The 55,569-nt window shown below is 73.0% G+C and carries 55 protein-coding genes and 1 pseudogene (1 of these 56 only partly in view); 33 read left to right on the top strand and 23 right to left on the bottom strand.

Going from position 1 to position 55,569, the window contains the following annotated elements:
• The 6 genes from ACIP9H_RS29240 to ACIP9H_RS29215 form a co-directional block, all read right to left on the bottom strand.
• A protein-coding gene (locus ACIP9H_RS29240; RefSeq protein WP_401595821.1) for a GDSL-type esterase/lipase family protein crosses the window boundary here: on the bottom strand, positions 1-453 show its 5' portion. Its footprint begins 729 nt before the window's first position; only the first 453 of its 1,182 coding nucleotides appear in the window; its start codon is at positions 451-453; its stop codon lies off the left edge, out of view.
• A gap of 52 nt (positions 454-505) precedes the next feature.
• Entirely contained in the window at positions 506-1,492 is a 987-nt protein-coding gene (locus tag ACIP9H_RS29235) for a zinc-binding dehydrogenase (RefSeq protein WP_401595819.1), read from the bottom strand.
• 98 nt (positions 1,493-1,590) lie between these two features.
• Positions 1,591-2,034 carry an SHOCT domain-containing protein gene (locus tag ACIP9H_RS29230; protein ID WP_401595817.1) on the bottom strand — a complete coding sequence of 148 codons (444 nt, stop codon included), beginning with the start codon at positions 2,032-2,034 and terminating at the stop codon, positions 1,591-1,593.
• Between the two features lie 70 nt (positions 2,035-2,104).
• A complete protein-coding gene (locus tag ACIP9H_RS29225) occupies positions 2,105-2,599 on the bottom strand; it encodes a hypothetical protein (protein WP_401595815.1) in 495 nt (164 codons plus the stop codon).
• Positions 2,596-3,150, bottom strand: a complete 555-nt coding sequence (locus ACIP9H_RS29220) for a GNAT family N-acetyltransferase (RefSeq protein WP_401595813.1) — start codon at positions 3,148-3,150, stop codon at positions 2,596-2,598. The genes ACIP9H_RS29225 and ACIP9H_RS29220 overlap by 4 nt, the downstream gene beginning before the upstream one ends.
• Before the next feature lie 56 nt (positions 3,151-3,206).
• Complete coding sequence (locus ACIP9H_RS29215; protein ID WP_401595810.1) at positions 3,207-3,782, bottom strand: TerD family protein; 576 nt, start codon at positions 3,780-3,782, stop codon at positions 3,207-3,209.
• Positions 3,783-3,916: 134 nt separating this feature from the next.
• On the opposite strand from ACIP9H_RS29215, the gene arfB reads away from it, so the two are divergent.
• Positions 3,917-4,360, top strand: coding sequence for an alternative ribosome rescue aminoacyl-tRNA hydrolase ArfB (arfB, locus tag ACIP9H_RS29210; RefSeq protein ID WP_401595807.1), 444 nt, complete (start codon positions 3,917-3,919; stop codon positions 4,358-4,360).
• An 18-nt stretch (positions 4,361-4,378) separates the two neighbouring features.
• On the opposite strand, the gene ACIP9H_RS29205 is transcribed toward arfB, so the two are convergent.
• Positions 4,379-4,852, bottom strand: a complete 474-nt coding sequence (locus ACIP9H_RS29205) for a flavin reductase family protein (protein WP_401595887.1) — start codon at positions 4,850-4,852, stop codon at positions 4,379-4,381.
• A 432-nt stretch (positions 4,853-5,284) separates the two neighbouring features.
• Between ACIP9H_RS29205 and cdgB the strand changes: the two genes are divergently transcribed.
• The 4 genes from cdgB (at position 5,285) to ACIP9H_RS29185 (ending at position 9,685) form a co-directional block, all read left to right on the top strand.
• Positions 5,285-6,928: a diguanylate cyclase CdgB gene (gene cdgB, locus ACIP9H_RS29200; RefSeq protein ID WP_401595805.1), complete on the top strand. Its 1,644-nt coding sequence runs from the start codon at positions 5,285-5,287 to the stop codon at positions 6,926-6,928.
• Positions 6,929-7,050: 122 nt separating this feature from the next.
• Positions 7,051-8,244 carry a sensor histidine kinase gene (locus ACIP9H_RS29195; protein ID WP_401595802.1) on the top strand — a complete coding sequence of 398 codons (1,194 nt, stop codon included), beginning with the start codon at positions 7,051-7,053 and terminating at the stop codon, positions 8,242-8,244.
• 88 nt (positions 8,245-8,332) lie between these two features.
• On the top strand, positions 8,333-9,037 hold the full coding sequence (locus tag ACIP9H_RS29190; RefSeq protein ID WP_401595799.1) for a response regulator: 705 nt from the start codon (positions 8,333-8,335) through the stop codon (positions 9,035-9,037).
• A 90-nt stretch (positions 9,038-9,127) separates the two neighbouring features.
• Positions 9,128-9,685 (top strand): HD domain-containing protein, encoded by a 558-nt coding sequence (locus tag ACIP9H_RS29185; protein WP_401595797.1) that lies wholly within the window; start codon positions 9,128-9,130, stop codon positions 9,683-9,685.
• Positions 9,686-9,984: 299 nt separating this feature from the next.
• Here the strand turns inward: ACIP9H_RS29185 and ACIP9H_RS29180 are convergent, their stop codons facing one another.
• Complete coding sequence (locus ACIP9H_RS29180) at positions 9,985-11,115, bottom strand: threonine aldolase family protein (protein ID WP_401595794.1); 1,131 nt, start codon at positions 11,113-11,115, stop codon at positions 9,985-9,987.
• A 101-nt stretch (positions 11,116-11,216) separates the two neighbouring features.
• Between ACIP9H_RS29180 and ACIP9H_RS29175 the strand changes: the two genes are divergently transcribed.
• The 10 genes from ACIP9H_RS29175 to ACIP9H_RS29130 all read left to right on the top strand — a co-directional run bounded on the left by ACIP9H_RS29175 (position 11,217) and on the right by ACIP9H_RS29130 (position 19,272).
• A complete protein-coding gene (locus tag ACIP9H_RS29175; protein WP_401595792.1) occupies positions 11,217-12,206 on the top strand; it encodes a Rossmann-like and DUF2520 domain-containing protein in 990 nt (329 codons plus the stop codon).
• Entirely contained in the window at positions 12,203-13,057 is an 855-nt protein-coding gene (gene panC / locus ACIP9H_RS29170; RefSeq protein ID WP_401595789.1) for a pantoate--beta-alanine ligase, read from the top strand. The genes ACIP9H_RS29175 and panC overlap by 4 nt, the downstream gene beginning before the upstream one ends.
• Positions 13,054-14,826 carry an L-aspartate oxidase gene (locus tag ACIP9H_RS29165; protein ID WP_401595786.1) on the top strand — a complete coding sequence of 591 codons (1,773 nt, stop codon included), beginning with the start codon at positions 13,054-13,056 and terminating at the stop codon, positions 14,824-14,826. The genes panC and ACIP9H_RS29165 overlap by 4 nt, the downstream gene beginning before the upstream one ends.
• Positions 14,823-15,848: a carboxylating nicotinate-nucleotide diphosphorylase gene (gene nadC, locus ACIP9H_RS29160; protein ID WP_401595783.1), complete on the top strand. Its 1,026-nt coding sequence runs from the start codon at positions 14,823-14,825 to the stop codon at positions 15,846-15,848. The genes ACIP9H_RS29165 and nadC overlap by 4 nt, the downstream gene beginning before the upstream one ends.
• Positions 15,848-16,645, top strand: coding sequence for a type III pantothenate kinase (locus tag ACIP9H_RS29155; protein WP_401595780.1), 798 nt, complete (start codon positions 15,848-15,850; stop codon positions 16,643-16,645). The genes nadC and ACIP9H_RS29155 overlap by 1 nt, the downstream gene beginning before the upstream one ends.
• A gap of 128 nt (positions 16,646-16,773) precedes the next feature.
• The gene (locus ACIP9H_RS29150) at positions 16,774-17,478 is read left to right on the top strand and encodes a hypothetical protein (RefSeq protein ID WP_401961612.1); all 705 of its coding nucleotides are present in this window, start codon (positions 16,774-16,776) and stop codon (positions 17,476-17,478) included.
• Between the two features lie 79 nt (positions 17,479-17,557).
• Positions 17,558-17,746 carry a hypothetical protein gene (locus ACIP9H_RS29145; protein WP_401595774.1) on the top strand — a complete coding sequence of 63 codons (189 nt, stop codon included), beginning with the start codon at positions 17,558-17,560 and terminating at the stop codon, positions 17,744-17,746.
• A 58-nt stretch (positions 17,747-17,804) separates the two neighbouring features.
• Positions 17,805-18,236, top strand: a complete 432-nt coding sequence (locus ACIP9H_RS29140; RefSeq protein WP_401595771.1) for a BlaI/MecI/CopY family transcriptional regulator — start codon at positions 17,805-17,807, stop codon at positions 18,234-18,236.
• A gap of 9 nt (positions 18,237-18,245) precedes the next feature.
• Positions 18,246-18,764, top strand: coding sequence for an amino-acid N-acetyltransferase (locus ACIP9H_RS29135; protein ID WP_401595768.1), 519 nt, complete (start codon positions 18,246-18,248; stop codon positions 18,762-18,764).
• A 166-nt stretch (positions 18,765-18,930) separates the two neighbouring features.
• Positions 18,931-19,272, top strand: a complete 342-nt coding sequence (locus ACIP9H_RS29130; protein ID WP_360910298.1) for an Lsr2 family protein — start codon at positions 18,931-18,933, stop codon at positions 19,270-19,272.
• On the opposite strand, the gene ACIP9H_RS29125 is transcribed toward ACIP9H_RS29130, so the two are convergent.
• Positions 19,203-19,769, bottom strand: a complete 567-nt coding sequence (locus ACIP9H_RS29125; protein WP_401961609.1) for an SCO3374 family protein — start codon at positions 19,767-19,769, stop codon at positions 19,203-19,205. The genes ACIP9H_RS29130 and ACIP9H_RS29125 overlap by 70 nt on opposite strands.
• Positions 19,770-20,202: 433 nt before the next feature.
• Between ACIP9H_RS29125 and ACIP9H_RS29120 the strand changes: the two genes are divergently transcribed.
• The 3 genes from ACIP9H_RS29120 to ACIP9H_RS29110 all read left to right on the top strand — a co-directional run bounded on the left by ACIP9H_RS29120 (position 20,203) and on the right by ACIP9H_RS29110 (position 25,697).
• Positions 20,203-22,731, top strand: a complete 2,529-nt coding sequence (locus tag ACIP9H_RS29120; RefSeq protein ID WP_401595762.1) for an ATP-dependent Clp protease ATP-binding subunit — start codon at positions 20,203-20,205, stop codon at positions 22,729-22,731.
• A gap of 331 nt (positions 22,732-23,062) precedes the next feature.
• On the top strand, positions 23,063-24,718 hold the full coding sequence (locus ACIP9H_RS29115; protein WP_401595759.1) for a ricin-type beta-trefoil lectin domain protein: 1,656 nt from the start codon (positions 23,063-23,065) through the stop codon (positions 24,716-24,718).
• Positions 24,719-25,022: 304 nt separating this feature from the next.
• Positions 25,023-25,697 (top strand): M23 family metallopeptidase, encoded by a 675-nt coding sequence (locus ACIP9H_RS29110; protein ID WP_401595756.1) that lies wholly within the window; start codon positions 25,023-25,025, stop codon positions 25,695-25,697.
• 62 nt (positions 25,698-25,759) lie between these two features.
• Here ACIP9H_RS29110 and ACIP9H_RS29105 read toward each other — a convergent pair.
• A pseudogene (locus ACIP9H_RS29105) lies at positions 25,760-26,332 on the bottom strand (TetR/AcrR family transcriptional regulator); the annotation flags it as partial.
• A gap of 124 nt (positions 26,333-26,456) precedes the next feature.
• On the opposite strand from ACIP9H_RS29105, the gene ACIP9H_RS29100 reads away from it, so the two are divergent.
• The 3 genes from ACIP9H_RS29100 (at position 26,457) to ACIP9H_RS29090 (ending at position 29,052) form a co-directional block, all read left to right on the top strand.
• Positions 26,457-28,019, top strand: a complete 1,563-nt coding sequence (locus tag ACIP9H_RS29100) for an MDR family MFS transporter (protein ID WP_401595753.1) — start codon at positions 26,457-26,459, stop codon at positions 28,017-28,019.
• Between the two features lie 90 nt (positions 28,020-28,109).
• Positions 28,110-28,526 carry a helix-turn-helix transcriptional regulator gene (locus ACIP9H_RS29095; RefSeq protein ID WP_401595750.1) on the top strand — a complete coding sequence of 139 codons (417 nt, stop codon included), beginning with the start codon at positions 28,110-28,112 and terminating at the stop codon, positions 28,524-28,526.
• A 55-nt stretch (positions 28,527-28,581) separates the two neighbouring features.
• Entirely contained in the window at positions 28,582-29,052 is a 471-nt protein-coding gene (locus ACIP9H_RS29090; RefSeq protein WP_401595747.1) for a VOC family protein, read from the top strand.
• Between the two features lie 13 nt (positions 29,053-29,065).
• On the opposite strand, the gene ACIP9H_RS29085 is transcribed toward ACIP9H_RS29090, so the two are convergent.
• The 5 genes from ACIP9H_RS29085 to ACIP9H_RS29065 form a co-directional block, all read right to left on the bottom strand.
• Positions 29,066-30,319 (bottom strand): sensor histidine kinase, encoded by a 1,254-nt coding sequence (locus ACIP9H_RS29085; protein ID WP_401595744.1) that lies wholly within the window; start codon positions 30,317-30,319, stop codon positions 29,066-29,068.
• Between the two features lie 5 nt (positions 30,320-30,324).
• Positions 30,325-31,008 carry a two-component system response regulator CseB gene (cseB, locus tag ACIP9H_RS29080; RefSeq protein WP_401595741.1) on the bottom strand — a complete coding sequence of 228 codons (684 nt, stop codon included), beginning with the start codon at positions 31,006-31,008 and terminating at the stop codon, positions 30,325-30,327.
• Positions 31,001-31,753 carry a hypothetical protein gene (locus ACIP9H_RS29075; RefSeq protein ID WP_401595739.1) on the bottom strand — a complete coding sequence of 251 codons (753 nt, stop codon included), beginning with the start codon at positions 31,751-31,753 and terminating at the stop codon, positions 31,001-31,003. The genes cseB and ACIP9H_RS29075 overlap by 8 nt, the downstream gene beginning before the upstream one ends.
• On the bottom strand, positions 31,738-32,307 hold the full coding sequence (locus ACIP9H_RS29070; protein ID WP_401595736.1) for a SigE family RNA polymerase sigma factor: 570 nt from the start codon (positions 32,305-32,307) through the stop codon (positions 31,738-31,740). The genes ACIP9H_RS29075 and ACIP9H_RS29070 overlap by 16 nt, the downstream gene beginning before the upstream one ends.
• Before the next feature lie 157 nt (positions 32,308-32,464).
• On the bottom strand, positions 32,465-33,343 hold the full coding sequence (locus tag ACIP9H_RS29065) for an A/G-specific adenine glycosylase (protein WP_360910322.1): 879 nt from the start codon (positions 33,341-33,343) through the stop codon (positions 32,465-32,467).
• 195 nt (positions 33,344-33,538) lie between these two features.
• Here ACIP9H_RS29065 and ACIP9H_RS29060 point away from each other — a divergent pair, with 195 nt between their 5' ends.
• The gene (locus ACIP9H_RS29060) at positions 33,539-34,369 is read left to right on the top strand and encodes a hypothetical protein (protein WP_401595732.1); all 831 of its coding nucleotides are present in this window, start codon (positions 33,539-33,541) and stop codon (positions 34,367-34,369) included.
• Positions 34,370-34,441: 72 nt separating this feature from the next.
• Here ACIP9H_RS29060 and disA read toward each other — a convergent pair whose 3' ends face one another.
• Together disA and radA are read right to left on the bottom strand one after the other, a co-directional pair.
• The gene (disA, locus tag ACIP9H_RS29055; protein ID WP_360910326.1) at positions 34,442-35,572 is read right to left on the bottom strand and encodes a DNA integrity scanning diadenylate cyclase DisA; all 1,131 of its coding nucleotides are present in this window, start codon (positions 35,570-35,572) and stop codon (positions 34,442-34,444) included.
• Between the two features lie 66 nt (positions 35,573-35,638).
• Entirely contained in the window at positions 35,639-37,027 is a 1,389-nt protein-coding gene (radA, locus tag ACIP9H_RS29050) for a DNA repair protein RadA (RefSeq protein WP_401595729.1), read from the bottom strand.
• 226 nt (positions 37,028-37,253) lie between these two features.
• Here radA and ACIP9H_RS29045 point away from each other — a divergent pair, with 226 nt between their 5' ends.
• Complete coding sequence (locus ACIP9H_RS29045) at positions 37,254-38,951, top strand: sigma-70 family RNA polymerase sigma factor (RefSeq protein ID WP_401595726.1); 1,698 nt, start codon at positions 37,254-37,256, stop codon at positions 38,949-38,951.
• Here ACIP9H_RS29045 and ACIP9H_RS29040 read toward each other — a convergent pair.
• Positions 38,948-39,799, bottom strand: a complete 852-nt coding sequence (locus ACIP9H_RS29040; protein WP_401595724.1) for a hypothetical protein — start codon at positions 39,797-39,799, stop codon at positions 38,948-38,950. The genes ACIP9H_RS29045 and ACIP9H_RS29040 overlap by 4 nt on opposite strands.
• Before the next feature lie 101 nt (positions 39,800-39,900).
• Here ACIP9H_RS29040 and ACIP9H_RS29035 point away from each other — a divergent pair, with 101 nt between their 5' ends.
• From ACIP9H_RS29035 to ilvD, 4 genes are all read left to right on the top strand, one after another.
• The gene (locus tag ACIP9H_RS29035; protein WP_401595721.1) at positions 39,901-40,839 is read left to right on the top strand and encodes a Ppx/GppA family phosphatase; all 939 of its coding nucleotides are present in this window, start codon (positions 39,901-39,903) and stop codon (positions 40,837-40,839) included.
• A 157-nt stretch (positions 40,840-40,996) separates the two neighbouring features.
• Complete coding sequence (locus ACIP9H_RS29030) at positions 40,997-41,800, top strand: sugar phosphate isomerase/epimerase family protein (RefSeq protein WP_401595885.1); 804 nt, start codon at positions 40,997-40,999, stop codon at positions 41,798-41,800.
• Positions 41,800-42,474, top strand: a complete 675-nt coding sequence (locus ACIP9H_RS29025; RefSeq protein WP_401595718.1) for a TetR family transcriptional regulator — start codon at positions 41,800-41,802, stop codon at positions 42,472-42,474. Before ACIP9H_RS29030 ends, ACIP9H_RS29025 begins: the two co-directional genes overlap by 1 nt.
• Positions 42,475-42,607: 133 nt before the next feature.
• The gene (gene ilvD, locus ACIP9H_RS29020; protein ID WP_401595716.1) at positions 42,608-44,461 is read left to right on the top strand and encodes a dihydroxy-acid dehydratase; all 1,854 of its coding nucleotides are present in this window, start codon (positions 42,608-42,610) and stop codon (positions 44,459-44,461) included.
• A gap of 45 nt (positions 44,462-44,506) precedes the next feature.
• Here ilvD and ACIP9H_RS29015 read toward each other — a convergent pair whose 3' ends face one another.
• Positions 44,507-46,714, bottom strand: a complete 2,208-nt coding sequence (locus ACIP9H_RS29015) for a serine/threonine-protein kinase (protein ID WP_401961597.1) — start codon at positions 46,712-46,714, stop codon at positions 44,507-44,509.
• 122 nt (positions 46,715-46,836) lie between these two features.
• Between ACIP9H_RS29015 and ACIP9H_RS29010 the strand changes: the two genes are divergently transcribed.
• The 3 genes from ACIP9H_RS29010 to ACIP9H_RS29000 all read left to right on the top strand — a co-directional run bounded on the left by ACIP9H_RS29010 (position 46,837) and on the right by ACIP9H_RS29000 (position 48,491).
• On the top strand, positions 46,837-47,154 hold the full coding sequence (locus ACIP9H_RS29010) for an SH3 domain-containing protein (protein WP_401595711.1): 318 nt from the start codon (positions 46,837-46,839) through the stop codon (positions 47,152-47,154).
• A gap of 144 nt (positions 47,155-47,298) precedes the next feature.
• Positions 47,299-47,604: an SH3 domain-containing protein gene (locus tag ACIP9H_RS29005; RefSeq protein ID WP_401595882.1), complete on the top strand. Its 306-nt coding sequence runs from the start codon at positions 47,299-47,301 to the stop codon at positions 47,602-47,604.
• A gap of 62 nt (positions 47,605-47,666) precedes the next feature.
• A complete protein-coding gene (locus ACIP9H_RS29000; RefSeq protein WP_401961595.1) occupies positions 47,667-48,491 on the top strand; it encodes a class I SAM-dependent methyltransferase in 825 nt (274 codons plus the stop codon).
• On the opposite strand, the gene ACIP9H_RS28995 is transcribed toward ACIP9H_RS29000, so the two are convergent.
• The 3 genes from ACIP9H_RS28995 to ACIP9H_RS28985 form a co-directional block, all read right to left on the bottom strand.
• Complete coding sequence (locus ACIP9H_RS28995) at positions 48,488-48,964, bottom strand: hypothetical protein (RefSeq protein WP_401595706.1); 477 nt, start codon at positions 48,962-48,964, stop codon at positions 48,488-48,490. The genes ACIP9H_RS29000 and ACIP9H_RS28995 overlap by 4 nt on opposite strands.
• 185 nt (positions 48,965-49,149) lie before the next feature.
• Complete coding sequence (locus tag ACIP9H_RS28990) at positions 49,150-50,634, bottom strand: SulP family inorganic anion transporter (RefSeq protein WP_401595704.1); 1,485 nt, start codon at positions 50,632-50,634, stop codon at positions 49,150-49,152.
• Between the two features lie 330 nt (positions 50,635-50,964).
• Positions 50,965-51,348 (bottom strand): hypothetical protein, encoded by a 384-nt coding sequence (locus tag ACIP9H_RS28985; RefSeq protein ID WP_401961591.1) that lies wholly within the window; start codon positions 51,346-51,348, stop codon positions 50,965-50,967.
• A gap of 159 nt (positions 51,349-51,507) precedes the next feature.
• Between ACIP9H_RS28985 and ACIP9H_RS28980 the strand changes: the two genes are divergently transcribed.
• From ACIP9H_RS28980 to proC, 3 genes are all read left to right on the top strand, one after another.
• Positions 51,508-52,314, top strand: coding sequence for an ABC transporter ATP-binding protein (locus ACIP9H_RS28980; RefSeq protein ID WP_401961589.1), 807 nt, complete (start codon positions 51,508-51,510; stop codon positions 52,312-52,314).
• Positions 52,311-53,048, top strand: a complete 738-nt coding sequence (locus ACIP9H_RS28975; RefSeq protein WP_401961586.1) for an ABC transporter permease — start codon at positions 52,311-52,313, stop codon at positions 53,046-53,048. The genes ACIP9H_RS28980 and ACIP9H_RS28975 overlap by 4 nt, the downstream gene beginning before the upstream one ends.
• A 93-nt stretch (positions 53,049-53,141) precedes the next feature.
• Complete coding sequence (gene proC / locus ACIP9H_RS28970) at positions 53,142-53,951, top strand: pyrroline-5-carboxylate reductase (protein ID WP_360910359.1); 810 nt, start codon at positions 53,142-53,144, stop codon at positions 53,949-53,951.
• 55 nt (positions 53,952-54,006) lie between these two features.
• On the opposite strand, the gene trpS is transcribed toward proC, so the two are convergent.
• Positions 54,007-55,005, bottom strand: coding sequence for a tryptophan--tRNA ligase (gene trpS, locus ACIP9H_RS28965; protein ID WP_401961583.1), 999 nt, complete (start codon positions 55,003-55,005; stop codon positions 54,007-54,009).
• Positions 55,006-55,569 lie beyond the last annotated feature (564 nt).

Here is a 55,569-nt window from a genome sequence, read left to right as displayed (position 1 = left end):
CAGCCACAGTTCGAGGTCCTTCTCGCCCTCCGGCAGGCCCGCGAAGCGCACCCGGCCCGGCCGCCCCCGCTGCCGGCGCGCGGGCGGCGCGAAGAGGTCCGGCTTGTGCAGGACATGGCCGCGCGGGGCGGGCCGCGTCCCCGCGTACACGCCGTCCACGGTCAGGTCGACCGCGCCCGCGGGCAGCGGCTCCGGGCTGCCGTCGAGCTGCCACACCGAGGTCAGCAGCTCCAGTTCGACGGCGCGGGCCGCGGTACGGAACGCCAGCCGCACGCCGGACGGCAGCGCGGTGACCTCGTCCATGAAGACGTCCGGGTACTGCGAGCGCGTCCACGCGGGCAGCCGGCGCGGCAGCAGACCGGCCTCGGTGCGCTCCAGGTCGAGGGCGCCCCGGAACTCCACCGGCCCGCCGTCGAGCGGGATCTCGCGCAGGGTGCGCAGGGCAGTTGTCATGATTTCTCCCTGCCCGCGACCCGCGCCCTGCACACCGCGGCGCCCCGGCCCGTCAGGGGATCAGGACGACCTTGCCCGTCGTGCCCCGGGTCTCCAGCGCGCTGTGGGCGGCCGCCGCGTCCGCGAGCGGGAAGCGGTGGACCGTCGGCCGCAGCCGTCCGGCCGCCGCCTCGGCCAGGGCCTCCTCCTCCAGGGCGCGCAGGCCGCCGGGACCGCCGGCCCGCGCCATCGCGGGCCCGAGGACCACCGCGGAGGTGATGCCGCGCGCGGCCCGTTCCTCCTCGGGCAGGGCCGGCGACCCGCCGGAGGCCCACCCGTACACCACATGCCGCCCGCCGCGGCCGAGCAGGCCGACCGCCCCGCGCCCGAGGTCCCCGGAGACCGCGTCGAAGACGACGGTGGCGGCCCGCCCGCCCAGCGCGGCCCGCGCGGTGTCCGTCCACCCGTCCGCGGTGTAGTCGACGGCCGCGCCGGCGCCGGACTCCCGGACCCGCGCGGCCTTCGCCGGGCCGCCGGCGAGCCCGAGCACGGTGGCCCCGGCGTTCCGGGCGGCCTGGACGAGCAGGGTGCCGATGCCGCCCGCGGCCGCGGTCACGACGGCCACGTCCTCCGGCCCGAGAGGGGCCTGCCGCAGGATGCCCATGGCCGTACGGCCGGTGCCGACCATGGCGACGGCCTCGGCGAAGCCCAGCCCGTCCGGCAGGACGTGCAGCCGCTCGACGGAGGTCACGGCGCGTTCGGCGTAGCCCCCGGGCACCATGCCCAGGTGGGCGACGACACGCCGGCCGAGCCACTCGCGGCCGGTGCCCTCCCCGACCGCGTCGACGGTGCCGGCGACCTCGCGCCCGGGGACCGTCGGCAGGTCGGGCAGCGGATAGGGCCCGTCGAAGGCGCCGGAGCGCAGCGCGGTGTCGATCACGTGGACCCCGGCCGCGGCGACCGCGATCCGCACCTGCCCGGGGCCGGGTTCGGGGTCCGCGGTCTGCTCGTACCTCAGGTTGGCGGCGGGGCCGAAGGCATGGAGACGGATGGCGTGCACGAAGTGCCCCCCAGGGAGATGCGGACAGATGTGCGGGCGGCCGGACCGGGTCCGCACCGCCCACTGTTCGTCCTCAACCGTGCTTGAGGTCAACCGCGTCACGCGAGGATGCGCGCCTTGGCCTTCTGGTACTCGTCCTCGGTGATGTGCCCGTTGCTCTTCAGGTCGGCGAGCTTGGCGAGCTGGTCGACCGGGCTCCCGGCGGACGCGTGCGCACCTGCCGTGCCCGCCGTACCGGTGGAGCTGCCGTCACCGCCGCTCGCGGCAGCCTCCCGGACGTACTGCTTGAACGCCGCGTCCGCCTCCTTGACCTGCTTCTGATCGCGTTCGGCCATGCTCTTGCCGCGGGCGATCACGTAGACCAGCACACCGAGGAACGGCAGGAAGACGAGGACGATGATCCAGCCCGCCTTGGCCCAGCCGCTCAGCGAGTGGTCGCGGAACAGGTCGCCGATGATCCGGAAGAGCAGGAAGAACCACAACACCCAGCAGAAGATCAGGAGCATGGTCCAGAACAGGTTCAGCAACGGGTAGTCGTCCATGGCCCCAGTGGACGGCGGCCCCCCGGGCGCCGCACTCCGGATGCGCCCGTCCGGGCGATCCGTGGACGGGTCAGACGCGCGGGAAACGGGCCTGCAGGTCCCAGATCGCCGGGTTGGCGTCCAGGCCGTCGTGCAGGTCGGTGAGGTCCGCGACCAGGTCGTGCAGGAAGTCGCGGGCCTCGCGCCGCAGGTCGCTGTGCGCGAAGGCGAGCGGCGGCTCGTCCGGGGCCCAGTCGGCGACGACGTCCACCCAGCCGAAGCGGCGCTCGAAGCGCAGCCGGTCGGTCGACTCCGTGAAGTCCAGTTCCGCGTGCTGGGGGCGGGCCGCGCGGCCGCCGAGCGGGTCGCGGTCCAGCTGCTCGACGATGTCGCACAGCGCCCACGCGAAGTCCAGGACCGGGACCCATCCCCAGGCTGTGGACAGTTCGCGGTCGGCCTTGACGTCCGCCAGGTAGACGTCACCGCAGAACAGGTCGTGGCGCAGGGTCCGCACGTCCGCGGTGCGGTAGTCGGTCTGCGGCGGGTCGGGGAAGCGGCGGGAGAGCGAGTAGCCGAGGTCGATCACCCGCCGATGGTACGTGCCGGCCCCGCGGGCAGGTCCTTGTGCAGGACGGCGCAGGGGCGGCCCCTCTCGCGGTCCTCGCGGTGGTCCACGACCCGGTAGCCGAGCGCCGTCCAGAAGGCGAGCCCGCCGGGGTTGCCTTCGAGCACCGCCAGGCGCACCCCGTCCCGCCCCGCGGCGCGCAGGCGCTCCTCGACGCGTCCGGCGAGCTCCCGGCCCAGGCCCGTCCGCTGCCGGCCGCCGTGCACCATCAGCAGGCCGATCCACGGGTACGGGTCGAGCGGGTCCGGGTGCTCGGCCAGGGTGACGGCGAGGCCCGCCAGGGCGCCGTCGGCCGCGCCACGGGCGAGCAGCACCTCCGCGGCGGGGTGCGCCCGCTCGGCGTCGAGGGCCGCGGCGACCTGGTCCGGGGTGACGCGGTCCGGGTCCGGGAAGTCGCCGCTCGCGCGGTGGAAGGCGGCGTTGGAGGCGTACAGCTCCGTCAGCCCGCCGAGCAGGGCGCCGCCCAAGGGGATGCGGGGCGCGAGGGGTTCGAGCGGTGCGAGCAAGGACATGCCCCGCACGCCGGTCGCGTGCGGGGCACCAGTCGCCCGGTTGTCGGCGGGGTCGTTCAGAGAGCGACGCCGAAGTCGGTGGCGATGCCCGCCAGACCCGAGGCGTAGCCCTGGCCCACGGCGCGGAACTTCCACTCGGCGCCGCTGCGGTAGAGCTCGCCGAAGACCATGGCGGTCTCGGTGGCGGCGTCCTCGCTCAGGTCGTAGCGGGCGATCTCGGCGCCGCCGGCCTGGTTGATGATGCGGATGTAGGCGTTGCGGACCTGGCCGAAGTTCTGGGTGCGCGTCTCGGCGTCGTAGATGGAGACCGGGAAGACGATGCGCTCGAGGTCGGCGGGCAGCGCCGCCAGGTTGACGTTGATCGCCTCGTCGTCGCCCGCGCCCTCGCCGGTGCGGTTGTCGCCGGTGTGGACGATGGACTGGTCGGGGGTCTGCTTGTTGTTGAAGAAGACGAAGTGGGCCTCGGAGTAGACCTTGCCGCCCGTGTTGAGCGCGATGGCGCTGGCGTCGAGGTCGAAGTCCGTGCCGGTCGTCGTGCGGACGTCCCAGCCCAGGCCGACCGTGACGGCCGTCAGGCCCGGAGCTTCCTTGGTGAGCGAGACGTTGCCGCCCTTGGACAGGCTTACAGCCATGGGAGTCCCCTCCGTGATGTCGGTCGTACGTGCCGACGCTGACGCTACCTTCACCGGGGTGAACGCGGTCAGGGGCGCGCACGGTTCCTTAACGGCGCGAAAACCCTGTGACGGGGGCGCCCCCTGCCGGGATCATGGGGAGCATGTCCGGATCGCTGCCGCTCGTCGTCCGCGGCTCGGTCTCCGTCCCGGAGGCCGAGCTCCAGTGGCGTTTCTCCAGGTCGTCCGGGCCGGGCGGCCAGCATGTGAACACCTCCGACAGCCAGGTGGAGCTGCGCTTCGACCTGGCCGCCACGGAGTGCCTGCCGCCGGTGTGGAAGGAACGCGCCCTGGAGCGCCTCGCCTCCCGCCTGGTGGGCGGTGTCGTGGTCGTACGGGCCTCGGAGCACCGCTCGCAGTGGCGCAACCGGGAGACGGCCCTGACCCGTCTCGCGGCGCTGCTCGCCGAGGCCACCGCGCCGCCGCCGAAGGTGCGCCGGCCGACGAGGATCCCGCGCGGGATCAACGAGCGGCGGCTGCGGGAGAAGAAGCAGCGCGGCGAGACCAAGCGCGGGCGCGACCCGCGGGGCTGGGGCTGAGCCGCGCGGGCCCCTGGCTCAGCTCAGGTGCCGGTAGCGGCCGCGGAAGTACACCAGGGGCGCGCCGTCGGCGCTGGGCGTGCGGGCGGCCAGCACCCGCCCGACCACCAGGGTGTGGTCGCCGGCCGTCACGCGCTGGTCGGTCTCGCACTCCAGGACCGCCAGGGCCCCGCCGAGTACGGGCGCGCCCGAGGCCTCGCCGCGGTAGTAGGCCACGTCCTCGAAGAGCAGGCGGTCGCTGATGCGGCCGCGCATCGCGAAGCGCCCGGCGATGTGCCGCTGGCTCTCGCTGAGCACGGAGACGGCCCAGCGCGGGCAGCGCTCCAGCACGTCGTCCATCCGGGAGTTCTCGCGCAGGCTCACCAGCACCATCGGCGGGTCCAGGGAGACCGAGACGAAGGCGGTCGCGGTCATGCCGACGTCCTCGCCGTTCGGGCCGTCCTCGGGGTCGTGCGCGGTCACGAGGACGACACCCGCGGCGAGTCGGCTCATCGCGGCGCGGAAGGCTTCGCCGTCCACGGCCGGGGGCTCTGGCTCGGAACCGTCGGGCACGGTCCCAGGATGCGGGATCACGGGCGGGGAGGTGATTGACTGTGGCACGCCACGACGCTAGCCGTACGGACGCCGGACCCGCATCGGACTTGGGATCGAGCCTGGTCCTAGGACCTCCCCCCGGACCGCGATTCCGCCGTCCGACCCCCGCTCACCTGGCCGCTTGTGTTCAATGGGTGAGGCGCCCCCCGGCGGGCTCTACGCTGCGTGATCGGAACACGACAATCATCTGTGACTTGAGTCACAGGTGACATGAATTGTTGACCCTGTGTACCGGTCGTGGTGCTCGCTGTGATTCAGTTGCGGTGGGAATCGGACCACAACGGACCACAAGCAGTCTCAGGAGTTGTCGTCGAGGGCCCGGGAGAGCGCATGGACACCGAGTCGGAGCCGTATGTCCGCCTCGCGACCCTGCGCCAGGTGCACCAGGTGGTGGCGGACCTCAACACCGGGCGCAGTCTCGCCGACACCCTGCAGGCCGTCGCCGACGGGGTGGTCAAGGGGCTGGGCTTCGAGCTGGCTGTGGTCAACCTGGTCCGCCCGGACAGCGACCTGGTGGTCGCCGCCGTCGCCGGGAGCGCCGCCGCCGAGGCCCTGATGGCCGGACGCGTGGGCTCGCGCGCCTCGTGGGAGCGCCGGCTGAGCATGGGCGAGCACTGGGGCGCGCTGCGCTTCATACCCCACCACGAGGGCTGGGTGCTGGACGGCGACGACGTCCCCAGCTGGCCCGGCGACGGGCCGTTGCCCCGCTTCCCCGACGAATGGCACCCCGAGGACCGGCTGCTCGCCCCGATGTACGCCAATCCCTCCGGGGCCGGCGAACTGATCGGCGTGATCTCCGTGGACCGCCCGGTGGGCGGCCGCCGCCCCGGCCCCTGGGGCCGCGAGGCGCTGCAGATGTACGCCTTCCAGGCCGCCATCGCCATCAGCAACGCGCGTCTACGTGCAAATATGCAACGCGCGCTGGTCCGCCTGGAGCGCGAGCAGCAGGCCCTGCGCGCCAGCGAGGAGAGCTTCCGGCAGGCCTTCGAGTACGCCCCCAGCGGCATGGCCGTCGCCGAGATGGGCGGGGACCAGCACGGCAAGCTCGTGCGGACCAACGACGCGCTGTGCCGGCTGCTCGGCCGCCCCGCGGCCGTGCTGCGCCGCCACTCCTTCGCCGACCTCGTCCACCCCGAGGACGTCGGCGTCCTGCTGCGCACCAGCGCCGAGGGCGGCCGCGCCGAGCTGCGGCTGCAGCGCCGCGACGGCTCCTACCTGTGGGTGAGCCTGCGCAACTCCGTCGTCGCCGACACCGCTGACGGCCCCCGCTTCCTGCTCACCCACGTCGAGGACATCGAGGAGCGCAAGGGCCGCGAACTGGCCCTCGCCCACCGCGCCAGCCACGACTCGCTCACCGGCCTGCCCAACAGCGCGGAACTGCGTGCCCGGCTGTCCGGCAGGATCTGCTCCCGGCCGCAGGCCCCGGACGCCGACGGCCACACCGCCGCGGACGCGGGCGACGAGTTCGCGTACAGCTACGGCTTCGACCCGATCGAGGGCGGCGTGCCCCCGCTGGCCGGCTACGACCACCACACGCACACGGTCCCGCCTGCCGACGACCCCGAGGGCGGCAAGGGCCTCGCGGTGCTCTTCTGCGACCTCGACGGCTTCAAGTCGATCAACGACCGGTTCGGCCACCACACCGGCGACGCCGTCCTCATCGAGGTCGCCCGCCGGCTCACGAGCGCCGTACGCGATGGTGACACCGTTGCCAGGCTCGGTGGCGACGAGTTCGTCGTCCTCGCCGACGGCCTGGGCCGCGAGGACGCCGAGGACCTCGCCGTGCGGCTGCGGAACGCGATCATCCCCCCGATCCGCTTCGAGGGCCGGGCGGTCCGGGTCGGGGCGAGCTTCGGCATCGGCTGGGCGGGCTGCGGGATGACCGCCGACGAGGTGCTGCACTCCGCCGACCAGCGCATGTACATCGAGAAGCGGTCCCGCAACGGCACGCGCAGCCACCGCCGGGCCGGCTGACCGGTCCCGCACCCCGCGCCCGATTCCTCCTCCCCGACGGCCCCACGTCCAACCTGCGGAGTACCCGGGATCGCTCTGCCGGTTGACTCCCGCACACGTGCGGCGTGCCTACGCTGGGTTACGTGCAGCGTCTCTACGACTTCCTCCGCCGGCACCCGACATGGGTCGACACCTTCTGGGCCGTCGCCCTGCTCGGGTTGTCGAGCCTGTGGATGGCGGCGGGGGACCTCGCACCGGACACGCGGGCCGCGGCCATCCCGCTGTCGCTGGCGCTGTCCCTGGTGGTCGCGCTGCGCCGCCGGGCACCGGAGCGGATGCTGCTGCTGACGATCGTGGTCGGCGTCGCGCAGCTGGTGGCCGATGTCCGGGTGAACCCGGGCGACTTCGCCATGCTCGTGATCATCTACACCGTCGCCGCCAACAGCGCGCTCTGGGCGTCCCGGCTGGCCCTGGTCGGCGGCCTCCTGGCCTCGCCCATCGCGTCGGTGCGCTGGCCCGACGACCGCCAGAGCGGCTGGGCGCAGATCGTCGGGGCGGTCTTCGTGGCCATCCCCTTCGCGCTGGCCTGGGTCATCGGCGACAGCCTGCGCACCCGGCGCGCCTACTACGCGGAGCTGGAGGAGCGGGCCGCCCGCCTCCAGCGCGAACGCGAGGCCCAGTCGAAGGCCGCGGTCGCGGCCGAACGCGCCCGCATCGCCCGGGAGCTGCACGACGTCGTCGCGCACAATGTGTCGGTCATGGTCGTCCAGGCCGACGGCGCGGCCTATGTGCTGGACGCCTCGCCCGAGCAGGCCAAGCAGGCCCTGGAGACCATCTCCAGCACCGGCCGCCAGGCGCTCACCGAGATGCGCCGGCTGCTGGGCCTCCTGCGCACCGGGGACGCCGCCGGCGGCGAGTACGTCCCGCAGCCCGGTGTCGACCAGCTCGGCGACCTCGTGGAGCAGGTGCGCGGCGCCGGACTGCCGGTGGTCTTCGAGGTCGAGGGCGACTCGCGCCCGCTGGCCAGCGGCGTGGAGCTGACCGCGTACCGGATCGTCCAGGAGGCCCTGACCAACACCCGCAAGCACGGCGGCCCGGACGTGCGGGCCAATGTGCGGCTCACCTTCCGCGACAGCGAACTGGCCCTGCTGATCGAGGACGACGGACGCGGCGCCCAGCAGGAGCTGTACGAGTCGGGCGGCGAGGACGGGCAGGGCCAGGGCCTGATCGGCATGCGGGAACGGGTCGGCATGGTCGCCGGCACCCTCGACGCCGGCCCGCGGCCCGGCGGCGGCTTCCGGATCAGCGCGGTGCTGCCCGTGAAGGCCGCGCGGTAGCGGCGGCGTGCCGGGCCGGCCGGCGCAGGACCCGACAACCCGAGACAACCCGACACGACCCGACCCAGGGAAAGAGGCACCGCTACCCATGGCGATCCGCGTGATGCTCGTCGACGACCAGGTGTTGCTGCGCACCGGCTTCCGCATGGTGCTGCAGGCCCAGCCCGACATGGAGGTCGTCGCCGAGGCGGGTGACGGCGCGGAGGCCGTGGAGACGCTGCGCTCCACCGCGGTGGACGTCGTGCTGATGGACGTCCGCATGCCCAGGCTCGACGGCGTGGAGGCGACCCGGCTGATCTGCGGTGCCGCCGACGGCACCGCGCCCCGTGGCCGGGAGCCCGGCGACGGCCCGCGCGTGCTGATCCTGACCACCTTCGACCTCGACGAGTACGCCTTCTCCGCGCTCAAGGCGGGCGCCAGCGGCTTCATGCTCAAGGACGTCCCGCCGGACGAACTGCTGGCCGCCATCCGGGCCGTCCACAGCGGCGACGCGGTCGTCGCGCCCAGCACCACCCGCCGCCTGCTGGACCGCTTCACGCCCCTGCTGCCGAGCGTGTCGCAGCCGACCCACAAGGAGCTGGACCGGCTGACCGACCGCGAGCGCGAGGTGCTGCTGCTGGTCGCCCAGGGCCTGTCCAACGGGGAGATCGCCGCGAAGCTGGTGCTCAGCGAGGCGACCGTGAAGACGCACGTCGGCCGCATCCTCACCAAGCTCGGCCTGCGCGACCGCGTGCAGGCCGTCGTCCTGGCCTACGAGACCGGCCTCGTCAAGGCCGGCGGCGGCGCAGGGTAGCCCCCTGCCCGGCATGCGGCGGATCGGGTGATACCGGGCGGACGTCCGGCGTACACCCGCCGGACGGATCGCTGGGGCAGCGTGACGGCCATGAACCGGGATCACACGCCGTCCTCCGTCGACGGGCTCATGGCACTGCTGGCCGACTGCGAGGACGCCTGGGACACCCCGGACCGCTCCGGCGACCCGGTGGACATCCTCGACCACGGCCTCCAGGTCGCCGCCGTCCTCGCCGAGCGCCACCCCGGCGACGAGGAACTCCAGGTCGCCGGTCTCGTCCACGACATCGGGCACTACCTGTACCCCGGGGACGAGGCCGGCCACGGCGAGCACGCCGCCGCGGCCGTCGCCGGCCTCCTCGGCGAGCGGGTGGCCCGTCTGGTCGCCCTCCACATCCCGGCAAAGCGCTACCTGGCGGCCACCGACGCCGCCCTCGCCCTCTCCCCGGAGAGCGCCCGCACCCTGGGCTGCCAGGGCGGCCCGATGACGCCGGGGGAGGCCGCCGCCTTCGAGGCCGCCCCCGACTTCGAGGCGGCGGTCGCCCTGCGCCGCGCCGACGACGCCGGCAAGATCGTCGGCTTGCGGGCGCCGGGCCTCGGCCACTGGCGGCCCGTCGTCGAGCGGGTCGCCGCGGCGGCGGCCCGCTAGGGCCGGGTTCGACAGCTCGGCGCTCCCAAGGACCGGGGGAGTCGCCCGCATCGTCCGAGCGGTCCGGCCGCGCCGACCATCGCGCCGACGAGGCCGGCAAGATCGTCGGCCTGCGGGCGCCGGGCCTCGGCCACTGGCGGCGCGCCAGGGCCGGGTCCGACCGTTGGGAGGCGCCCCCCGGCGGGTACTTCCCCGGCTTTCCGCCGGGGAGAGCCGCCCGCATCGTCCGAGCGGCTGCGCCTTGCGGCGCACCGCACCTGGGGGAGCCGCGGGATCTGCCCTCCGGGTCGAAGCCGGCCCTAGGAGTCCTTGCGGACCTCGCGCACGAAGCCGAGGAAGTCGTCCACGGCGCCGGCGACGTCCTCCGCGTCCCACTCCAGGGCCGAGGCGGCGACCGTCACCTCGGTCATGGCCGTCCCCGGTGCCTCGCCGGCCGACCAGCGGCCGAAGAGCGCGGTGCGGGTCTGCTCCGCCTGCCGCACGCCCGCCTCGTTGAGCACCTCGGGCGCCTCGGCGAGCCAGACCTGGAACTGGTGGGTGTGCGGCACGTCCGGGTGCACCTGGGACCAGCCGGCCTGCGCCAGGCTCCGGCGCAGGGCCGCCGCGACGGTCTTGGCATGGGCCACGTACTCCGGCAGCCGGGGCAGTTCGCGGTCCAGGCCGTCCAGCGCGGCCAGGACGGTGGGCCACTGCTGGAACAGCAGCCCGCCGTAGCGGTGGCGCCAGGCGCGGAACTCGGCGGCCAGGTCGGACGGGGCCGCCAGGGCGGCGCCCGCGACACCGCCGAGCGACTTGTAGAACGAGACGTAGACGCTGTCGGCCAGGCCCGCGATCTCCTCCAGCGGCTTCCCGAAGTGCGGCGGGCACTCCCACAGCCGGGCGCCGTCGAAGTGGACGACCGCGTCGCGCTCGCGCGCGGCCTCCACGACCGCCGTCAGGTCCTCCCAGGAGGGCAGGACGAAACCGGCGTCGCGCAGCGGCAGTTCCAGCATGAGCGTGCCGAAGGGCTCGTCCAGCTCGCGTATCTCCTGGGCGTCCGGCAGCCGCCGCGCGGTGGTCGGGTGCACGGTCCGCAGCCCGCTGAGCGCCGACAGCGCGCCGCGCTCGTGCCGTTCGGGGTGGGCCAGCGGGTGCAGGGCGACGGTGGGGTTGCCGGTGCGGCCCGCCCAGCAGCGCAGCGCGACCTGCTGGGCCATGGTGCCGGTCGGGAACCAGACCGCCTCCTCGGTGCCGAGCAGCCGGGCCACCCGCTGCTCCACCTCGGCGACGACGCCGTCGCCGTACATGTCGGTGGGTGCGTCCAGCCCGTCCCGGGCCGCCAGCCGGGTCAGCCGCTCCCGCATCGTGGGGTACTTGCCGTGCGACAGCACCCGGTCGCTGGCGTTGACGGCGGCGATCCGCCGCGCCTTCTCGTCGTCCACAGAGGTCATGCCCCGATCCTGCCGTGCCGGAGGGAGCCGGGGAACATTCGCGTAGCATTGACGAGAACGTCCGGTACCCCCGCGAGGACTGGAACGGAAGGCAAGCCAGCGTGAACGCATCGCACTCCCCGGGGCCCCTGCCCCCCGACGTGGAGGCCCGCCCCGCGCGGCTCACGGTCGGCGTCGTCGGCGCGGGGCGGGTCGGTCCCGCGCTCGCGGCCGCGCTGCGGATGGCGGGGCACCGCCCCGTCGCCGCGTCCGGTGTCTCCGACGCCTCGCGCCGCCGGGCCGCCGCGCTGCTGCCCGACGTGCCGCTGGTGGAGCCCGCCGAGGTGCTGGCCCGCGCCGACCTGGTGCTGCTGACCGTGCCTGACGACGCGCTGCCGGACCTGGTGACGGGGCTCGCCGGGACCGGGGCGGTCCGGCCGGGCCAGCTGCTGGTGCACACCTCCGGCCGGTACGGCACGGGCGTCCTGGCCCCCGCCCTGCGCGCGGGCGCGCTGCCGCTCGCGCTGCACCCGGCGATGACCTTCACCGGCACCTCTGTCGACGTGCAGCGGCTGGCCGGCTGCTCCTTCGGCGTCACGGCCCCGCAGGAGCTGCGGATGGCCGCCGAGGCGCTGGTCATCGAGATGGGCGGCGAGCCCGAGTGGATCGAGGAGTCGGCCCGGCCGCTCTACCACGCGGGCCTGGCCATCGGCGCCAACCACCTGGTCACCCTGGTCGCGCAGTCCATGGAACTGCTGCGCGCCTCCGGCGTCGCCGAGCCCGGCCGGATGCTCGGCCCGCTGCTCGGCGCCGCCCTCGACAACGCCCTGCGCTCCGGCGACGCCGCGCTGACCGGCCCCGTGGCCCGCGGCGACGCCGGTACGGTCGCCGCCCATCTGGCCGAACTGCGCGTCCACGCGCCGGAGATGGCGGCCTCCTATCTCGCGATGGCCCGCGCCACCGCGGACCGGGCGCTGGCCGGCGGCATGCTGAAGGCGGAGTTCGCCGAGGCGCTGCTCGGCGTCCTCGCCGACGGAACCGGCGGCACCGGCGGAACGGACGGAACCGGCGGGCCCGGTGCGGCCGGCGGCGGGGATCGGGGAGAGCGATGACGGAACTGGTCCACACCGCGCGCGAGCTGAGGGCGGCCGTCGGCGGCCGGTCCGGCGCCACGGGCGTGGTGATGACGATGGGCGCCCTGCACGAGGGCCACGCGACCCTGGTCCGTACCGCCCGCGAACGGGTCGGCGACGGCACCGTGGTCGTCACCGTCTTCGTCAACCCGCTCCAGTTCGGCCCGAACGAGGACTTCGACCGCTACCCGCGCACCCTCGACGCCGACCTGAAGGTCGCCGAACAGGCGGGCGCGGACGTGGTGTTCGCCCCCTCGGCGGACGAGGTGTACCCCGGCGGGCAGCCCCAGGTGCGGATCAGCGCCGGGCCGATGGGCGAGCGCTACGAGGGCGCCTCCCGCCCCGGCCACTTCGACGGGATGCTCACCGTCGTCGCCAAGCTGCTCCACCTGACCCGGCCCGACATCGCCTTCTACGGCCAGAAGGACGCCCAGCAGCTCGCCCTGATCCGGCGCATGGCCACCGACCTGAACTTCCCCGTCGAGATCGCCGGTGTCCCCACCGTGCGCGAGCCGGACGGCCTGGCCCTGTCCAGCCGCAACCGCTACCTCTCGGAAGGGGAGCGCCGCACCGCTTTGGTGCTGTCCCGCGCCCTGTTCGCCGGCCGTGACGCCGCCGGGCGGGGGCCGGAGGCCGTACGGGCCGCCGCCCGGGCGGTCCTGGACGGGGAACAGGGCGTGGGCGTGGACTACCTGGCCCTCGCCGACCCCCGCGACTTCTCCGAGGCGGCCCCGGACCACACCGGGCCGGCGGTGCTCGCCGTCGCCGCCCGGGTCGGCGCGACGCGACTGATCGACAACCTGCCACTCGACTTCGGAGGCGCCCTGTGAGCTCCACCGGCATACGGCTGCTCGCCCCCGCGCCCGGCTGGGCGCACGAGGCCGACGTGGTGGTGGTCGGCTCCGGCGTCGCCGGGCTGACGGTCGCGCTGCGCTGCGCCGCGCAGGGGGCCAGGGTCACCGTCGTGACCAAGGCCCACCTCGACGACGGTTCCACCCGCTGGGCCCAGGGCGGCATCGCCGCGGCCCTCGGCGAGGGCGACACCCCGGCGCAGCACCTGGACGACACGTTGGTGGCGGGCGCCGGGCTGTGCGACGAGGAGGCGGTCCGCGTCCTGGTCACCGAGGGCCCCGACGCGGTGCGCCGGCTGATGGCGACGGGCGCGCACTTCGACACCAGCGAGACCACCGGCGAGGTTCTGCTGACCCGCGAGGGCGGCCACCACCGCCGCCGCATCGCGCACGCGGGCGGCGACGCGACGGGCGCGGAGATCTCCCGGGCCCTGATCGAGGCCGTACGCGAGGCCAGGATCGAGTTCATCGAGAACGCGCTGGTCCTGGATCTGCTCACCGACGCCGACGGCAACACCGCGGGGGTGAGCCTGCACGTCATGGGCGCGGGGCAGCGCGACGGGGTCGGCTCGGTCCGGGCCCGGGCCGTGGTGCTGGCCACCGGCGGCATGGGCCAGGTGTTCTCCGCGACGACCAACCCCGCGGTGTCGACCGGTGACGGCGTGGCGCTGGCGCTGCGCGCCGGGGCGGAGGTGTCGGACCTGGAGTTCGTGCAGTTCCATCCGACGGTGCTCTTCCTCGGCACGGACGCCGAGGGCCAGCAGCCGCTGGTCTCCGAGGCGGTGCGCGGCGAGGGCGCCCACCTCGTGGACGCCGACGGCGTGCGCTTCATGCTGGGGCAGCACGAGCTGGCCGAGCTGGCCCCGCGGGACATCGTCGCCAAGGGCATCACGCGCAGGATGCAGGAGACCGGCGCCGACCACATGTTCCTGGACGGCCGCCATTTCGGGGCCGAGATGTGGAGCAAGCGCTTCCCCACGATCCTGGCCGCCTGCCGCGCCCACGGCATCGACCCGGTGACCGAGCCGATCCCGGTCGCCCCGGCCGCGCACTACGCCTCCGGCGGCGTCCGCACCGACCTGCACGGCCGTACGACCGTGCCGGGCCTGTACGCCTGCGGCGAGGTCGCCTGCACCGGTGTGCACGGCGCCAACCGGCTGGCGTCGAACTCCCTGCTCGAAGGGCTGGTCTTCGCCGAGCGGATCGCCGCCGACATCGCCGCCCGCCCGGCGGACCCCGGCGCCCCGGTGATCCCGGCCCCGAGCCGCTTCCCGCTGCTGCCCTCCGAGGCGCGGTACGCGATCCAGCGGATCATGACGCGCGGGGCGGGCGTGCTGCGCAGCGCCGCCAGCCTGGAGGAGGCGGCCGGGGCGCTGCACCGGATGTACGCCGACGCCGCCGAGCTGCTGGAGCGCGACGGCAAGACCGCCGAGCCCTGCGTGGAGACCTGGGAGGCGTCCAACCTCTGCCTGGTCTCCCGGGTGCTCGTCGAGGCCGCCCGGCGCCGTGAGGAGACCCGCGGCTGCCACTGGCGCGAGGACCGGCCGGAGCGGGACGACGCCGCCTGGCGGCGGCACATCGTCGCCACCCTCGACCCGCCCGCCTCCCGCGGCCTCCGGCCGGGCGGGGCGGTGCCCGCCGCACCCGCTACTCTCACCATCCGCACCACCGACACAGCGGACTTCGCCCCCGGCCCCCGGCCCGGGGGAGCCCACCCGACCCGCCCTGGAACGGAGCAGCAGCGATGAGCACGCCCGAGCACCCCCTCCTGCAGATCGGCGGCCCGAGCGGCGGCGGGGGCGGTGGCTGCGGTGACGGCTGCGGCTGCGGCGCCGGCGACGAGCACGGGTACGACCCCCACGAGTGCGGCCTCGACCCGGGCCTGGCCCAGCTGCTGGCGGAGTCCGGCCTGGACCCGGTGCTGGTCGAGGACATCGCGCACATGGCGATCGAGGAGGACCTGGACGGCGGGGTGGACGTCACCACCGTCGCCACGATCCCCGAGGACGCCTTCGCCACCGGCGACTTCACCGCCCGTGAGGCGGGCGTGGTGGCCGGGCTGCGGGTCGCCGAGGCGATCCTGTCCGTGGTGTGCGACGACGAGTTCGAGGTGGAACGGCACGTCGAGGACGGCGACCGGGTCGAGGCCGGCGAGGTGCTGCTCTCCGTCCGCAGCCGGACGAGGGACCTGCTGACCGCGGAGCGCAGCGCGCTCAACCTGCTGTGCCGCCTGTCGGGCATCGCCACCACGACCCGCCGCTGGGCGGACCTGCTGGAGGGCACGAAGACCCGGGTGCGCGACACCCGCAAGACCACCCCGGGCCTGCGCGCGCTGGAGAAGTACGCGGTGCGCTGCGGCGGCGGCGTCAACCACCGCATGTCGCTGTCGGACGCGGCGCTGGTCAAGGACAACCACGTGGTCGCCGCGGGCGGCGTCGCGGCCGCCTTCAAGGCCGTGCGGGACGCGTTCCCGGAGCTGGCCGTCGAGGTCGAGGCCGACACCCTGCACCAGGTCCGCGAGGTCCTGGAGGCCGGCGCGGACCTGATCCTGCTGGACAACTTCACCCCCGCCGAGACCGAGGAGGCCGTCGCGCTGGTCGCCGGCCGCGCCGCGCTGGAGTCCTCGGGCCGGATCACCCTGGAGACCGCCCGGGCCTACGCCGAGACCGGTGTGGACTACCTGGCGGTGGGCGCCCTGACCCACTCCTCGCCGATCCTCGACATCGGCCTCGACCTGCGCGCCGAGGGCGAAGGGCCGGAGTGGGGCTGATGCTTCTCACCATCGACGTCGGCAACACCCACACCGTGCTGGGGCTGTTCGACGGGGACGAGATCGTCGAGCACTGGCGGGTCTCCACCGACCCGCGCCGTACGGCGGACGAGCTGGCGGTGCTGATGCAGGGCCTGATGGGCATGCACCCCCTGCTCGGCGAGGAGCTCGGCGACAACATCCACGGCATCGCGATCTGCTCGACGGTGCCCTCCGTGCTGCACGAGCTGCGCGAGGTGACCCGCCGCTACTACGGCGACGTCCCCGCGGTCCTCGTGGAGCCCGGGGTGAAGACCGGGGTCCCGGTGCTGGCCGACAACCCGAAGGAGGTCGGCTCCGACCGGATCATCAACTCGCTGGCCGCCGTGCACCTGTACGGCGGCCCGTGCATCGTCGTGGACTTCGGCACGGCCACCACGTTCGACGCGGTCACCGCGCGCGGCGAGTACGCGGGCGGTGCCATCGCCCCCGGCATCGAGATCTCGGTGGACGCGCTCGGGGCGCGGGGCGCGCAGCTGCGCAAGGTCGAGCTGACCCGGCCGCGCAGTGTCATCGGCAAGAACACCATCGAGGCGATGCAGTCCGGCATCCTGTACGGCTTCGCGGGCCAGGTGGACGGCGTGACCGAGCGGATGGCCCGGGAGCTGGCGGACGACCCCGACGACGTCACCGTCATCGCCACCGGCGGCCTGGCGCCCCTGGTGCTGGGCGAGTCGGCGGCCATCGACGTCCACGAGCCGTGGCTGACGCTCATCGGGCTGCGCCTGGTCTACGAGCGCAACGTCCAGGCGCCCTGACGGGCATCCGACCGGATCTGACGGGCGCCCGGCGGGCACGGGGCGGGCTGTCTGGCGGCCGCCGGCACGGCGCGCCCGGGCATATCTGGTTACGCGTATTTTGTCCGCTTAGTACGTAAAGTCAGTGCATGCCCACGCCACACGGGTCCCGAGGCGGAATGGCGTTCAGCGCGGATGAACTGCGCGTGCTCCGGCGCGCCCTCTCAGCGGCCCTCCAGTCCAGCACCACGACCCCCACGCCCGACGATGTGCGGGAGTATCTGCGTCTTGTCGAGGACGTGGACGAGGCGGCCCGGGAGGCCGGGCGGCTGCGCACCTTCCTGCTCGCGGAGCTCGCCCGCTACCGGGCGGCGCTGCCCGGCAGCGCGGCCGGCTACCTCGAACGGCTGACCGGTGCGCTCGACACGGGCTACGTCCCCGTGCCGGACGACCTTGCGGCGCTGCGCATGCTGCGCACCCATCCGTCCTCCGCGGCCGAGACGCACCGCCGGTACGGCGTACTGCGCCGCTGCGAGCACCTCGCGGAGCTGGACGTCCGCGCCCGGCTCGCGGCCCGCATCCCGGCGCCTGCCGCGCCGCCCGTCACGGCGCGCCCGGGGCGCACCAGGCTGCGTGCCCTGCCCGGCGGCCGGACCGCCGCCGACGACCCCGCGGAACGCGGTGGGGGCCGGGAACCGAAGCCGGCGCCGCGGCCGGACCCGAGAACGCCGCCGGCCGATCCCGGCAGCCCCGAGCACGAGGAGCCCAAGCGCAAGGTGCCCACCCCGGCGGAGATCTTCCCGCCGCGCCGGCGCACCCCGCCCCGGCCGCCGGAGCAGCTCGCCACGGGCTGACCCGGTTCCTCAGGGCCGGCCGGGCCGCCCGGGCCGACCGGGCGCCGGGGCCGCGCGGGGGCGTGGCTACTCTGGTCGCATGGACTACGTCTCCGCGCTCGTGCCCCCCGCCGTGATGGCCATCGCGTTCACCTTCCTCATCAGGACGCTGATCAAGAGCCAGGGCGGGGCCAACAAGGCCAAGGAGGACGCGGTGGTCGACGCCGCGCTCTCCGCGAACGCCGCCGCTCCGGCCCCCCGGCCGGGCGGCGCCGAACCCCGGGTCTGATCCCCGGGGTTCTCCGGCGTTCCGGGGCATTCCGCCCGATTGCCACTAGTATTCGGGTGTGCCCCGTCCTCTGGGAGACCTCGAAGACGCCGTCATGACACGGGTGTGGCGCTGGAACCGCCCGGTGACGGTACGCGAAGTGCTCGAAGATCTGCGTCAGGAGCGCTCCATCGCGTACACGACGGTCATGACCGTAATGGACAACCTCCATCAGAAGGGCTGGCTGCGCCGGGAAGCCGAAGGGCGCGCCTATCGCTATGAGGCGGTTTCCACGCGTGCCGCTTACTCCGCCGCGCTGATGCACGAGGCGTGGGCCGCGAGTGACAACCCGGCGGCCGCTCTTGTCGCCTTCTTCGGGATGATGTCGGCGGAACAGCGAGAAGCGCTCCGCGACGCAATGCGCGTCGTCCAATCCGCTGAACCCGCTCAACCCGCTCAACCCGCAGAACACGCCGACCCCGGCGGGACACCGGGATCGGGCGGACGATAGCGTCCGCACATGCCCGTCGCTTCAAATGACGTCACCATCCGCCGGGCGCGCACAGGTGATGTGCCGGCCGTCCGGCGACTGCTCGATGCCTATGTCCGGGACCGCATCCTCCTGGACAAGCCGACCGTCACGCTTTACGAGGACATCCAGGAGTTCTGGGTCGCCGAACGCGACCAGGACGCCGAGGTCGTGGCCTGCGGGGCGCTCCACGTCATGTGGGAGGACCTCGCCGAGGTGCGCACTCTGGCGGTCGACCCGGTCCACCACGGCAACGGCATCGGGCATCTCGTACTGGAGAAGCTGCTGCAGACCGCGCGTTGGCTGGGAGTGCGGAGAATTTTCTGCCTCACCTTCGAAGTGGACTTCTTCGTGAAGCACGGCTTCGTGCAGATCGGTCAGACGCCGGTCGACGGCGATGTCTTCGGGGAGCTGCTGCGGTCAAAGGACGAGGGCGTGGCCGAGTTCCTCGACCTCGAACGAGTGAAACCGAACACCTTGGGCAACAGCCGGATGCTGTTGCATCTCTGACGCCGCTCCGCGGCCGCCTCCGGGACAACAGTATGTCCGATACGTTCCCCGGCGGAAGACCGTGTGCGGGGTGATGGGCCGGAGCAGTTCGGGCAAGGGGTTTGAGTTTTCCGGGAAAAGGCGGTTTGCTTTTACCGGTTATCCGTATTCGATGAAAGGGAAGCCGGTGGCACAGAAGGTTCAGGTCCTTCTTGTTGACGACCTCGACGGCGGCGAGGCGGATGAGACCGTGACGTTCGCACTCGATGGAGTGACTTACGAGATCGATCTCACCACCGACAACGCCGACAAGCTCCGCGGCCTGCTGGGCCCCTACGTGGACGGCGGCCGGCGCACCGGTGGCCGTGCGGGCCGCGGCCGCACCGTGAAGGCCGCCTCCCGCGGCGGCTCGGCGAGCCAGGACACCGCGAAGATCCGTGCCTGGGCCAAGGAAGCGGGCTACGAGGTCAACGACCGCGGCCGCGTCCCGGCGCAGATCCGCGAGGCGTACGAGAAGGAGCACGGCTGACCGGTCCGGCCGGTGCGCAGCCGGACCCGGTGGCAGGCGTTCGCCAGCGCGGACACCAGGGCCACCAGGCCGACGGGTCCCCCGTCGGCCGGGCAGCCCGCGACCGTCATGGCGGGCAAGTGCGGCGCGCCCGTGTGGCTGTGCCCGCCCCTGGCGGGCGGACGCAGCCACACGGGCGCGCCGTCGTTCCGCGGGGCGGCGGCCGCTCCGGGCCGCGCGGGCGCCTCGCCCGCCTCGTCCTCCTGGAGCGGCACCAGGTCCAGCGGGACGCCGGTCCACTCCAGCCAGTCCAGCAGCCCGGGCAGTTCCGCGGCGCCGCCCGCGGCCACGTAGAACCGCATGCGCGGCCCCTCCAGGGCCACGGGCCCGGTCCGCGGGGCCGGGAAGCGGTCCAGCACCTCGTACCCGGCCGCCGCGGGCACGTCGAGGGCGTCCATGCCCGTGGTGACCGCTGTGCCCGGCGTGTCCGCCGTGTCCGTGCCTCGCAAGCCCTGCATGACGTGCGCAACGCCGCGGACCCGGCCACGGTTACGAGGGCCGTCACCAGGAGTACCCGGGTGCCGGTATCCGTCACTGTCCGTGAATTCCCCGGACGCAAGCCTGTTCGCCTGTAGCAGACAGCGGGCGCGCTTCTCGCATGGACTGTCGGTGGGAGCGGGTAAGAAAATACCTAGTGGGAAGGGACGACGGTCGTGTCGGACAGGCGGGGCGTTCGCCCTCGGCGTACTGGACAAAGGGCTATCCGCCTGGCCTGCGGGAACATCGTCTCGCACCATCAAGTTGTGGCTGTTGTCGACGGCGCGGGGGGTAAACGACCTCGCGAGGTGTCGACGGTTGAAGTGAGCTGCCCCGCTGTGCGGGACTAGCATGCGGAAGGACAGGGAGGGGACACGCCCCTAACTGCCCGACCGCTCTGAGGAGCGATTAACGATGTTCGAGAGGTTCACCGACCGCGCGCGGCGGGTTGTCGTCCTGGCTCAGGAAGAAGCCCGGATGCTCAACCACAACTACATCGGCACCGAGCACATCCTCCTGGGCCTTATCCACGAGGGTGAGGGTGTCGCCGCTAAGGCCCTGGAGAGCCTCGGGATTTCGCTCGAGGCGGTCCGCCAGCAGGTCGAGGAGATCATCGGTCAGGGCCAGCAGGCCCCTTCCGGTCACATCCCCTTCACCCCCCGGGCCAAGAAGGTCCTGGAGCTGTCGCTCCGTGAGGCCCTCCAGCTCGGCCACAACTACATCGGCACGGAGCACATCCTGCTCGGCCTGATCCGCGAGGGTGAGGGTGTCGCCGCCCAGGTCCTCGTGAAGCTGGGCGCCGATCTGAACCGGGTGCGGCAGCAGGTCATCCAGCTGCTCTCCGGCTACCAGGGCAAGGAGGCCGCCACCGCCGGCGGTCCCGCCGAGGGCACCCCCTCGACCTCGCTCGTCCTGGACCAGTTCGGCCGCAACCTCACCCAGGCCGCTCGTGAGACCAAGCTCGACCCGGTGATCGGGCGCGAGAAGGAGATCGAGCGCGTGATGCAGGTGCTGTCGCGCCGTACCAAGAACAACCCCGTCCTCATCGGCGAGCCCGGCGTCGGCAAGACCGCCGTCGTCGAGGGCCTGGCCCAGGCCATCGTCAAGGGCGAGGTCCCCGAGACGCTGAAGGACAAGCAGCTCTACACGCTGGACCTCGGCGCCCTGGTCGCCGGCTCCCGCTACCGCGGTGACTTCGAGGAGCGCCTGAAGAAGGTGCTCAAGGAGATCCGCACCCGCGGCGACATCATCCTGTTCATCGACGAGCTCCACACCCTGGTGGGTGCGGGTGCCGCCGAGGGCGCGATCGACGCCGCCTCGATCCTCAAGCCGATGCTCGCCCGCGGTGAGCTGCAGACCATCGGCGCCACCACGCTCGACGAGTACCGCAAGCACCTGGAGAAGGACGCGGCCCTGGAGCGCCGCTTCCAGCCCATCCAGGTCGCGGAGCCGTCGCTGCCGCACACCATCGAGATCCTCAAGGGCCTGCGGGACCGCTACGAGGCCCACCACCGCGTGTCCATCACGGACGCCGCCCTGGTGGCCGCGGCGACCCTCGCCGACCGCTACATCTCGGACCGCTTCCTGCCGGACAAGGCGATCGACCTGATCGACGAGGCCGGCTCCCGGATGCGCATCCGCCGGATGACCGCTCCGCCGGACCTGCGCGAGTTCGACGAGAAGATCGCCGACGTGCGCCGGGAGAAGGAGTCCGCGATCGACTCGCAGGACTTTGAGAAGGCCGCCTCGCTGCGCGACAAGGAGAAGCAGCTCCTTGCCGGCAAGACCAAGCGCGAGAAGGAGTGGAAGGCCGGCGACATGGACGTCGTCGCCGAGGTCGACGAGGAGCTGATCGCCGAGGTCCTGGCCACCGCCACGGGCATCCCGGTCTTCAAGCTCACCGAGGAGGAGTCCTCGCGTCTGCTGCGCATGGAGGACGAGCTGCACAAGCGCGTCATCGGCCAGAAGGACGCGATCAAGGCCCTGTCGCAGGCGATCCGCCGTACGCGGGCCGGCCTGAAGGACCCCAAGCGCCCCGGTGGCTCGTTCATCTTCGCCGGCCCGTCCGGTGTCGGTAAGACCGAGCTCTCCAAGACGCTCGCCGAGTTCCTCTTCGGCGACGAGGACGCGCTGATCCAGCTCGACATGTCCGAGTTCAGCGAGAAGCACACCGTCTCGCGGCTGTTCGGCTCCCCGCCCGGATACGTCGGCTACGAGGAGGGCGGCCAGCTCACCGAGAAGGTGCGCCGCAAGCCGTTCTCCGTCGTCCTCTTCGACGAGGTCGAGAAGGCCCACCCGGACATCTTCAACAGCCTGCTGCAGATCCTGGAGGACGGTCGGCTGACCGACTCCCAGGGCCGGGTCGTGGACTTCAAGAACACGGTCATCATCATGACCACCAACCTCGGCACCCGGGACATCTCCAAGGGCTTCAACCTCGGCTTCGCGGCCGCGGGTGACGTCAAGACCGGGTACGAGCGGATGAAGGCCAAGGTCGGCGAGGAGCTCAAGCAGCACTTCCGCCCCGAGTTCCTGAACCGTGTCGACGACATCGTGGTCTTCCACCAGCTCAGCGAGGAAGACATCATCCAGATCGTCGACCTCATGATCGCCCGGGTGGACGAGCGCCTCAAGGACAAGGACATGGGCATCGAGCTCAGCCCCGAGGCCAAGTCCCTGCTCGCCAAGCGCGGCTACGACCCCGTGCTGGGTGCCCGTCCGCTGCGCCGGACGATCCAGCGCGAGATCGAGGACGTGCTCTCCGAGAAGATCCTCTTCGGTGAGCTGCGCACCGGTCACATCGTGGTCGTGGGCACCGAGGGCGAGGGCGAGAACATCAAGTTCACCTTCCGCGGTGAGGAGAAGGTGGCCGTCGCCGACGCCCCGCCGGTCGAGGCGGCCGGCAGCGGCGGCTCGGGCCCGAACCTGAGCAAGGACGCGTAAGCGCGCCGTAGAACACCGGGGCCGGCCCCGTCCGTACACAAGTACGGGCGGGGCCGGCTCATTTGTGTTCCCGATGAACCCACCCTTGTTGTGCTCGTCTGATTTATGGAAAGGTGAGCCCTGCTCGCGCGCGGGAATCCTTCTGTCTTCCTTCTCCGTGGGCCGGTGTCGCGCCGTCATTCCCGCAGGCATTCCCGATGAGCCGATCCAGGCGAAGGGAGAGAGCACACCTCCCGGTGCCCCGGTCCCGCGTCCCCCCACGTAGCTGCGTGCCCGCCGGTGGAATGGTTCGTACTTTTCCCCGTGCGGCGAACGCGGAAGGAAACGCTCGTTGAAGGATTCGTTCTCCTCGAATTCCCCGCACCCCGGCCATTTGTTCGACGTTCCGGACGAGGCCCTGTCGGTGGAGCTCAGAAACTTCTCGGGAAAACCAGCCGTCCACCAGCCCTTCGAGGAGTTGCTGGCCCGCCATTGGCGGCCGGTCTTCGAGTACGCGGAGTTGTGCGCCGTCTCCGGGCACACGGCGGGCATCCTCGCGTCGGCCGCCTTCACCCGGGTCTTCGTCGACACGCTGCGGCTGACCGGGCCGTCGGCCGCATGGCGCCCGGAGCTCCTGGTCACCGTCCACCGCATCGCGGAGGAATGGGCCACCGACCGCCGGCGCGCCTCGCTCCACCGCGGGCTGCGGCTGCGCGGCGACCAGACCGATCCGCGCCTGGCCGTCCCGGACAACCGCCGGCTGGTCCACCGGGCGTTCCAGCGGCTCCCCGAACCGGCCCGCTGCCTGCTCTGGCACGTCGAGGTCGACGCGGAGACCCTCGCCGTGCCGGCCGCCCTGCTCGGCGTCGGCCAGGAGAAGGCCGCCGGGCAACTGGAGCTCGCGCGCACCCGCTTCCGTGAGGCCTGTGTCCAGGCCCACCGCGACCTGGCCCCGTACGAGAGCTGCCTGCAGTTCAGCCGGCTGCTCGACATCTCCGTCCACCGGGGCGGCGCCGGGCTCGTGCCCGATCTGCAGCGCCACATCGCCAAGTGCGACCACTGCCGCTACGCCGCCGAGCAACTCGACCACTCCGGCGAGCGTTTGGGCACGCTGATCGCCGAGGCGGTGCTGGTCTGGGAGGCACGGACCTATCTCGACTCCCGCCCCGCGCGCCGTGCGGCGCGTGACAACGATGCCGCGGCCGCGGCGGGCGGCCGCCCCGGCGGCCCGTCGGGGCCCCGGCACGGAGGCCGGCGCCGGAAGGCCGGCGGGCTGCTGCGCCGGCGGCCGGGAGCGGCCGGCGCGGCGGCCCTGGGGGTCGGCGGGGTCGTCCTGCTCGTGTCGGCAGTCGCCGGTATCGCCGGGCTCCTCTCGGACGGCGGCACCGACGACCGGGCCTCGGCGGGCGTCTTCCCGGGCGCGTCCTTCCCCGCCTCCGCCTCCCTCTCGGTCCCCGCCTCGCCCTCGGAGCCGGCCAGGGCGCCGGGCTCCGGCGCCGTCACCGCCGACCCGGTGCCGGGCGGGGGGCTGCGGGGGCGGCTGCGCAACCAGGGCAGCGACCTGTGCGTCGACCTGACCGGGCGCGGGACGGTCCTGGGCACGACGGCGCGCACCGCGGTGTGCGACTCCGCGGCCACCCAGTTCTGGACGTACGAACGGGACGGGCTGCTGCGCAGCGTCGCCGAGCCCTCGTACTGCCTCAACTCGCACCGGGGCGCGGCGCTCGAACTGGGGCTGTGCACCGCCTCGTTCGTCACCGGCGCCGAGGACGTGCGCTACGACCTGACGCTCACCGGCGACCTCGTGCCGCGCTGGAACCAGCAGCTGGCCGTGGCGCCCGACGGTGCGGAACAGGGGGCTGGGGTCGTCCTCGCGCCGCGCGACAGCCGCCCCGCGCAGCGCTGGTCCCTGGACGCCTCGGTGGTCCCGTCGCGCTTCCGGTCGGTCGCGGACGGCCGCACGGCCATTGTCCTTGCCGGGCTGAATTCCGCCGAAGAAAGGCTGTGACGGCTTTTCCCGATGCGTGGCGCGGGCCACAGGACTTTGGTCCCCAGGGGCGGCCTTTCGTCCCCCGGGGGCCATTTCCTTTGGTCCCGCGGGCGGTGACCTGACCCACGTGACCTGGGACACGTACGAAGGTCATTAGAGGAGTGCGGCCCGGTGGGGCAGGGGTCGGGGCCGCATCCGGGGAAATGCCTACTATGCGGAATAGTGGATGCGGGGGTTTGTCCCCGCCAGGAATACCGGGTTACCTGTGACTCGCGGCCGACAACCGCGAGGACTTTTCCGGCTATTTCCGCGAGGTAATTGCATGCTCAAGCCCAACTTCTCCAACTCCGTCATCCGCGGCCGCGGCGCCGTCGTGACCGCCGGCGTCGTGGCGTCGCTGGCGCTCGGCGCAGCGGGCACGGCCATGGCAGCCGGGACCCAGGACGCGGGGCTGCTGGGGACGGGCGCGGCCGGCAAGCTGGCGGAGGCCACCCGGGCCCAGGCCGACGGCCAGCAGCGCGCCGCCGTGGCGAACAAGGCCGAACACCAGCGCACCGTGCTGCACGCCGCGCACCAGGAGCAGCGGCTCTCCGCGGCCTGGATGACCCCGGTCAAGCACTACCAGCTCTCGGCCGGCTACATGAAGGACGGCGCCCACTGGGCGCACAAGCACTCCGGCCAGGACTTCGCCGTCGCCATCGGCACCGACGTGCACGCCGTGCACAGCGGCACCGTCGTGACGGCGGGCTGGGGCGGCGCGTACGGCAACAACATCGTCATCCGCCACGCCGACAACACGTACTCGCAGTACGGCCACCTGTCGAAGATCCAGGTGCGCGTCGGCGAGCACGTGAACACCGGCGAGCAGATCGCCCTGTCCGGCAACACCGGCAACAGCACCGGCCCGCACCTGCACTTCGAGATCCGTACGACCCCGTACTACGGCTCGTCGGTGAGCCCGCTGCCGTTCCTTCGGGCCGAGGGCGTCTCGGTCTGACCCTCCCGTGATCCCTCTTCCGGATCACCTGCTTCATCCGCTTCACCCGCTCCGCCCTGCCCCCGGTCACCCCGGTAGGTCTCGGCGATGAGCCCCTGGGCGACCTCGAGGACGGCTGCGCGCTTCTCCTCGGGGTCGCCCTCGATGTTCTGCATCGTGAACATGCCCGCGTGCATGGCGAAGACGGCGGTGATCGAGCGGACCTGGTCGGTCAGCGGCGCCTCGGGGTCGCGCAGCAGCGCGTGCACGGCGAACAGCTTGGACTTGAAGGCCTCGCCGATGCTGAGGTCGCGGACCGTGGCCTGGTTCTCCTGGATGAAGCGGAAGAGCGGCCCCGAGACCCACAGCGCCTCGCTGTAGCGCCGCAGCACCTCCTGCTTGGTCTCCAGGGTGCGGGGCTGGCCGGCCGCCCACTCGATCAGCTCGTCGACCGGGGAGGTCAGGTCCTCCACGATGCTGATGAGGATGTCTTCCTTGGTCTTGAAGTGGTAGTACAGCGCCGCCTTGGTGACGTCGAGGTGCTCGGCGATCTCGCGCAGCGACGTCTTCTCGTACCCCTGCTGGGCGAACAGCTCGAGCGCGACGTCCTGGATGCGACGGCGCGTATCACCTCTGCGCGTGTGCGGCGTGGCCATGGGCGAACTTTAACTTACTTGACGCCCGGCTAGTAAGCGGCTTACATTCAGGATGCCCGGGGCAACTAGCCGGGCGGCAGGTAAGCAACTCACGGCAAATGCGTGACAAGTAGGGGAGCTTGTAATGGCGGACACCGCCGAGGCACCGCAGCGCAGCGTGCGTGTGGTGTTGTTCGGGCTGATGATCGCGATGCTGCTCGCGATGCTCGACAACATGATCGTCGGCACGGCGATGCCCACCATCGTCGGCGAACTGGGCGGCCTGGAGCACCTGTCGTGGGTGGTCACCGCTTACACCCTTGCGACGGCCGCGTCGACGCCCATCTGGGGCAAGCTCGGCGACATGTACGGCCGCAAGGGCATCTTCATGGCGTCGATCGTGCTCTTCCTGATCGGCTCGGCGCTCTCCGGCATGGCGCAGGACATGGGCCAGCTGATCGCCTTCCGCGCCATCCAGGGCCTGGGCGCCGGCGGCCTGATCGTCGGCGTCATGGCGATCATCGGTGACCTGATCCCGCCCCGCGAGCGCGGCAAGTACCAGGGCATGATGGCCGGCGTCATGGCGGTCGCCATGATCGGCGGCCCGCTGGTCGGCGGCAGCATCACCGACAACTGGGGCTGGCGCTGGAGCTTCTACATCAACCTGCCGCTCGGTGTGGTCGCGCTCTTCGTGATCTCCGCGGTGCTGCACCTGCCGAAGAAGCGGGTCCAGGCCCGCATCGACTACCTCGGCGCGATCCTGCTCACCATCAGCATCACCTCGCTCGTCCTGCTGACCACCTGGGGCGGCAAGGAGTACCCCTGGGCGTCCGTCCAGATCTTCGGACTGCTCGCGCTCGGCCTGGTCGCGCTCGCCGCCTTCCTGTTCGCCGAGACCCGCGCGGCGGAGCCCGTGATGCCGCTGCACATCTTCCACAGCCGCAACTTCTCGCTGATCTCGGTGATCGGCTTCCTGGTCGGCTTCGTGATGTTCGGCGCGCTCACCTTCCTGCCGCTGTACCAGCAGACCGTCCAGGGCGCCTCGGCGACCAACTCCGGCCTGCTGCTCCTGCCGATGCTGCTGTCGATGATGGTGGTCTCGCTCATCGCGGGCCGGGTCACCACGCAGACCGGCAAGTACAAGATCTTCCCGATCATCGGCGGCGCCCTGATCACCGCCGGGCTCCTGCTCCTGTCGACCATGGACACCGGTACCTCCCGCTTCGTCTCCGGCGTGTGGATGGCCGTGCTCGGCGCCGGCATGGGCTTCCTGATGCAGATCACCATGCTGATCGCGCAGAACAGCGTCGAGATGAAGGACATCGGCGTCGGCTCCTCGTCCTCCACCCTGTTCCGCACCATCGGCGGTTCCTTCGGTGTCGCGCTTTTCGGCTCGATTTTCGTGGACAAGCTGCAGGACACCATGACCGCCCGGTTGGGCAACGCCGGGGCGGCGGTCGGCGGCGGGTCCGGCCAGATGGACCCGAAGAGCCTGGCCAAGCTGCCCGAGGCGGTACGGGACGCGTACCTCCACGCGGTCGCCAGCGGTACGCACTCCGTCTTCCTGTGGGGCGCGGCGCTCAGCGTCGTCGGCTTCGTCCTCGCGTTCTTCGTCAAGGAGATCCCGCTGCGCGGCGGCCCGGCCGCGAAGGCCCCCGAGGACAAGGACGGCGAGCAGGAGGTCATGGCAGCGGTCGAGGCCTTCTGAGCCCCGCCCCCGCCCGCCGCTTCGTCCGGCACCCGCAGTGACCCGTGCTCGCACGGGGGTCGTGTCCGACCCCCGTGCGAGCATCGTCGTATGGCGGTGAATCTCCGGCTCCTGCGGCAGCTGCGGCTGGCCAAGGACGCGATGGACCGCGACTGGGCCCAGCCGCTGGACCTGGACGCGGTGGCCGCGCACGCCGGCTACTCCCGCTACCACTTCGTGCGCTCCTTCAAAGCGGTGTACGGGGAGACCCCCGGGCAGTACCTGAGCCGGCGCCGCATCGAGCGCGCGCAGGAGATGCTGCGCACGGCGGACCTGGCCGTCACCGAGATCTGCACACTCGTGGGCTTCTCCGGCCTCGGCACCTTCTCCAGCCGCTTCAAGCAGCACACCGGGCTCACCCCGACCGAGTACCGCCGCCGGCACCTCGGCCGCGGCGCGGCCCTGATACCCGGGTGCTACGCCCTGTTCTGGGCCGGCGGATTCCGCAATTCCGGAGAAGCGCCGTGAGGCGGCCCCCGCCTAGCGTGGAGGGGCAAGCACGCGACCCCCTCAGGAGCAGGTCATGACCACTGGGATCACCGGTATCTCCATCGTCACCGTCTGGGTGCAGGACCAGGAACGCGCCAAGGAGTTCTACTGCGACAAGCTCGGTTTCGAGGTCCGCACGGACATGAGCATGGGGGCGATGCGCTGGCTGACCGTGGGCCCCAAGGAGCAGCCCGACGTCGAGATCACCCTCATGGTGCCCGGCCCGCCCGCGCTCGACCCCGAGTCCGCCGAGCAGCTCAGCTCGCTGGTGGCCAAGGGCGTCCTCGGCGCGGGCGTGCTCCGTACCGACGACATCCACGCCACCTACCGCGACCTCAAGGGCAAGGGCGTCACCTTCCTCCAGGAGCCCCAGGAGCGCCCCTACGGCACCGAGGCGATCATGCGCGACGACTCCGGCAACTGGTTCAGCCTCACCCAGCGGCGCGACGGGCTGGACCTCAGCAAGGAGTGGGGCGAGGGCACGCAGGAGCGGATCGAGGGCTGAGCCCGGCCGCGGCCTAGTCCCGGGGGAGCAGCAGCCGGGCGACGGCGCCGCCGTCGGGGGCGTTGCGGAAGGTGAGGCGGGCGCCGAGGACGCGGGTCTGCCCGGCGGCGATCGTCAGCCCGAGGCCGTGGCCGCCGCCGCGGTCGCTGCTGCCGGTGCGGAAGCGGCTGGGGCCGTCGCGGAGCAGGGCCTCGGGGAAACCCGGGCCGTGGTCGCGGACCTCCAGGTAGGGGCCGTCCACCGTGACCTCGACGGGCGGCCTGCCGTGCCGCACGGCGTTGCCGAGCAGATTGGCCAGCACGCGCTCCAGGCGCCGGGGATCGGTGCGCACGACCGCGTCGTCGCGCACGTCCACGGTGGCCGAGGGGGCGACGGCGGCGACCCGGCGGCGCACGAAGCCACCGAGGGCGACGTCCTGGAGATCGGCCTGCTCGGCCGCGCCGTCGAGCCGGGCGACCTCCAGCACGTCCTCGACGAGGGTGCGCAGCGCCTGCGCCCGGTCCCGGACCAGTTCCGCGGGGCGCCCCGGGGGCAGCAGTTCGGCGGCGGTGACCAGACCCGTCACGGGGGTGCGCAGTTCGTGGGCGATGTCGGCGGTGACCCGGCGCTCGGCCTCCAGGCGCCCGGCCAGGGCGTCCGCCATGGCGTCCACCGCGCGGGCGAGTTCGTCCGTCTCGTCGCGGACCCGGCCGCCGATGGCCTCCCGGACCCGTACCCGGGTCTCCCCGTCCGCCACCCGGCCGGCGGCCACGGCGGCCTTCCGCAGCCGGCGCGAGAGCTGGCCGCCGATGAGGACGCCGAGCGCGGTGCCGCCGACGACGACCGCGGTGGAGCCGATGACCAGCGCCTGGTCCAGATCCTCCAGGACCGAGAAGCGGTCGGTGAAGGTGGTCTTCAGCGAAAGGATCTTGCCGTCCGCGAGCGGGGTCTCCGCCCACACCACCGGCGCCCCGCCGGTGTCGGCGACAAAGGTGGCCCGCTTGCCCTCGCGCGCCAGCCGGGTCAGCGGGGCGGGCAGCGCCGGGTCGTTCAGCTGGGCGTCGATGGTGAGCCGGCCGGTGGACTCGTAGATCCGCTGCGCGAACTGCACCCGCTCGTTCTGCACGTCGCGGGAGTTGTCGATCATGCTGGCGCGGGCCGCGTTGTGCACCACCAGGCTCAGGACGAGCGCGACCAGCGCGGAGACCACGGCGATGGCCGCGCACACCTTCCAGCGCAGACCGATCTTCGGCAGTGGGCGGAGCCTGCCGGCCCGGCGTGCGGTCACCGGGCTCAGCCCCGCAGCTTGTAGCCGAAGCCGCGCACGGTCTCGATCCGGTCCTGACCGACCTTGGCCCGCAGCCGCTGCACATGGACGTCCACCACGCGCGTGTCGCCGCCCCACGCGTAGTCCCAGACCCGCTCCAGCAGCCTGTCCCGGGAGAGCACCGTGCCGGGCGCCGCCGAGAACTCCAGCAGCAGCCGCATCTCCGTCGGGGTCAGCGCCAGCCGCTCGCCGCCGCGCCGCACCTCCATGCCCTCCGGGTCCACCTCCAGGTCGCCGAAGGCCAAGACCCCGGTCCCGGCCGGCTCCTCGCCGGCGGCGGCAAGCCGGAAGCGGCGCAGCACGGCCCGCATCCGGGCGGTGAGCACGGCCCCGTCGAAGGGCTTGGTCACGTAGTCGTCGGCACCCGCCTCCAGGCCGAGCACCACGTCGATCGCGTCGGCCCGCGCCGACAGCATGATCACCGGCACGGTGGACTCGTCCCGGATGCGCCGGCACAGGCTCACCCCGTCCAGCCCCGGCACCATCACGTCCAGCAGCGCCAGATCGGGCCTGCGGGCACGGAACGCGTCCAGCCCGGACAGCCCGTCGGGCACCGCGGTCACCTCGAAGCCGTCCCGCTCCAGCGCCAGGGTCGTGGCCTCGCGGATGACGTCGTCGTCCTCGACGAACAGGACGTGCGTGTCAGCCATGGGAGGTGTCCTCGGTGCCGCTCTCGTAGTCACGGTGGCTGAAGGAGGTCTCGGAGAAGCGCCTCCCGTTCCACCGGTAGGTGGTGATGTCCTCGCCGGAGGGGTTCGACACCGCGTCCTGCGGTTCGTAGACCTGGTGGGTGACCTTGAGGGCGCCGTCGCTGATCTCGGCGTAGACGGGGGGCTGCTCGTCGGCGAAGACGTTGACGTACCGGCCGTGCTCGCGGCGGTAGACGTACGCGCCGATGCCCACCCCGTCGCCGCACGTCGAGACCGTGACGACGAGGTCGTCCGCGCCCCTGCCCGTCAGGTCGCCGTAGCGGTCGTCGACGGGGTACAGCGGCCCGGGGGCCGGGGAGGGCGCCACCGTGGGGGCGCTCCCGGCGGCGCCGTCGCGGGTGGCGTCGAGGGCGGTCGAGCCGGGGACCGAGGAGGCGGCCACGCACGCCACCAGCCGCGCGCGGATGTCCTCGGCGACCTTGGGGTCGGACTGCACCAGGCGCACCGCGTTCGCGACAGGCGTGCGCGCGGGGCCCGGGGAGACGCCGTCGGAGGACCGGCGCGCCGGCGCGACCGGTGTGACACCCGTGGACAGGGGGCCCGGCCCCGGGAGCGCGGAGGCGAGCGCCGTGCCCTCCTCGCGGACCCCGCCGGCGTCACGGCAGCCGGTCACCGCGACCAGCGCCGACCCGCACACCGCGACCGCGGCGACGGCGGCGCCGACCGGGACTATGCTGCGGCGCACACACCCTCCGTCCTGACGACTCCGGGCCCTTCGGACCTTCCGTACCCATTGCTCTGCCGTTCGAGGTCGGCGCGCAGTCGCGCCAGCGCCCGGTGCAGTGTGCTTTTCACGGTACCCACCGACATGCCCAGAACGTGAGCGGTCTCCTCCGTGCTCAGCTGCCGGTAGTGGCGCAGCAGCACCACCTGGCGCTGCTTGGGCGCCAGGTGCTGCAGCGCCTCCAGCAGCATGGCGCGGTCCGCGCGCTGCTCGGCGCCGTCGTCGACGGCGCTCTCGGGCAGTTCGGGGGTCGGCACCTCCTCCAGGCGCCGGGCCCGCCACCACTCGGTACGGGTGTTGATCATCACCCGGCGCATGTAGGCGTCGGCGAGGTTCTTGTCGGCGATGTCGTCCCACCGGGGGAAGGTGCGGGCGAGCGCGGTCTGGACGAGGTCCTGCGCCTCGATCGGGTCGGGGACGAGACGGCGGGCGCTGCGCAGCAGGGCGTCCTGACGGCTCCGTACGTACTCCTCGAAGTCCATCACCTGGGCTGACCCCTCGGCGTTCGCCCCCATGGCGTTCCTCCGCTCCGCGCGTTCCATCACGACGCGGCCGACGCTACGGAGGGCATGTACGGCTTTCGCCACCGCAGCCGCACAGCGGCCGCACAGGAACCCATCGGTTGTGTAACGGGCGGGCTTTCCGGCCCGGGGTGGGAACGGGGGCGCCTGCTCAGCCCGGCAGCCGGTACACCCCGCCCGCCAGGGGCTCCACCAGGCCGTCGGCGACCAGCCCGTCCAGGGCCCTGGCGCGCTGCACCGGCTCGTGCCAGACCGCGTCCAGGGCCGCCTGCGGCACCGGGGCGGTCGCGTCGCGCAGCACCGCCAGCAGCTTGCCGCGTACCTGCCGGTCGGTTCCCGCGTACGTCTGGCCGCGGCGCGGTGGGCCCTCGTGCGCCGGGGAACCGGCCAGCCGCCAGGCGCACTGCGCGGCGATCGGGCAGCGCACGCACTCCGGGCCGCGCGCGGTGCAGACGAGCGCTCCCAGTTCCATCGTGGCGGCGGCCCAGCGGGCCGCGGTCGCCTCGTCGGCGGGCAGCAGGCGCTGGGCGACCTTGCGCTCGGCGGCGGTCGTGGCGTTCGGCGGGTACTCCACGCCGGTCACCGCGCGCGCGAACACCCGCCGCACATTGGTGTCCAGCACCGCGTGCCGCTGCCCGTACGCGAACGAGGCGACGGCCGCCGCCGTGTACTCGCCGATGCCCGGGAGGGCCAGCAACTCGCCGTGATCGGTGGGGACTTCGCCGTCATGGAGGTGGGCGATCGCGGTGGCGGCGGCGTGCAGCCGCAGCGCCCGGCGCGGATAGCCCAGCCGGCCCCAGGCGCGGACCGCCTCGCCGGAGGGCTCGGCGGCGAGCGCGGCCGGGTCCGGCCAGCGCTCCAGCCACTGCTCGTACACCGGCAGCACCCGCGCCACCGGCGTCTGCTGGAGCATGAACTCGCTCACCATGACGCCCCAGGCGCCTGCCTCGGGGCGGCGCCACGGCAGGTCCCGGGCGTTCTCGTCGAACCAGTCGATCACGGGGGAGTGGAGATCACGGTGCTCGCTCATAGCGTCATCGATCCTACGGCCCCGGAACCCGCCCGGCAGGCAGGGGAGATCTGCTGATCAATCACACAAGTTGCCTGCGTGCCGCGCGTGCCTTGGTCCGATTCAAGGGAAAGCGCATAAGGTTTGCGCGTGGGCTCTGTGCGCAATCCCGTGGGACCTCTCCCGTCGTCCATCTACTGGCGACGACGGGCGGTTGTGGCGCTCCTCCTCCTGGTGATCACCGCGTTGGTGGTGTGGGCCGTCAACTTCCGTGACGGAGGCGGCGGAAGCAGGGCGGGCGGTCCCGGCGGTCACACCCCCGTGCCCTCCATCACGCCCGGTCCGTCCGCCAGCGGGCCGCTCAACAGCTCCCGTCCCGGCGGCTCGATCGGCGGCTCCTCCTCGGGCGGCGGTTCCAGCGACGGCGCCGGTGACTCCGGTGCCACGGACGGCAGTTCGTCCGGCGGCGGCACCGGCGACACCGGTGGCAGCGACGCCGGCGGCAGCTCCGGCGACTCCGGCGCGAACGGGGGTTCGGCCGACGGCGGCACGGACTCCTCCTCCGGCGGCGGCTCCTCCAGCGGGGTCTCCGGGAGCGGCGGCAGCGGCAGCGGGGGCGGCGTGCAGCTGCCCGCCGGCTCCAGCCTGCCGAACTGCGCCGCCTCGTCCGTCACGCTCGGCCTGCGCAGCGAGCGGAACTCCTACGAGCCCGGCGAGAAGCCCACGTTCGTGCTGACCGCCACCAACTCCTCCGACGTCAGCTGCAAGCTGGACTTCGGGCCGGCCGCCGCCGTGTTCACCGTCTCCGACACGGACGACAACCACCGCTGGGCCAGCGACGACTGCCCGAGGAACCGGTCCGGCTACCTGCTGCAGGTGCCGGCGCACAGCTCGACCACCTACGAGCTGCGCTGGGACCGGACGACCAGCTCGCCGCAGTGCGCGACCCCCAAGGTCAGGACCGCACCGCTGGGCACCTACCTGGTCGAGGCGAAGCTGCCCGGCTTCCAGGCCAAGCAGACGTCCTTCGTCCTCAAGGACGCCTGACCGGGACGGACACCAGGCCGGCGCGGCACCCCGGGACACCCCGGGCGGCGGGCGCCGGCCCGGTCGCCGGACTCAGACGTAGCGCTCCAGGATCGAGGACTCCGCCAGGCGCGACAGGCCCTCGCGGACCGAACGGGCGCGGGCCTCGCCGACGCCGTCGACGGTCTGCAGATCGTCCACGCTGGCCGCGAGCAGCTTCTGCAGTCCGCCGAAGTGCTCCACCAGGCGCTCCACGATCGTGTTCGGCAGCCGGGGCACCTTGGCCAGCAGCCGGTAGCCGCGCGGGGAGACCGCGGAGTCCAGCGCCTCGGGGGAGCCGGCGTAGCCCAGCGCCCGGGCCACGGTGGGCAGTTCGAGCAGTTCGCCCTGGGGGAGCGAGTCCAGCTCGGAGAGGGCCTCGGTGACCGTGCGGCTGCGCTTGGCGGTCGGCTCGGGCACGTAGTCGCGCACGACGAGTTCCCGCTCGGGCTCGACGCCCGCGATCAGCTCGTCCAGCTGGAGCGAGAGCAGCCGGCCGTCGGTGCCCAGCTCGACCACGTACTCCGCGATCTCGGTGGCGATCCGGCGCACCATCTCCAGGCGCTGCGCGACCGCGGTGACGTCGCGGACCGTGACCAGGTCCTCGATCTCCAGGGCGGACAGCGTGCCCGCGACCTCGTCCAGCCGCAGCTTGTAGCGCTCCAGGGTGGCCAGCGCCTGGTTGGCGCGGGAGAGGATCGCCGCGGAGTCCTCCAGGACGCGGCGCTGACCGTCGACGTACAGCGCGATCAGGCGCATCGACTGGCTGACGGAGACGACCGGGAAACCGGTCTGGATGGAGACCCGCTGCGCGGTGCGGTGGCGGGTGCCGGTCTCCTCGGTGGGGATCGCGGCGTCCGGGACGAGCTGGACGCCGGCCCGCACGATCTTGGTGATGTCCTTGTCGAGGATCAGGGCGCCGTCGAGCTTGCACAGCTCGCGCAGGCGCGTCGCGGAGAACTCGACGTCCAGGACGAAACCGCCGGTGCACAGCGACTCGGTGAGCTTGTCCATGCCCAGGACGATCAGGCCGCCGGTGTTGCCGCGCAGGACCCGTTCCAGGCCGTCGCGCAGGCTGGTGCCGGGAGCCACGGCGCTCAGGGAGGCGCGCATCAGGCTGTCAGTACCGGAGCCCTCGCGACCCCAGGCTTTCCCGGGAGCTGCCGCCCGGTCATTGGCTGCCACTGCTCTCCTCCGGTCGTACGGATGCCCGGATGGGCGAGACCAGGGCAAAGTTTACCGTCGGAAGGCTCAGGGACGGGGGGCCCTCTTGGGCAGGACGCGCAGGGCGTCCCCTATGTCCGTCACTTCCGTCACCTTCATCCCCGTCGGGATTTTGCCCGGGTCCGGCGGAACGAGGGCGTGGGTGAAGCCCAGCCGGGCCGCCTCGGCGAGCCGCCGCTGCACGCCGGTGACCCTTCTGACCTCGCCCGCGAGGCCCACCTCGCCCACGGCGACCAGGTTCTTCGGCAGCGGGGTGTCGATCGCGGCGCTCGCCAGCGCCAGGGCCACGGCGAGGTCCGCGGCGGGCTCGCCGAGCTTCACCCCGCCGACGGTGGCGGTGTAGATGTCCTGCTTGCCGATCGACCGGATGCGGCCGCGCTGCTCCAGCACCGCCAGCATCATCGACACGCGCGAGTTCTCCAGGCCGGAGGTCGTACGGCGCGGCGAGGGGATCTGGGTGTCCACGGTCAGCGCCTGCACCTCGGCGACCAGCGGGCGCTTGCCCTCCAGCGTCACCGTCAGGCAGGTGCCGGGCACCGGCTCGTCGCGCCGGGTCAGGAACAGGCCCGAGGGATCGGCCAGGCCCGTGATGCCCTCGTCGTGCAGTTCGAAGCAGCCGACCTCGTCGGTGGCGCCGTAGCGGTTCTTGATGCCGCGGATCAGCCGCAGGCGGGCGTGCCGGTCGCCCTCGAAGGACAGCACCACGTCCACCAGGTGCTCCAGCAGGCGGGGCCCGGCGATCGCGCCGTCCTTGGTGACGTGGCCGACGAGCAGCGTCGACATGCCGCGTTCCTTCGACGCCCGGATGAGCGCGCCCGCGACCTCGCGGACCTGGGCCATGCCGCCGGGGGCGCCGTCGATCTCCGGTGAGGCGACGGTCTGCACCGAGTCCAGGACGAGCAGCGCGGGCTTGACGTCGTCCAGGTGCCCCAGCACCGCGGAGAGGTCGGTCTCGGCGGCGAGGTAGAGATCGTCGGACAGGGCGCTGATGCGGTCGGCCCGCAGCCGCACCTGCGACGCGGACTCCTCACCGGTCACATAGAGCGTGCGCGCCTGGGGCCCGGCCGCCTTCGCGGCGACGTCCAGCAGCAGCGTCGACTTGCCGACGCCCGGCTCGCCCGCGAGCAGCACCACCGCGCCGGGGACCAGCCCGCCGCCGAGCACCCGGTCCAGTTCCGGCACGCCCGTGCCGCGCGCGGTCGCCTGGCGGCCGTCCACCTGCGCGATCGGCTTGGCCGGCGTCGTGACGCGGCCCGCCGCGGTCGTGCGCACCGGCGAGGCGCCGCCGTACTCCTCGATCGTGCCCCACGCCTGGCACTCGCCGCAGCGGCCGAGCCACTTGACGGTGGTCCAGCCGCATTCCGTGCAGCGGTAGGACGGTCGGTCCTTCGAGGCGGGGCGAGTCCGGGCAGCCATGCGGTGCACGGTATCGGTTGCCACTGACAGAGCAGGCAGCGCCGGCAGCGCCGACCGCGTTTCCAGCAGCCCCGGCACCGCCCGAAAGCGCTCGCGCACACGGGCGAGAGGTCGCCCCCGGGGGTGATCGGGGTGTGCTCTTTCGGGGGGGATCACCACCCAATTGGGTTAAAGCCCGCCGTGACGGCTGAGGGTGTACGGACCGTGGGCCTACCGTCACGGAGTGATGAGCAGCAGGCCTGAGACACCCTCGCAGACAACCGGCGCGCACCGCCGACACCGCGCGCCGGTCCAGCGCGGCCGCGCCGCGGCGGGCGGCGGGGCCGGCCCGGCGGCGGGACGGCGGCGGCCGCACGGCACGCTGCCCTCGCAGCCGCCCGCCCACTACGAGCCGTACCTGGACGGGCTGTTCACCTACTGCCTGTCGGTGCTGTGCGAGCACGACGCCGCGGCCGTGGCCCTCGGCGACGTCCTGGCCGTCGCCGAGCGGCAGCGCGCCCGGCTGCGCGACCCCGAGCTGCGCCGCCCCTGGCTGTACGCGCTGGCCCGCTGGGCCTGCCTGCGCACGCTGGCGGACGGCCGCCCGGTGTCGGTGAAGGCCTCCGCGGAGGTGGCCGCCCGGCGCCGCGGCGAGCTGTCCGCGCTGGCCTGGCCCGAGGCGGCCGGCACGACGCCGGAGCAGCGCGAGGTGCTGGAGCTGGCGGTCCGGCACCAGCTGGCCCCGCACGAGGTCGCGCTGGTCGTCGGCCTGGAGCCGGACGCCACGAGGGCGTTGCTGGCGCAGGCCGCCTGCGAGGTGGAGCGGACCCGGGCCGCCCTGGCCGTCGTCGAACTGGGCAACTGCCCCGCGGTCGCCCGGCTCGCCGGGGACGCCCGGGTGCTGCTCGGCACGGCCCTGCGCCGCGAGCTCGTCCACCACGTGGACGTCTGCTCGCACTGCCGGCTCACCGCGGAGCGCGCGGTCGCCGCCGGCCCGTGGCCGGGCCTGGCCACGACTGCCGCGACCGCCGTGCTGGCGACCGTCGAGGCACCGCGCTCGGCCGCGTACGCCGCCCTGCTGCACGCCATGCGCGGCGGCATCGGCCGCACCCGCCAGGGCACCCCGCGCTTCGACCGGCACGGCTTCCCCATGGACCTGAAGGAACGCACCGCGCGCCGCGCCCGGATGCGGCACCGCGCGGTGACCTCCACGGTGGTGGCGGCCGTGGTGGCGGCCCCGGTGCTGGCGCTGTGGGCGGCGTACCACGGGGCGCCGCTGGCCCCGGGGCAGAAGGGGGAAGGTTCCTTCACCGCCGCCGAGGGCGAGGGGCCGGACGGCTTCCCGTACGAGAAGGCCGGTGTGGCGGGCAGCGCCGAGCGCGGGCGCTCCCAGCGCGGCGGCCACGGACGGCTGTCGGTGTCGGTCGCCTCGGCCTCCCCCGCGGCGGAGGACGACGTGTCCGCGCCACCGTCCGGCAGGGACGATTCGGCATCGCCGTCGAGCTCCCCCAGCAAGGCCGGCGACCCGGGCGGCGGCCACGGCGGCCGCCCCGGCCACCGTCAGGGACGCCTCGTCATCGCCGCCCGCAGCGAGGGCGACGTGACCGTCATCACGCTCAAGGCGGAGGGCGACCGGGCGGTGCGCTGGTCGGCGGCGCGGTCGGCGCCCTGGCTGCGGCTCAGTCGCCGCCACGGCATGCTGCGGCCGGGGGACACCACGACGATCACGGTGTCGGTGGACCGCGACCGGGAGCCGGCGGGGGCATGGACGGCGCGGATCGTCTTCGACCCCTCGGGCGGCGTCGTCACCATCAACGGGACGGGGACCCCGTCGCAGCCGCCGTCCTCCCCCGACCCCTCGCCCCCGCCGTCCACGTCGCCGACGCCGGATCCCTCACCGTCCGGCTCGCCCAGCGGCGAGCCGTCCGGATCCCCGTCGTCCTAGCCCTGCTCCTGCTCTTGCTCCTGCGGCCGGCTCCGGTCCCGCAGCGGGGCCGGGTCGGCCGGGTGCGGTGCCATCGGCAACAGGGAGGCGAGGCGCTGCTCGCAGAGCTCGACGAGCGCCGCGTAGCCCTGCGCGCCCATGAGTTCGGTGAGTTCCGCGCGGTACGAGACATAGACCGGGTCGCCCGCGCCGTGCGCCGAGCGCGCGCCGGTGCACCACCAGTGCAGATCGTGGCCGCCCGGGCCCCAGCCGCGCCGGTCGTACTCGCCGATGGAGATCTGCAGCACGCGCGTGTCGTCGGGCCGGTCGATCCAGTCGTACGTACGGCGGATCGGCAGCTGCCAGCAGACGTCCGGCTTGGTCTCCAGCGGCTCGCGGCCCTCCCGGAGCGCCAGCAGGTGCAGCGCGCAGCCCGCGCCGGCCGCGAAGCCCGGGCGGTTGAGGAAGACGCACGCGCCCTTGTGGCGCCGGGTCTGCCGGTCGCCGTCCTCGTTGACCTCGGCCCAGCCGCCCTTCGCGCCCTCCTGCGCGGCGACGTCGTGGAACTGCCACAGCTCGGGGGTGAGCCGGTCCACGTGCCCCGCCACCCGCTTCTCGTCGTCGTCGTCCGAGAAGTGCGCGCCCAGGGTGCAGCATCCGTCACTCGCCCGACCCGCCTGGATGCCCTCGCAGCCGCTTCCGAAGATGCAGTTCCAGCGCGAGGTGAGCCAGGTCAGGTCGCAGCGGAAGATCTGTTCGTCGTCGGCCGGATCGGGGAACTCCACCCATGCGCGCGGGAAGTCGAGGCCGACTTCGTCCTCGGTCACCGGGTGTTCCTGCCGCTTCGTCGCCTTTTTCGCCTTCGCCACGATGTCAGGGTAAGCATGTGGAGCATCTTCAGTGGTCACCCGCGCGGCAGCGCGCACCCCGCATGTCCCGGGAAACCACCCGGAGCAGTAGGTTTCCGGGCATGAGACTCGGTGTCCTCGACGTGGGTTCCAATACCGTCCACCTGCTGGTCATGGACGCGCACCCTGGTGCGCGCCCGCTGCCCGCCTACTCCCACAAGGCGGAGCTGCGGCTGGCGGAGCTGCTGGACGAGCGCGGAGCCATTTGCGAGGACGGCGTGCGGCGGCTGGTCTCCCAGATCGCCGACGCGCTGATGGTGGCCGAGGACAAGGGCGTCGAGGAGGTCCTGCCGTTCGCCACGTCCGCGGTCCGCGAGGCGGCCAACGGCGACGAGGTACTGGCCCGGGTGGCCGAGCAGACCGGTGTCGATCTCACCGTGCTCTCCGGCGAGGACGAGGCGCGGCTCACCTTCCTGGCCGCCCGCCGCTGGTTCGGCTGGTCCGCGGGACGGCTGCTGATGCTCGACATCGGCGGCGGCTCGCTGGAGGTCGCGTACGGCATGGACGAGGAGCCGGTCGCCGCCGTCTCCCTGCCGCTCGGCGCGGGCCGGCTCACCAGCGGATGGCTCCCGGGCGACCCACCCGCCGGTGACGACGTCCGCTCGCTGCGCAAGCACGTACGGGCCGAGATCGCCCGCACCGTCGCCGGGTTCAGCCGCGTCGGGGCGCCCGACCACGTCGTCGGCACCTCCAAGACCTTCAAGCAGCTCGCCCGCATCGCCGGCGCCGCCCGTTCCGCCGAGGGCCTCTACATCCAGCGCACGCTGACCCGCAAGTCGCTCGCCGACTGGGTGCCCCGGCTGGCGGCGATGACCGAGGGCGCCCGCAAGGAGCTGCCCGGCGTCTCGGAGGGCCGCGCCCGGCAGTTGCTCGCCGGCGCCCTCGTCGCGGACGCGGCGATGGACCTGTACGGCGTGACGGAACTGGAGATCTGCCCCTGGGCGCTGCGCGAGGGCGTCATCCTGCGGCGGCTGGACCTGATGGTCAGCGAGCGGGTCTGACCGTTCGGCGGCCCGCTGCGGACTCGTGCGGAACCGGCGTCCCGCGCCGTGTCGATCGCGTCACGTCGGTCCGGTGCGATGTGCCGTTCGGCGGACCGGCCGCCGTACGCTGTTCCCCGTGGCAGCCCCTGACCCTGTGGACCCGAACGAACACACCGTGCGCGTACCCGATGCGAAGGTCGCGCTGTCCACGGCGTCCGTGTACCCCGAGTCGACGGCGACGGCCTTCGAGATCGCGGCCCGGCTCGGGTACGACGGTGTCGAGGTCATGGTGTGGACCGACCCGGTCAGCCAGGACGTCGAGGCGCTGCGCCGGCTGTCGGACTACCACGGCATCCCGGTGCTCGCCGTGCACGCGCCCTGCCTGCTGATCACGCAGCGCGTCTGGTCGACCGACCCGTGGGTGAAGCTCCAGCGGGCCCGCGCGGCCGCGGAGAAGCTGGGCGCGTCGACGGTCGTCGTCCACCCGCCGTTCCGCTGGCAGCGCGCGTACGCCCGGGACTTCGTCTCCGGTATCTGGCGGATGGCCGGCGAGACGGACGTGCGGTTCGCGGTGGAGAACATGTACCCGTGGCGCTACCGCGACCGCGAGATGCTCGCGTACGCCCCCGACTGGGACCCCACCGGCGAGGACTACCGGCACTTCACCATCGACCTGTCGCACACGGCCACCGCCCGTACCGAGACCATGGAGATGCTGGGGCGCATGGGCGACCGGCTCGGCCACGTGCACCTCGCCGACGGCAGCGGCTCCGGCAAGGACGAGCACCTGGTGCCCGGGCGCGGCACGCAGCCGTGCGCCGAACTGCTGGAACGCCTCGCGACCGGCGGCTTCGACGGGCATGTGGTGATCGAGGTGAACACCCGGCGCGCGATGTCCGCCGCCGAACGCGAGGCCGACCTCGCCGAGGCGCTGGCCTTCACCCGGCTGCACCTGGCCGCCGCGGCGCAGGTGGGCTGATGCCGCAGGAGTCCCCGGAGTCCCCGGAGTACGCGGAGAGCACGGCCGGCACCGGCCGGCGCGGCCGCGGCCGCCCCGCGGGAGCCCGGTCGGGCACGCCCGAGACGCGGGACCGCATCCTGGCCGCGGCGCGCGAGGAGTTCTCCGCCCGGGGCTACGACAAGACCTCGATCCGCTCCATCGCCCGCTCGGCCGGCGTCGACGCGGCCCTGGTGCACCACTACTTCGGGGCCAAGGAGCAGGTCTTCGCCGCCTCGATCGAGATGACCTTCGAGCCGGCGTTCGGCGTGCCCGACGTGCTGGCGGCCGGTCCCGACGGCGTGGGCGAGCGGCTGGCCCGCTTCTTCGTGAGCATCTGGGAGAACCCGGTCACCCGGGCGCCCATGCTCGCCGTGATGCGCTCGGCGGTCTCCAACGAGACGGCGGCGAGCGTGCTGCGCGGCATCGTGCTGCGGCGGATGCTGGAGCGCGTGGCGGCGGAGCTGAAGGTCCCCGACCCGCGGCTGCGGGCCGAACTGGCCGCCTCGCAGATGATCGGCATCGCGATGATGCGCTACGTCGTGCGCATCGAGCCGCTGGCGTCCGCGGACATCGAGGAGGTCGTCCGCCTCGTCGCGCCGACCCTCCAGCGTTACCTGGCGGACCCCGACCCCGGCGCTGCCGTCACGGGGTGAACCGCCGGGGCGGGGGCGGCACCGGCCTTCCAGTCCCTGGACGACACGTCCGCAATACGGACACACCGTCGCTCGCGGCGGCCCGGGGCGTAACCTCGAAAACTCCAGGATGGAAACGTAGGGAGTGGTCCCCGTGCCCGAGCTGAGGTCCCGCACAGTCACCCACGGCCGCAACATGGCGGGCGCGCGCGCCCTCATGCGGGCCTCGGGCGTAGCGAGCGAGGACATCGGCAAGCCGATCATCGCCGTGGCCAACAGCTTCACGGAGTTCGTGCCCGGGCACACGCACCTGCAGCCGGTCGGCCGCATCGTGAGCGAGGCGATCAAGGCCGCCGGCGCCGTGCCGCGCGAGTTCAACACCATCGCCGTCGACGACGGCATCGCCATGGGCCACGGCGGCATGCTCTACTCGCTGCCCTCCCGCGACCTGATCGCCGACTCCGTCGAGTACATGGTCGAGGCGCACTGCGCCGACGCGCTGATCTGCATCTCCAACTGCGACAAGATCACCCCGGGCATGCTGATGGCCGCCCTGCGCCTCAACATCCCCACCGTCTTCGTCTCCGGCGGCCCCATGGAGGCCGGCCGCGCGACCCTCGTTGACGGCACCGTGCGCACCCTCGACCTCATCGACGCGATCTCGGACGCCGTCAACGACAAGATCTCCGACGAGGACATCCTCCGCATCGAGGAGAACGCCTGCCCCACCTGCGGCTCGTGTTCCGGCATGTTCACCGCCAACTCGATGAACTGCCTCACCGAGGCGATGGGCCTGTCGCTGCCCGGCAACGGCTCGGTACTGGCCACCCACACCGCCCGCAAGGCGCTGTACGAGGACGCCGGCCGCACGGTCGTGGACCTCACCCGGCGCTACTACGAGCAGGACGACGAGTCCGTGCTGCCGCGCTCGATCGCCTCCTTCGAGGCCTTCGAGAACGCCATGGCCCTCGACATCGCCATGGGCGGCTCCACCAACACGATCCTCCACCTGCTCGCCGCCGCCCAGGAGGCGGGCGTCCCCTTCGGCCTGACCGACATCGACGCCGTCTCGCGCCGCGTGCCGTGCCTGGCCAAGGTCGCCCCCAACGTGGCGAAGAACCGCACGTACTACATGGAGGACGTGCACCGCGCCGGCGGCATCCCCGCCCTGCTGGGCGAACTCCACCGCGCCGGCCTGCTCAACGAGGACGTGCACGCCGTCCACTCCCCGTCGCTGGCCGACTGGCTCAAGACCTGGGACGTCCGCGGCGGCTCCCCCTCCGCCGAGGCCGAGGAACTCTGGCACGCCGCCCCCGGCTGCGTCCGCTCCGCCGAGGCGTTCTCCCAGTCCGAGCGCTGGGAGGCCCTGGACACCGACGGCGCCGAGGGCTGCATCCGCTCCGCCGAGCACGCCTACTCCAAGGACGGCGGCCTCGCCGTGCTGCACGGCAACCTCGCCGAGGACGGCTGCGTGGTGAAGACCGCCGGCGTCGACGAGTCCATCTGGACCTTCGAGGGACCGGCCGTGGTCTGCGAGTCCCAGGAGGAGGCCGTCGACAAGATCCTCCGCAAGGAGATCACGGAGGGCGACGTCGTCGTCATCCGCTACGAGGGCCCCAAGGGCGGCCCCGGCATGCAGGAGATGCTCTACCCCACCTCCTTCCTCAAGGGCCGCGGCCTCGGCAAGAGCTGCGCCCTGATCACCGACGGCCGCTTCTCCGGCGGCACTTCGGGGCTCTCGATCGGCCACGCCTCCCCCGAGGCGGCGTCCGGCGGCACGATCGCCCTCGTCGAGGACGGCGACCGCATCCGGATCGACATCCCCGGCCGCACCATCGAACTGCTCGTCACGGACGAGACCCTGGCCGCCCGCCGCGCCGCCCTCGGCGGCGTCTACGCCCCCAAGGCGCGCGAGCGCAAGGTCTCCCTGGCGCTGAAGGCGTACGCGGCGATGGCCACCAGCGCCGACAAGGGCGCCGTCCGCGACGTCAGCAAGCTCGACGGCTGACCGCCGGGCGCGCGGCGTCCGCCGCACGGGACCCCTTCCGCGCTCTCACCAGCGGGAGGGGTCCTTCGCGTCCACCGCGAACACGGTGCCGTCGGGCGCGGTCGCGAACACCTTGCTGTCGGCGACGACGGGGGAGGGGGGCGCCTCCGTGTTCCCCTTGACCGTGTCGAGCCGGGGCTCGGTCTGGCCGAGGAAGGCGCCGCGTTCCGCGTCGACCGCCAGCACCCGCCCGTCGGCGGACGAGAAGTAGAGCCGGTCACCCGCCGCGACGGGCAGAGAGCCCCAACTCACGGCGGTCTCCAGACGCCACAGTTGGGCCTGCTGCGCGGAGCGGTCCGGACGTGACGTGTCGACGGCGAGCAGCGCGCCCCCGTACGCCAGCACGTACACCGTGTCGTTCCGCACCACCGCCTGGGCGGCGTCCAGGGGGCCGGTGAGCCGGAAACGGCGCACGGACCAGTCGGCGGTGTCCATGCGCACGACTCCGTCGGTGCGCGAGTAGTCGTCCATGGACGTGAGGAACAGGACGGTCCCCGTGCCTCCGACCGGTGCGAGCTGGCCCTCGAACTGCCGCTGCCGCCGCACGGTGCCGTCGGCCGGATCCACCACGCTCACCAGCGTGTGCCGGCCGTCGCCCGTGCTTTCGACGGCATAGAGCGGTCCCGAGTCGGCGTACCCGAAGAAGCGCGGGTGAGTGTGGCCGCTCAGGCTGCGCTGCCACCGCTCCTTGCCCGTGACCCCGTCCACGGCGGTGAGGACGCCGTCGTTGCGGCCGCCGAGCAGCACGGTCCTCCCGGTGTCCTGGAAGTCGCCCTTGTAGGAGGAGAGTTCCAGGGACCAGCGCTTGTCGCCCGTGGCCGGGTCGAGAGCCTCCAGCCGGGTGCGGTCGCCGGTCGTGACGTGCAGTACGCCGCCGTACAGGACGGGGCGGCTCGGCGCGATATCGCCACCGTGATCGCCGCTCGTGGCGACGGCCCACCGCAGCGTGCCGTCAGCGGGGTCCAGCCGCGCCGCTTCGACGCCCTGCCGCGTGCAGTACAGCGCCTGCGCGCCGTAAGTGCAGGCGGCCATCCCGCCCGTCCGCCCGTCCCCCAAGGGAGCTGCGGACCAGGGTGTGAAGACGGCGGCAGAGGTACCACCGCGGTGGCCCCCGCTCCCGCCCGTGTCCGCCTGCCCCGACGGGCCGAAGCGGGCCAGCGCGGTGAAGGCGCCGACCGCGGCCAGGGCGGTCACAGCCGCGGCGGCGGGCACGCGCCAGCGCTTGCCGCGGCGGAGCCCGGTCCCGGTGGTGGCCACGTCCTGCGACCCGGACGCCGCCGAGCCGTCGGGAACACGGTCCTGAAGCGGATGGCGGTGCGTCGACGCGGGGCGGTCCGCCATCAGGCCCTCGAGGTCGAAGGAGCTGAAGGTCTGGGTGTCGTACGAGGCGGAGATCTCCCTGAGTTCCGCCATCAGGGCATCCGGGGTCGGCCGATCGTCCGGGTCCTTGGCGAGGCAGCGCTCGATGAGCGGCCGGAGGTCGCTGGGTATGCCCTCCAACTGCGGCTCTTCGTGCACCACTTGGTAGGCCACGATGTACGGGCTGTCCGAGGTGAACGGGCTCCGCCCCGTCGCGGCGTGGACGAGAACGCTCGCCATGGCGAACACGTCGGCGGCCGGCCCGACCGACCGGGGGTTCCGGAACTGCTCGGGTGCCATGAAGGGCGGCGTGCCGATGAGCTTGCCGGTCTCCGTGCGCAGGTCGCTGTCGGACGGCCGCGAGATGCCGAAGTCGATCACTTTCGGACCGTCGGCGGCCAGCAGGACGTTGCTCGGTTTCAGGTCCCGGTGCACGACGTCGACGCGGTGAATGTCCCGCAACGCCTCGGCGAGGCCGGCCATCAGGTACCGCACCTGGGCCGGGGCCACCGAACCGTTCCGCTTCACGAACTGGGCGAGCGTGGGCCCGGGGATGTAGAGCGTCGCCATCCAGGGCCGCTCGGCGTCGGGGTCCGCGTCCACGACGGGCGCCGTGAAGGCCCCGCTCACCCGGCGTGCGGCGCCGACCTCCTGGCGGAAGCGCGCCCTGAACTCGGGGTCCGCCGCCAGTTCCTCGTGCACGACCTTGACGGCCAGACGCATGCCGGAGGTGGAGCGCGACAGGTGCACCACACCCATGCCACCGGCGCCGAGCCGGCTCTCCAGGCGGTACTGGCCGGCGTATTCCGGACGCTCCGCTTCCGGTCCGTTGCCGGGTCTGCCCGACGGCGGCATGACCCACCCCCGAGTTTTCGTCCGTGGCCGCAACCCAGGGAGCCTAACCGATCGTCCTTACGGCGAAGGCCCGGATTGCTAGCCTGCACTTGACAGAGCGTGAATCTTCACGGGGGAGAGCCATGGCCGAGAACAGTCTTGACGTGCCCGCCAAGGCCGCGAACGCGTCCGTCACAGCGGCTGCCGCAGCCGGTCTGGTGTACTACCCGGTGGCCCCGGACTGCCGTCTGAACGTCCGGAGCGGTCCCGGCACCGGCTACCAGATCGTCAGGACCCTGCCGCTCGACGCCAAGGTGCCGGTCTTCTGCCAGACGCCCGGCACGACGGTCAACGGCTACTACGGCACGAGCAGCATCTGGGACCGCATCGGCCCCGACCAGTACGTCTCCGACGCATACGTGCACACCGGCAGCGACGGGTACGTCGCGTCCCGCTGCTGACGTCGCACAGCCGACCACGATCCGACAGCTGTACGAGGTGCAGCGGTCCACCGCGGCACCTCGCCTTTGTCCCCTTCGCGAGGAGCAGGTGTGTTAACGACTGGCAAGAAACGGGGCGGCCTTCCGGCCGCGGTCGCGACCGGAGTGGCCGCGGCGCTCTTCCTGGTGCTGGGCGGGGCGGCCGACGCAGCGGCGGCCGACGTGATCTATTACCCCGTCGCCCCGGACACGCGCCTGAACGTCCGGACCGGTCCCGGGACGACTTTCCAGATCGTGAAGGTCCTCCCGTACGACGTGAAGGTCCCCGTCATCTGCCAGGCGCCCGGTGAAACGGTCGTCGGCTACTACGGCACGAGCAGCATCTGGGACCGGATCGCGCCGGGACAGTACGTGTCCGACGCGTACGTGCACACCGGCAGCGACGGCTACATAGCCGGCCGCTGCGGCTGACCCCTGTGGTGCGGTCCCCCGCCCATGGGTCGGGGGACCGCGCCGCGGGGAAGACAACCGGCATGACCTCACAGCCGACACACCGCCGCCGGTACGCCCAGTCGTTCAACGCCGTCGCCGCGCAGTACGCCGCCGCGCGGCCCGGATACCCCGGTGAGATGTTCGACGCCGTCGAGGAGATGGCGGGCCGCGGCCTCGCGGGTGCGGCCGTGCTGGACGTCGGGGCGGGGACGGGCATAGCGACCGCGCTGCTGCGGGCGCGCGGGGCGCACGTGACGGCGGTGGAGCCCGGTACGGGCATGGCGGCGCAGCTGCGGGCCGGGCAGCCGGGGGTGCCGCTCGTGCGCGGGGACGGGAACGCGCTGCCGTTCGCCGCGGGCGTCGCCGACTTCGTGACGTACGCGCAGGCATGGCACTGGACGGACCCGGCGCGTTCGGCGCCGGAGGCGGCGCGGGTGCTGCGGCCGGGCGGCGCGTTCGCGCTCTGGTGGAACCTGCCGGACACCGACGTGCCGTGGATCGTCGGGCAGGAGACCCGGCTGGCCGCCCGTGTGCCCGGTCACCACGAGTACGGCCTGTCCGGGGACGCCGAGAGCGTCCTGCGCTCGCTCGGTCCCGGTCTCGGCCTGAACCCGCGCTCCCGCTCCCTGCGCTGGACCCGTACGGTCCCGGTGGACACGCACCTGGCGATGCTGGGCAGCCGGTCCTACTTCGCCGTGATCGGCCGGGACGCCGCCGCCCGGATCCTGGAGGAGGAGCGGCGCGAGCTGCTGGCGGTCTTCCCCGACGGCCTGGTCGTGGAGCCGTACCGGGTCGCGCTGACCGTCGCCGTGAAGGACGGGAAGGACCGGACGGACCGGACGGACCGGACGGACCAGACGGACTAGCGGGCCCTGCGGGAGGCCGCCACCGCTCCGACGACGCCGACCACGCCCGAGACGAGGGCGCCGCGCCACAGACCGTCCCAGAGGCTGCCGAAGAAGCCCTCGGAGGTGAGGATCTGGCGCATCACGAGGTCGGTGACGAGCAGCATGCCGCCCGGTACCAGCGCGACGCGCCACGGGTGTTCGGCCGCCCAGCGGCGGATGCGGCCGTCGGACCGGGGGCCGCGCCCCGTCACCGCGCCGGCGCCGCCGACGAGGAAGAAGAGCATCAGCGCGACGGAGCAGGCCGCGGCGATGACCCGCAGTCCGAAGTGGCCGTCGATGACGGACAGGGTCAGGGAGACCCCGCCGCCGATGGCCCCGACCGCGGCGGCGGGCCGCCAGGGGCCGAGGGTGGCCGAGGCCAGCGCCAACTGGCGCGACTCGCCTCGGGTCACGTCCCGCGGCGGGCGGGAGGGATCAGTGGAACGGCTCATACCGCCACGGTCGCCCGGGGCCGCGCCGGAAGCCATAGGGGATGTCCCTGAGACGGCCCGGAGCCCGGTGTCAGGGCCGGGACGGTCCCGGCCCCGGCCCTGACACCGTTCCCGCAGGTTCCCGCACTGTCCTGCCCCGGGACGGGATCGCCGCCCGGGGCAGGAGTGCGGGGTGTCTCAGGTGCTCACGCCGCTGCCCGCTGCACCCGCACCGGGGTCACCCCTTCCTCGTTGTGCCGCTCGGCCCATCCGGCGAGCGCCATGCCGCAGGCGTGGTCGAGGTGGCGCAGCCGCCGCAGGTCGAGTTCCATGGCCCGGTTGCGCGGCAGCGCCTCCAACTGGTCGAGCAGCCTGGGCAGTCGCAGGAAGGTGGCGTTGCCCAGGACCCGTACGACGATCGGGCCGCCGCCGCGGTCATCGATCTCGACATGGGTGTGGGAGGTCTCCCACGCCGCCTTGACCACGGCCGTCAGCAGCCCGATCAGGACGCCCTCGAACATGTTGGTGGCGACGATCGCGACCGCCGTGATCACCAGGACGACGGCCTCGCCCCGGTGCTCGCGCCACAGCGGCACCAGTGCGCGGAACGGGACGAGCTTGCACCCCGCGTGCACCAGCACGCCCGCCAGGGCCGCGACCGGGATCACCCCGAGTGCGGCCGGCAGCAGCGCGGCGAACAGCAGCAGCCACACCCCGTGCAGCACGCGGGACGCCTTGGTGCGGGCGCCCGCCTGGACGTTGGCGGCGCTGCGCACGATCACGGCGGTCATCGGCAGGGCCCCGAGCGCCCCGCAGAGCGCGTTGCCCGCGCCCTGCGCGATCAGTTCCTTGTCGTAGTCGGTGCGCGGCCCGTCGTGGAGCCGGTCCACCGCCGCGGCGCTGAACAGGCTCTCGGCGGAGGCGATCAACGCGAACGCCAGCACGGTGCCGATCATCGACACGTTGGCCAGTTGGGCGAACTGCCCGGCGCCCGGGGGCTGGACGGAGTCGAGCAGCCCCCGTACCTCGACGCGGGCGACGGGCAGCCGCAGCAGCACCGCCGCCGCCGTGGCCAGCGCGACGGCGGCCAGCGGCCCGGGCAGTACGCGCGCGGCGCGCGGTATCCGGGGCCACAGCACCAGGACGGCGATCGTGCCGGCCCCCAGGAGGAGGGCGGTGAGCGCCGTGCCGGAGCCGGCCACGTCGCGGGCGAGCCCGGTGATCCCGGCGAGCTTGGCCGGGCCGGAGGCGGGTGCCTTGGCGTCCGCGAGTGCGTACACCTGCCCGGCGATCAGCACCAGGCCGATCCCGGCGAGCATGCCCTGCACGACGGCGACCGAGATCGCCCGGAACCAGCGGCCGAGCCGCAGGATGCCCATGAGCATCTGCAGCAGGCCCGCGACGAGCACGAGCACTCCGAGCGCCGGCAGTCCGAACTCCCGTACGGCCTCGAAGACCAGCACGGTGAGCCCGGCCGCCGGGCCGGACACCTGGAGGCTGCTGCCCGGCAGCAGCCCGGTGAAGAGTCCGCCCACGATGCCGGTGACGAGGCCGAGTTCGGCCGGGACCCCGGAGGCCACGGCGACTCCCACGCACAGGGGCAGGGCGACGAGGAAGACGACGAGCGAGGCCGTGAGGTCGGCACGGAGGGTCGTGGGCCGGGCGGGAACGCGCCGGATCAGGCGGTTCACCGAGGAGGGGCGGTGTTGGCGGACGGGTGGTGGGCGATCCGGGGTGGGGGGACGGTGCCGGGGCCGGAATGGCGGCCGGCGCCGGTCAGGGGTCGTGCCCGTGGGGCGTCGTGGGCAGGGTGGATGAAGGTCTTCATTTCGGGTGGCCTCCATTGCGCCCCGTCCTGGAAGCGGACGGGGCGTGCGTGGTCGAGCTGTGTGGGGGGTCGGGTGCCCGCGGCGGTGCCCGGACCGCGGCGCGGGGCAGCGGTCGGTTCGACGTCGCCGCAGCCGGTGATGGCCGGCGGGGACGACGTCAGAGGGCGACGGGCGGCGTCGGGACGCCGTCCGTCAGCAGCGGAACACCCCCAGGGCGACCGGTAGTTCGCCTGATCTGGTGAGCGGGACGGCCTGGCGCGCCGTGCGCGGTGCCGTGACGGTGGCGGGCCGGTGTCCGCCCGCGTTCACGACCGGGTCCTCGGCCGGGGAGCCGGTGCGCGGGGCCGGTGACGGGACGCCGAGCGCCCCGGGCACCACCAGGCCCGCGCCGTTGCCCTCCTGGCGGTGGCTCAGGCAGTGGCGTTGCTCGGACTGCGTGTACGCGGTCCTCGCTCCCGCCTCGCGGAGCGCCGTGGGTGCGGGCTCCGCGGCGGTGCTGCCGAGAGCCAGGAACAGGGAGAGCAGTATGCCGACGCCGGCGGCGACGACTCGTCCAACTCCCTTGCCACAGAGCACAGTTGCCCCCGTCCCGAGGTGTCGCGGTCTCCATTCTGCCCGGTCGGCCCCTCTATTTTGCAAGCTCTTGAGGTTAACGCAGCGTAAATGATCCGTCACTCGAATGGATGTACTTGCCCTGTCTTGACGGGTGGTCGCCGCGGGAGCAGTATTCACCGCATGATGAATAAATCCGAGGACCCCGCGGCAGCGGCCCAGGGTCCCGCCGTCCATGCCGCCGGCCTGACCGTCCTGCGCGGCGGCCGCACCGTCCTGGACGGCCTGGACTTCACCGTCCCCCGGGGGGAGATCACCGGACTGCTCGGCCCCAGCGGCTGCGGCAAGTCGACCCTCATGCGCGCCGTCGTCGGCACCCAGGCCCGTGTCACCGGCACCCTCGACGTGCTCGGCCGGCCCGCTGGCCACCGCGAACTGCGGCCCAGGATCGGCTACGTGACCCAGGCGCCGTCCGTGTACCTTGATCTGACGATTCGTCAGAACCTCGACTACTTCGCCTCCGTCCTCGGCGGCGACGCCCGCGACCACGTCGAGCGGGCCATCGCCGACGTCGACCTCACCTCGCACGCGGGCGCCCTGGCGGGCAACCTCTCCGGAGGACAGCTCAATCGCGTCTCCCTGGCCGTCGCCCTGCTCGGCTCGCCCGAACTCCTCGTCCTGGACGAGCCCACCGTCGGCCTGGACCCCGTCCTCCGCCGCGACCTGTGGGAGCTCTTCCACCGCCTCGCCGCCGAACGCGGCGCCACGCTCGTCGTCTCGAGCCACGTCATGGACGAGGCCGAGCGCTGCCACCGCCTGCTGCTCATGCGCGAGGGCCGCATCCTCGCCCAGGGCAGCCCCGACGCACTGCGCTCCCGCACCGGCGCCGCCACCGTCGAGGAGGCCTTCCTCCGCCTCGTCGACGAGGCCTCCGGCCGCACGGCCCCGCACCCCGCGACCCCGAACGAGGCCGAGGAGGCCGTCCGATGAGCACGCACCGCACCCTCGCCACCGCCCGCCGCGTCCTGCTCCAGCTGCGCCACGACCCGCGCACCATCGCCCTCATGGTCGTCGTGCCCTGCGTGCTGCTGACGCTGCTGTCCTGGGTCTACGACGCCAGCCCCCGCACCTTCGACACCGTCGGGGCCTCGCTGCTCGGCATCTTCCCGCTCATCACGATGTTCCTGGTCACATCCATCGCCACCCTCCGCGAACGCACCTCCGGCACGCTGGAACGCCTCCTGTCCATGCCGCTCGGCAAGGGCGACCTCCTCGCGGGGTACGCGCTCGCCTTCGGCGCCATCGCCGTCGTCCAGGCGGGGCTGGCCACCGGCCTCGCCGTCCTCACCCTCGGCCTGGACGTCACCGGGTCCGCCTGGCTGCTCCTGGTGGTCGCCCTCGCCGACGCCTGCCTCGGCACCGCACTCGGCCTCTTCGTCAGCGCCTTCGCCGCCAGCGAGTTCCAGGCCGTCCAGTTCATGCCCGCCGTCCTGCTGCCGCAGCTCCTGCTGTGCGGACTGCTCATGCCGCGCGGGCGGATGCAGCCCGTGCTGGAGGCCGTCTCCAATGTGCTGCCCATGTCGTACGCCGTCGACGGCATGCAGCAGGTGCTCACCCACACCGGCATCACCGGCGACTTCGTCCGCGACCTCGCCGTCGTCGCGGGCAGTGCCGCCGTCGCCCTGGCACTCGGCGCCGCCACCCTGCGCCGCCGTACCGCCTGACGCACCCGCGCGGCCCGCCCCAGGGCCCGACCCGTCCGACCGCACCGTGGACAGCGACCCCGCCGCCGCCGTCCCCGGTGCGAAGATGGGCCCATGACCCAGAAAGTCGCCGTGCTCGGCACCGGGAAGATCGGCGAGGCCCTGCTCTCCGGGATGCTCCGCGCCGGATGGAAGCCGGAAAACCTCCTGGTCACCGCCCGCCGTCCGGCCCGCGCCGAGGAACTGCGCGCCCGCTACGGCGTCGAGGCCGTCTCCAACGACGAGGCCGCCAAGACCGCGGACACCCTCATCCTCGCCGTCAAGCCGCAGGACATGTCCGCCCTCCTGGACGAGCTGGCCCCGCACCTCGCCGCCGACCGCCTCGTCATCAGCGCCGCGGCCGGCGTGCCGACCTCCTTCTTCGAGGAACGCCTCGCCGCCGGCACCGCGGTCGTCCGCGTCATGCCCAACACCCCCGTGCTCGTCGACGAGGGCATGTCGGTCATCTCCGCGGGCAGCCACGCGGGCGAGCAGCACCTCGTCCGCACCGAGGAGATCTTCCAGCCGGTCGGCAAGACCCTGCGCATCCCCGAGTACCAGCAGGACGCCGCGACCGCGCTGTCCGGCTCCGGCCCCGCGTACTTCTACTTCCTGGTCGAGGCCATGACCGACGCCGGCATCCTCCTCGGCCTGCCCCGCGCCCAGGCCCACGACCTCATCGTGCAGTCCGCCATCGGCGCCGCCGTCATGCTCCGCGACAGCGGCGAGCACCCGGTCAAGCTGCGCGAGGCCGTCACCTCCCCGGCCGGCACCACCATCAACGCCATCCGCGAGCTGGAGAAGCACGGCGTGCGGCACGCCCTGATCGCCGCCCTGGAAGCCGCCCGCGACCGCAGCCGCGAGCTCGCCTCCGGCAACGGCTGACGCTCGGCGGGCCCCGCCGCCCCCGGCTTCCGGGAGCGGCGGGCCCGACCGGCCCTCACGCGGGAGGCAGCAGCCCGATCGCCCGGTAGGCCGCGTCCACCGTCGGCCGCGCCAGTGCCCGCGCGCGCTCCGCCCCCGTACGGAGCACCGCGTCCACGTACCCCGGATCGGCCGCCAGCTCCGCATGGCGCTCCCGCAGCGGCCGCAGCTCCTCGACCACCGCCTCCGCCGTGTCCTTCTTCAACGCCCCGTACGAGTCGTAGTCCGCGGCGAGCTCCTGCGGCGTCCGGCCCGAACACGCCGACAGGATCTCCAGCAGGTTCGCCACGCCCGGCCGCTCCTCGGGGTCGTAGGCCATGTCCTGCCCGCTGTCGGTCACCGCCCGCATCACCTTCCTGCGGACCGTCTCCGGCTCGTCCAGCAGGTAGACGATCCCGGGACCCGTGTCGTCGGACTTCCCCATCTTCGAGACGGGGTCCTGCAGGTTCATCACCCGGGCGGCCACCGCCGGCAGCACCGCGCGGGGCACCGTGAACACCGGCCCGTACCGCTGGTTGAAGCGCTCCGCCAGATCCCGGGTCAGCTCGACGTGCTGGGCCTGGTCGTCACCGACCGGCACCTCGTCCGCCCGGTACGCCAGGATGTCCGCCGCCATCAGCACCGGATAGGTCAGCAGCGACAGCCGCACGCTGCCGCCCCGCCGCTGCTCCTGGGCGGCCTTCTCCTTGTACTGGATCATCCGCCGCATCTCCCCGTCCGCGGCGGTGCACTCCAGGAGGTAGGCGAGCCGGGTGTGCTCGTCCACATGGCTCTGGACGAACAGGGTGCACACCGCGGGGTCCAGCCCCGCGGCCAGCAGCAGGGTCGCGGCCTGCCGGCTGAGCCGGCGCACCCGGGCGGGATCGTGGTCCACCGTCAGCGCGTGCAGATCCACCACGCAGAAAAGGGACTCGGCCCGGTGCTGGTCCACCGCGGCCCACTGGCGCACCGCTCCCAGGTAGTTGCCCAGCGTCAGATGCCCGGTCGGCTTGATCCCGCTGAAGACCCGCGTCATCTCTGTCTCCTCCTGCTTCATGCCCGTCCGGCTCGGCAGACCGCAGGAGAAACGCAGACGGCCGCCGGAGCGGCGGCCGTTGGGTGCATGCGCTGACTGGTCGGCCGCCTCAGGCGGCCCACCACATGTCCGTGCGCGCATGCGTGGTCATGCCTCGACGGTAGCGCTCGAACGAGTTGCGGGCCACAGGTTTGAAGCACGTGCGGGCGTGGTGTAGTGTTCTCTAGCTGCCTCGGACGGGCGACCTTCCAACGGCAGCCACTCACGCCGCCTGGCGGCAAACCACTACCGCACGACTTCCCCACGGGGTCAATTTCGGCGTGCCGAAATTCGGTCCGAATGGCTCGATTATGAGTCGCGGGGGGAATCCGCTAAAGTAGTGGACACGCCGGAAGGCGCGAAACAAAAACCCCGCTCCAGCAGGGGGCCGGAAACGAAGAGCGGAAACGCGAAACGGATCTGGTAAGGTTGGAGACAACGAAGGGAAAGCCCGGAGGGGCCGGTGAAACGGTCTCGAAGGAAGCTTCCGTTCCTTGAGAACTCAACAGCGTGCCAAAAGTCAAC

Source organism: Streptomyces sp. NPDC088732 (assembly GCF_044751205.1).
Lineage (GTDB): Bacteria > Actinomycetota > Actinomycetes > Streptomycetales > Streptomycetaceae > Actinacidiphila.
The sequence above is the reverse complement of the archived record's forward strand: the minus strand, read 5'-3'. Positions and strand labels throughout refer to the sequence as shown.

Bases quoted from the DNA above. Each gene is read 5' to 3' on its own strand.
- nadC (WP_401595783.1), top strand. From the start codon at position 14,823: ATGAGCACGCCCGAGCACCCCCTCCTGCAGATCGGCGGCCCGAGCGGC.
- ACIP9H_RS29205 (WP_401595887.1), bottom strand. From the start codon at position 4,852: ATGAGCCGACTCGCCGCGGGTGTCGTCCTCGTGACCGCGCACGACCCC.
- cdgB (WP_401595805.1), top strand. From the start codon at position 5,285: ATGGACACCGAGTCGGAGCCGTATGTCCGCCTCGCGACCCTGCGCCAG.
- ACIP9H_RS29135 (WP_401595768.1), top strand. From the start codon at position 18,246: ATGCCCGTCGCTTCAAATGACGTCACCATCCGCCGGGCGCGCACAGGT.
- ACIP9H_RS29090 (WP_401595747.1), top strand. From the start codon at position 28,582: ATGACCACTGGGATCACCGGTATCTCCATCGTCACCGTCTGGGTGCAG.
- ACIP9H_RS29035 (WP_401595721.1), top strand. From the start codon at position 39,901: ATGAGACTCGGTGTCCTCGACGTGGGTTCCAATACCGTCCACCTGCTG.
- ACIP9H_RS29070 (WP_401595736.1), bottom strand. From the start codon at position 32,307: ATGGGGGCGAACGCCGAGGGGTCAGCCCAGGTGATGGACTTCGAGGAG.
- ACIP9H_RS29220 (WP_401595813.1), bottom strand. From the start codon at position 3,150: ATGTCCTTGCTCGCACCGCTCGAACCCCTCGCGCCCCGCATCCCCTTG.
- ACIP9H_RS29095 (WP_401595750.1), top strand. From the start codon at position 28,110: ATGGCGGTGAATCTCCGGCTCCTGCGGCAGCTGCGGCTGGCCAAGGAC.
- arfB (WP_401595807.1), top strand. From the start codon at position 3,917: ATGGGGAGCATGTCCGGATCGCTGCCGCTCGTCGTCCGCGGCTCGGTC.
- radA (WP_401595729.1), bottom strand. From the start codon at position 37,027: ATGGCTGCCCGGACTCGCCCCGCCTCGAAGGACCGACCGTCCTACCGC.
- trpS (WP_401961583.1), bottom strand. From the start codon at position 55,005: ATGACGCGGGTCTTCAGCGGGATCAAGCCGACCGGGCATCTGACGCTG.
- ACIP9H_RS29185 (WP_401595797.1), top strand. From the start codon at position 9,128: ATGAACCGGGATCACACGCCGTCCTCCGTCGACGGGCTCATGGCACTG.
- ACIP9H_RS29110 (WP_401595756.1), top strand. From the start codon at position 25,023: ATGCTCAAGCCCAACTTCTCCAACTCCGTCATCCGCGGCCGCGGCGCC.
- panC (WP_401595789.1), top strand. From the start codon at position 12,203: ATGACGGAACTGGTCCACACCGCGCGCGAGCTGAGGGCGGCCGTCGGC.
- ACIP9H_RS28995 (WP_401595706.1), bottom strand. From the start codon at position 48,964: ATGAGCCGTTCCACTGATCCCTCCCGCCCGCCGCGGGACGTGACCCGA.
- ACIP9H_RS29120 (WP_401595762.1), top strand. From the start codon at position 20,203: ATGTTCGAGAGGTTCACCGACCGCGCGCGGCGGGTTGTCGTCCTGGCT.
- ACIP9H_RS29100 (WP_401595753.1), top strand. From the start codon at position 26,457: ATGGCGGACACCGCCGAGGCACCGCAGCGCAGCGTGCGTGTGGTGTTG.
- ACIP9H_RS29065 (WP_360910322.1), bottom strand. From the start codon at position 33,343: ATGAGCGAGCACCGTGATCTCCACTCCCCCGTGATCGACTGGTTCGAC.
- ACIP9H_RS29145 (WP_401595774.1), top strand. From the start codon at position 17,558: ATGGACTACGTCTCCGCGCTCGTGCCCCCCGCCGTGATGGCCATCGCG.
- cseB (WP_401595741.1), bottom strand. From the start codon at position 31,008: ATGGCTGACACGCACGTCCTGTTCGTCGAGGACGACGACGTCATCCGC.
- ACIP9H_RS29010 (WP_401595711.1), top strand. From the start codon at position 46,837: ATGGCCGAGAACAGTCTTGACGTGCCCGCCAAGGCCGCGAACGCGTCC.
- proC (WP_360910359.1), top strand. From the start codon at position 53,142: ATGACCCAGAAAGTCGCCGTGCTCGGCACCGGGAAGATCGGCGAGGCC.
- ACIP9H_RS29230 (WP_401595817.1), bottom strand. From the start codon at position 2,034: ATGGACGACTACCCGTTGCTGAACCTGTTCTGGACCATGCTCCTGATC.
- ACIP9H_RS29180 (WP_401595794.1), bottom strand. From the start codon at position 11,115: ATGACCTCTGTGGACGACGAGAAGGCGCGGCGGATCGCCGCCGTCAAC.
- ACIP9H_RS29150 (WP_401961612.1), top strand. From the start codon at position 16,774: ATGCCCACGCCACACGGGTCCCGAGGCGGAATGGCGTTCAGCGCGGAT.
- ACIP9H_RS29190 (WP_401595799.1), top strand. From the start codon at position 8,333: ATGGCGATCCGCGTGATGCTCGTCGACGACCAGGTGTTGCTGCGCACC.
- ACIP9H_RS29215 (WP_401595810.1), bottom strand. From the start codon at position 3,782: ATGGCTGTAAGCCTGTCCAAGGGCGGCAACGTCTCGCTCACCAAGGAA.
- ACIP9H_RS29015 (WP_401961597.1), bottom strand. From the start codon at position 46,714: ATGCCGCCGTCGGGCAGACCCGGCAACGGACCGGAAGCGGAGCGTCCG.
- ACIP9H_RS28975 (WP_401961586.1), top strand. From the start codon at position 52,311: ATGAGCACGCACCGCACCCTCGCCACCGCCCGCCGCGTCCTGCTCCAG.
- ACIP9H_RS29045 (WP_401595726.1), top strand. From the start codon at position 37,254: ATGAGCAGCAGGCCTGAGACACCCTCGCAGACAACCGGCGCGCACCGC.
- ACIP9H_RS29025 (WP_401595718.1), top strand. From the start codon at position 41,800: ATGCCGCAGGAGTCCCCGGAGTCCCCGGAGTACGCGGAGAGCACGGCC.
- ACIP9H_RS28980 (WP_401961589.1), top strand. From the start codon at position 51,508: ATGATGAATAAATCCGAGGACCCCGCGGCAGCGGCCCAGGGTCCCGCC.
- ACIP9H_RS29125 (WP_401961609.1), bottom strand. From the start codon at position 19,769: ATGCAGGGCTTGCGAGGCACGGACACGGCGGACACGCCGGGCACAGCG.
- ACIP9H_RS29000 (WP_401961595.1), top strand. From the start codon at position 47,667: ATGACCTCACAGCCGACACACCGCCGCCGGTACGCCCAGTCGTTCAAC.
- ACIP9H_RS29155 (WP_401595780.1), top strand. From the start codon at position 15,848: ATGCTTCTCACCATCGACGTCGGCAACACCCACACCGTGCTGGGGCTG.